Annotated in this window: 53 protein-coding genes and 1 tRNA gene (2 of these 54 only partly in view); 23 read left to right on the top strand and 31 right to left on the bottom strand. The window is 61.5% G+C overall.

The features are described 5' to 3' along the window. The 3 genes from ACZ5J0_RS09910 to ACZ5J0_RS09900 all read right to left on the bottom strand — a co-directional run. On the bottom strand, positions 1 to 867 hold the 5' portion of the coding sequence (locus ACZ5J0_RS09910) for a Gfo/Idh/MocA family protein (RefSeq protein ID WP_223940328.1). The gene continues 243 nt to the left of window position 1, outside the view; the window shows 867 of its 1110 coding nt (coding positions 1-867); the start codon lies at positions 865 to 867; its stop codon lies beyond the left edge, outside the window. A gap of 71 nt (positions 868 to 938) precedes the next feature. Further along, positions 939 to 2618 (bottom strand): sugar transferase, encoded by a 1680-nt coding sequence (locus ACZ5J0_RS09905; RefSeq protein WP_464093043.1) that lies wholly within the window; start codon positions 2616 to 2618, stop codon positions 939 to 941. Between the two features lie 267 nt (positions 2619 to 2885). Beyond that, a complete protein-coding gene (locus ACZ5J0_RS09900) occupies positions 2886 to 3143 on the bottom strand; it encodes a hypothetical protein (protein ID WP_142939187.1) in 258 nt (85 codons plus the stop codon). Positions 3144 to 3182: 39 nt separating this feature from the next. Here ACZ5J0_RS09900 and ACZ5J0_RS09895 point away from each other — a divergent pair, with 39 nt between their 5' ends. Beyond that, positions 3183 to 3416, top strand: a complete 234-nt coding sequence (locus ACZ5J0_RS09895) for a DUF5703 family protein (RefSeq protein WP_011774832.1) — start codon at positions 3183 to 3185, stop codon at positions 3414 to 3416. A gap of 32 nt (positions 3417 to 3448) precedes the next feature. Here ACZ5J0_RS09895 and ACZ5J0_RS09890 read toward each other — a convergent pair whose 3' ends face one another. Both ACZ5J0_RS09890 and ACZ5J0_RS09885 read right to left on the bottom strand, forming a co-directional pair. Next, a complete protein-coding gene (locus tag ACZ5J0_RS09890; RefSeq protein ID WP_142939188.1) occupies positions 3449 to 4609 on the bottom strand; it encodes an acyl-CoA dehydrogenase family protein in 1161 nt (386 codons plus the stop codon). A 16-nt stretch (positions 4610 to 4625) separates the two neighbouring features. Next, the gene (locus ACZ5J0_RS09885; protein WP_464093042.1) at positions 4626 to 5930 is read right to left on the bottom strand and encodes a M20/M25/M40 family metallo-hydrolase; all 1305 of its coding nucleotides are present in this window, start codon (positions 5928 to 5930) and stop codon (positions 4626 to 4628) included. A 269-nt stretch (positions 5931 to 6199) separates the two neighbouring features. Here ACZ5J0_RS09885 and ACZ5J0_RS09880 point away from each other — a divergent pair. Then, a tRNA-Leu gene (locus tag ACZ5J0_RS09880) sits at positions 6200 to 6285 on the top strand. Between the two features lie 186 nt (positions 6286 to 6471). Here the strand turns inward: ACZ5J0_RS09880 and ACZ5J0_RS09875 are convergent. Genes ACZ5J0_RS09875 through ACZ5J0_RS09865 form a run of 3 tightly spaced genes read right to left on the bottom strand, consistent with a single transcriptional unit; the run spans position 6472 to position 10111 of the window. Next, entirely contained in the window at positions 6472 to 7398 is a 927-nt protein-coding gene (locus ACZ5J0_RS09875) for a MaoC/PaaZ C-terminal domain-containing protein (protein WP_464093041.1), read from the bottom strand. Beyond that, entirely contained in the window at positions 7395 to 8747 is a 1353-nt protein-coding gene (locus ACZ5J0_RS09870; protein WP_464093040.1) for a 3-oxoacyl-ACP reductase, read from the bottom strand. The genes ACZ5J0_RS09875 and ACZ5J0_RS09870 overlap by 4 nt, the downstream gene beginning before the upstream one ends. An 11-nt stretch (positions 8748 to 8758) precedes the next feature. Further along, entirely contained in the window at positions 8759 to 10111 is a 1353-nt protein-coding gene (locus tag ACZ5J0_RS09865) for an acetyl-CoA C-acetyltransferase (RefSeq protein ID WP_464093039.1), read from the bottom strand. On the opposite strand from ACZ5J0_RS09865, the gene ACZ5J0_RS09860 reads away from it, so the two are divergent. Both ACZ5J0_RS09860 and ACZ5J0_RS09855 read left to right on the top strand, forming a co-directional pair. Next, positions 10110 to 10898, top strand: a complete 789-nt coding sequence (locus tag ACZ5J0_RS09860) for a TetR/AcrR family transcriptional regulator (protein WP_142939193.1) — start codon at positions 10110 to 10112, stop codon at positions 10896 to 10898. The two genes, ACZ5J0_RS09865 and ACZ5J0_RS09860, sit on opposite strands and share 2 nt — an antisense overlap. A 46-nt stretch (positions 10899 to 10944) precedes the next feature. Further along, positions 10945 to 13044 carry an acyl-CoA dehydrogenase family protein gene (locus ACZ5J0_RS09855; RefSeq protein WP_464094682.1) on the top strand — a complete coding sequence of 700 codons (2100 nt, stop codon included), beginning with the start codon at positions 10945 to 10947 and terminating at the stop codon, positions 13042 to 13044. 116 nt (positions 13045 to 13160) lie between these two features. On the opposite strand, the gene glgA is transcribed toward ACZ5J0_RS09855, so the two are convergent. After that, on the bottom strand, positions 13161 to 14357 hold the full coding sequence (gene glgA / locus ACZ5J0_RS09850; protein WP_142939195.1) for a glycogen synthase: 1197 nt from the start codon (positions 14355 to 14357) through the stop codon (positions 13161 to 13163). A gap of 93 nt (positions 14358 to 14450) precedes the next feature. Between glgA and glgC the strand changes: the two genes are divergently transcribed. Together glgC and ACZ5J0_RS09840 are read left to right on the top strand one after the other, a co-directional pair. Beyond that, on the top strand, positions 14451 to 15863 hold the full coding sequence (gene glgC, locus ACZ5J0_RS09845; protein WP_347877606.1) for a glucose-1-phosphate adenylyltransferase: 1413 nt from the start codon (positions 14451 to 14453) through the stop codon (positions 15861 to 15863). Positions 15864 to 15936: 73 nt separating this feature from the next. Continuing rightward, entirely contained in the window at positions 15937 to 17388 is a 1452-nt protein-coding gene (locus tag ACZ5J0_RS09840; RefSeq protein ID WP_142939197.1) for an SDR family NAD(P)-dependent oxidoreductase, read from the top strand. 73 nt (positions 17389 to 17461) lie between these two features. Here the strand turns inward: ACZ5J0_RS09840 and ACZ5J0_RS09835 are convergent, their stop codons facing one another. From ACZ5J0_RS09835 to ACZ5J0_RS09825, 3 genes are read right to left on the bottom strand one after another with little or no spacing between them, the layout of a single operon-like run. Beyond that, on the bottom strand, positions 17462 to 18313 hold the full coding sequence (locus ACZ5J0_RS09835; RefSeq protein ID WP_142939198.1) for a transglutaminase family protein: 852 nt from the start codon (positions 18311 to 18313) through the stop codon (positions 17462 to 17464). Further along, positions 18310 to 19236: an alpha-E domain-containing protein gene (locus tag ACZ5J0_RS09830; protein WP_142939199.1), complete on the bottom strand. Its 927-nt coding sequence runs from the start codon at positions 19234 to 19236 to the stop codon at positions 18310 to 18312. Before ACZ5J0_RS09830 ends, ACZ5J0_RS09835 begins: the two co-directional genes overlap by 4 nt. Positions 19237 to 19291: 55 nt before the next feature. After that, a complete protein-coding gene (locus ACZ5J0_RS09825; protein ID WP_142939200.1) occupies positions 19292 to 20848 on the bottom strand; it encodes a circularly permuted type 2 ATP-grasp protein in 1557 nt (518 codons plus the stop codon). 110 nt (positions 20849 to 20958) lie between these two features. Here ACZ5J0_RS09825 and ACZ5J0_RS09820 point away from each other — a divergent pair, with 110 nt between their 5' ends. Then, entirely contained in the window at positions 20959 to 22008 is a 1050-nt protein-coding gene (locus ACZ5J0_RS09820) for a YeiH family protein (RefSeq protein ID WP_166840735.1), read from the top strand. 4 nt (positions 22009 to 22012) lie between these two features. Further along, positions 22013 to 24616, top strand: coding sequence for an aminopeptidase N (pepN, locus tag ACZ5J0_RS09815; RefSeq protein WP_464094681.1), 2604 nt, complete (start codon positions 22013 to 22015; stop codon positions 24614 to 24616). Between the two features lie 26 nt (positions 24617 to 24642). Here pepN and ACZ5J0_RS09810 read toward each other — a convergent pair whose 3' ends face one another. From ACZ5J0_RS09810 to ACZ5J0_RS09790, 5 genes are all read right to left on the bottom strand, one after another. Next, on the bottom strand, positions 24643 to 25752 hold the full coding sequence (locus ACZ5J0_RS09810; RefSeq protein ID WP_464094716.1) for a lipoate--protein ligase family protein: 1110 nt from the start codon (positions 25750 to 25752) through the stop codon (positions 24643 to 24645). 76 nt (positions 25753 to 25828) lie between these two features. Then, a complete protein-coding gene (locus ACZ5J0_RS09805; protein ID WP_142939204.1) occupies positions 25829 to 26086 on the bottom strand; it encodes a type B 50S ribosomal protein L31 in 258 nt (85 codons plus the stop codon). A gap of 141 nt (positions 26087 to 26227) precedes the next feature. Beyond that, a complete protein-coding gene (locus ACZ5J0_RS09800; RefSeq protein WP_250820199.1) occupies positions 26228 to 27037 on the bottom strand; it encodes a TrmH family RNA methyltransferase in 810 nt (269 codons plus the stop codon). A 7-nt stretch (positions 27038 to 27044) separates the two neighbouring features. Further along, entirely contained in the window at positions 27045 to 27830 is a 786-nt protein-coding gene (locus ACZ5J0_RS09795) for a sulfite exporter TauE/SafE family protein (RefSeq protein ID WP_142939206.1), read from the bottom strand. 19 nt (positions 27831 to 27849) lie between these two features. After that, a complete protein-coding gene (locus ACZ5J0_RS09790) occupies positions 27850 to 28635 on the bottom strand; it encodes an ABC transporter ATP-binding protein (RefSeq protein WP_062068735.1) in 786 nt (261 codons plus the stop codon). Between the two features lie 111 nt (positions 28636 to 28746). Between ACZ5J0_RS09790 and serB the strand changes: the two genes are divergently transcribed. Continuing rightward, positions 28747 to 29640, top strand: coding sequence for a phosphoserine phosphatase SerB (gene serB, locus ACZ5J0_RS09785; RefSeq protein WP_142939208.1), 894 nt, complete (start codon positions 28747 to 28749; stop codon positions 29638 to 29640). A gap of 427 nt (positions 29641 to 30067) precedes the next feature. Next, a complete protein-coding gene (locus ACZ5J0_RS09780; RefSeq protein WP_243753096.1) occupies positions 30068 to 30538 on the top strand; it encodes a hypothetical protein in 471 nt (156 codons plus the stop codon). Between the two features lie 77 nt (positions 30539 to 30615). Here ACZ5J0_RS09780 and ACZ5J0_RS09775 read toward each other — a convergent pair whose 3' ends face one another. From ACZ5J0_RS09775 to ACZ5J0_RS09765, 3 genes are all read right to left on the bottom strand, one after another. Next, positions 30616 to 32118 (bottom strand): sugar ABC transporter ATP-binding protein, encoded by a 1503-nt coding sequence (locus ACZ5J0_RS09775; protein ID WP_464094680.1) that lies wholly within the window; start codon positions 32116 to 32118, stop codon positions 30616 to 30618. A 325-nt stretch (positions 32119 to 32443) separates the two neighbouring features. Continuing rightward, a complete protein-coding gene (locus ACZ5J0_RS09770) occupies positions 32444 to 33196 on the bottom strand; it encodes an SDR family oxidoreductase (protein WP_142939209.1) in 753 nt (250 codons plus the stop codon). Between the two features lie 116 nt (positions 33197 to 33312). Then, a complete protein-coding gene (locus ACZ5J0_RS09765; RefSeq protein ID WP_142939210.1) occupies positions 33313 to 34038 on the bottom strand; it encodes a beta-ketoacyl-ACP reductase in 726 nt (241 codons plus the stop codon). Between the two features lie 154 nt (positions 34039 to 34192). Between ACZ5J0_RS09765 and ACZ5J0_RS09760 the strand changes: the two genes are divergently transcribed. Genes ACZ5J0_RS09760 through ACZ5J0_RS09745 form a run of 4 tightly spaced genes read left to right on the top strand, consistent with a single transcriptional unit; the run spans position 34193 to position 36298 of the window. Beyond that, positions 34193 to 34690, top strand: coding sequence for a DUF3099 domain-containing protein (locus ACZ5J0_RS09760; protein ID WP_464094679.1), 498 nt, complete (start codon positions 34193 to 34195; stop codon positions 34688 to 34690). Further along, entirely contained in the window at positions 34687 to 34962 is a 276-nt protein-coding gene (locus ACZ5J0_RS09755; protein WP_142939212.1) for a hypothetical protein, read from the top strand. The genes ACZ5J0_RS09760 and ACZ5J0_RS09755 overlap by 4 nt, the downstream gene beginning before the upstream one ends. Continuing rightward, on the top strand, positions 34963 to 35829 hold the full coding sequence (locus ACZ5J0_RS09750; protein WP_142939213.1) for an SURF1 family cytochrome oxidase biogenesis protein: 867 nt from the start codon (positions 34963 to 34965) through the stop codon (positions 35827 to 35829). Continuing rightward, positions 35813 to 36298, top strand: a complete 486-nt coding sequence (locus tag ACZ5J0_RS09745; protein ID WP_166840750.1) for a YbaK/EbsC family protein — start codon at positions 35813 to 35815, stop codon at positions 36296 to 36298. Before ACZ5J0_RS09750 ends, ACZ5J0_RS09745 begins: the two co-directional genes overlap by 17 nt. Before the next feature lie 177 nt (positions 36299 to 36475). On the opposite strand, the gene ACZ5J0_RS09740 is transcribed toward ACZ5J0_RS09745, so the two are convergent. After that, entirely contained in the window at positions 36476 to 38074 is a 1599-nt protein-coding gene (locus ACZ5J0_RS09740; protein ID WP_062068715.1) for an ABC-F family ATP-binding cassette domain-containing protein, read from the bottom strand. Between the two features lie 275 nt (positions 38075 to 38349). Here ACZ5J0_RS09740 and ACZ5J0_RS09735 point away from each other — a divergent pair, with 275 nt between their 5' ends. Genes ACZ5J0_RS09735 through ACZ5J0_RS09725 form a run of 3 tightly spaced genes read left to right on the top strand, consistent with a single transcriptional unit; the run spans position 38350 to position 40357 of the window. Then, positions 38350 to 38979: a biotin transporter BioY gene (locus ACZ5J0_RS09735; protein WP_166840752.1), complete on the top strand. Its 630-nt coding sequence runs from the start codon at positions 38350 to 38352 to the stop codon at positions 38977 to 38979. Between the two features lie 17 nt (positions 38980 to 38996). Beyond that, a complete protein-coding gene (locus tag ACZ5J0_RS09730) occupies positions 38997 to 39734 on the top strand; it encodes an energy-coupling factor ABC transporter ATP-binding protein (protein ID WP_142939216.1) in 738 nt (245 codons plus the stop codon). Next, positions 39731 to 40357 carry an energy-coupling factor transporter transmembrane component T family protein gene (locus tag ACZ5J0_RS09725; RefSeq protein WP_142939217.1) on the top strand — a complete coding sequence of 209 codons (627 nt, stop codon included), beginning with the start codon at positions 39731 to 39733 and terminating at the stop codon, positions 40355 to 40357. The genes ACZ5J0_RS09730 and ACZ5J0_RS09725 overlap by 4 nt, the downstream gene beginning before the upstream one ends. Before the next feature lie 13 nt (positions 40358 to 40370). On the opposite strand, the gene ACZ5J0_RS09720 is transcribed toward ACZ5J0_RS09725, so the two are convergent. Beyond that, a complete protein-coding gene (locus ACZ5J0_RS09720) occupies positions 40371 to 41594 on the bottom strand; it encodes a thiolase family protein (protein ID WP_464094678.1) in 1224 nt (407 codons plus the stop codon). Then, positions 41566 to 42957: a class I adenylate-forming enzyme family protein gene (locus tag ACZ5J0_RS09715; protein WP_464094677.1), complete on the bottom strand. Its 1392-nt coding sequence runs from the start codon at positions 42955 to 42957 to the stop codon at positions 41566 to 41568. Before ACZ5J0_RS09715 ends, ACZ5J0_RS09720 begins: the two co-directional genes overlap by 29 nt. 61 nt (positions 42958 to 43018) lie before the next feature. On the opposite strand from ACZ5J0_RS09715, the gene ypfJ reads away from it, so the two are divergent. Next, positions 43019 to 43924, top strand: coding sequence for a KPN_02809 family neutral zinc metallopeptidase (ypfJ, locus tag ACZ5J0_RS09710; protein ID WP_142939220.1), 906 nt, complete (start codon positions 43019 to 43021; stop codon positions 43922 to 43924). Positions 43925 to 44006: 82 nt separating this feature from the next. On the opposite strand, the gene ACZ5J0_RS09705 is transcribed toward ypfJ, so the two are convergent. Genes ACZ5J0_RS09705 through ACZ5J0_RS09680 form a run of 6 tightly spaced genes read right to left on the bottom strand, consistent with a single transcriptional unit; the run spans position 44007 to position 49161 of the window. Then, entirely contained in the window at positions 44007 to 44339 is a 333-nt protein-coding gene (locus ACZ5J0_RS09705; protein ID WP_089595078.1) for a metal-sulfur cluster assembly factor, read from the bottom strand. A gap of 13 nt (positions 44340 to 44352) precedes the next feature. Next, positions 44353 to 45138, bottom strand: a complete 786-nt coding sequence (gene sufC, locus ACZ5J0_RS09700; RefSeq protein ID WP_142939221.1) for a Fe-S cluster assembly ATPase SufC — start codon at positions 45136 to 45138, stop codon at positions 44353 to 44355. A 43-nt stretch (positions 45139 to 45181) separates the two neighbouring features. Further along, positions 45182 to 45538: a non-heme iron oxygenase ferredoxin subunit gene (locus tag ACZ5J0_RS09695; RefSeq protein ID WP_166840760.1), complete on the bottom strand. Its 357-nt coding sequence runs from the start codon at positions 45536 to 45538 to the stop codon at positions 45182 to 45184. A gap of 22 nt (positions 45539 to 45560) precedes the next feature. Beyond that, positions 45561 to 46874, bottom strand: coding sequence for a Fe-S cluster assembly protein SufD (sufD, locus tag ACZ5J0_RS09690; RefSeq protein WP_166840762.1), 1314 nt, complete (start codon positions 46872 to 46874; stop codon positions 45561 to 45563). 2 nt (positions 46875 to 46876) lie between these two features. After that, the gene (gene sufB / locus ACZ5J0_RS09685) at positions 46877 to 48340 is read right to left on the bottom strand and encodes a Fe-S cluster assembly protein SufB (protein ID WP_011774792.1); all 1464 of its coding nucleotides are present in this window, start codon (positions 48338 to 48340) and stop codon (positions 46877 to 46879) included. Then, the gene (locus tag ACZ5J0_RS09680) at positions 48340 to 49161 is read right to left on the bottom strand and encodes a helix-turn-helix transcriptional regulator (RefSeq protein WP_142939224.1); all 822 of its coding nucleotides are present in this window, start codon (positions 49159 to 49161) and stop codon (positions 48340 to 48342) included. The genes sufB and ACZ5J0_RS09680 overlap by 1 nt, the downstream gene beginning before the upstream one ends. A 109-nt stretch (positions 49162 to 49270) precedes the next feature. On the opposite strand from ACZ5J0_RS09680, the gene ACZ5J0_RS09675 reads away from it, so the two are divergent. Genes ACZ5J0_RS09675 through ACZ5J0_RS09665 form a run of 3 tightly spaced genes read left to right on the top strand, consistent with a single transcriptional unit; the run spans position 49271 to position 51990 of the window. Then, complete coding sequence (locus ACZ5J0_RS09675; protein WP_464094676.1) at positions 49271 to 50236, top strand: ABC transporter ATP-binding protein; 966 nt, start codon at positions 49271 to 49273, stop codon at positions 50234 to 50236. Further along, complete coding sequence (locus ACZ5J0_RS09670; RefSeq protein WP_250820189.1) at positions 50233 to 50997, top strand: ABC transporter permease; 765 nt, start codon at positions 50233 to 50235, stop codon at positions 50995 to 50997. The genes ACZ5J0_RS09675 and ACZ5J0_RS09670 overlap by 4 nt, the downstream gene beginning before the upstream one ends. A 48-nt stretch (positions 50998 to 51045) precedes the next feature. Then, positions 51046 to 51990, top strand: coding sequence for a COX15/CtaA family protein (locus tag ACZ5J0_RS09665; protein WP_142939227.1), 945 nt, complete (start codon positions 51046 to 51048; stop codon positions 51988 to 51990). Here the strand turns inward: ACZ5J0_RS09665 and ACZ5J0_RS09660 are convergent. Continuing rightward, positions 51987 to 52280 carry an FtsX-like permease family protein gene (locus tag ACZ5J0_RS09660; RefSeq protein ID WP_464094675.1) on the bottom strand — a complete coding sequence of 98 codons (294 nt, stop codon included), beginning with the start codon at positions 52278 to 52280 and terminating at the stop codon, positions 51987 to 51989. The two genes, ACZ5J0_RS09665 and ACZ5J0_RS09660, sit on opposite strands and share 4 nt — an antisense overlap. 589 nt (positions 52281 to 52869) lie before the next feature. After that, positions 52870 to 53832 carry a heme o synthase gene (locus ACZ5J0_RS09655; RefSeq protein WP_142939229.1) on the bottom strand — a complete coding sequence of 321 codons (963 nt, stop codon included), beginning with the start codon at positions 53830 to 53832 and terminating at the stop codon, positions 52870 to 52872. A gap of 428 nt (positions 53833 to 54260) precedes the next feature. Between ACZ5J0_RS09655 and tkt the strand changes: the two genes are divergently transcribed. Together tkt and tal are read left to right on the top strand one after the other, a co-directional pair. Beyond that, positions 54261 to 56387, top strand: coding sequence for a transketolase (tkt, locus tag ACZ5J0_RS09650; RefSeq protein WP_464094674.1), 2127 nt, complete (start codon positions 54261 to 54263; stop codon positions 56385 to 56387). 33 nt (positions 56388 to 56420) lie between these two features. Beyond that, on the top strand, positions 56421 to 56478 hold the 5' portion of the coding sequence (gene tal / locus ACZ5J0_RS09645; protein WP_142939230.1) for a transaldolase. Its footprint extends 1061 nt past the window's final position; only the first 58 of its 1119 coding nucleotides appear in the window; its start codon is at positions 56421 to 56423; the stop codon falls past the right edge of the window.

Raw genomic sequence — 56478 nt, 5'->3', positions numbered from 1 at the left:
TCGTTTGTCTGCGGCAGACCTGGGTTGGTGCTCCAGGCTGACCCCGCGGTCGTAGACGCTGAGGCGCTGCTGGGGGTTGAGGTCGTCCCACACAAGGGTCCTCTTTGACCCTCCGATGATCATTTGCCGGATTTTGGTGGGACTGAGCCAGTTCACGTGGATATGGACCATGGCGTCGTTGGGCAGACCGAAGGTCAGGTGTCCAACGCAGTCCCTGCCGGTTCCCAGCGGATCCGCGCCGTGGGCGGAAATCTCCGTGGGATGCAGCCCGCCGGGCAGGACGAAGTCCAGGATGGACAGGTCATGCGGTGCCAGGTCCCAGAAAACGTTGACATCCGGTTGGACGAGGCCGAGGTTGATGCGGACGGAGTCGACATACAGGATGTCGCCCAAGGCGCCACTGGCCACCAGCTCCTGGATCTTGAGGACCGCTGGAGTGAAGCAGTAGGTGTGGTCTGCCATGAGGACCAATCCCCGCGCCTTTGCCTCTTCCACCATTTCCAGGCCCTTGGTGCGGCTGTCGGCAAGTGGCTTCTCCACCAGGACGTGTTTGCCTGCGCGAAGGGCTGTCATCACCACTCCATGATGGGTATGCGCGGGAGTCGCTACGGCTACGGCATCCAGATTGTAGGTATCCAACAGCTCGTCCAGGGATTCGACGACGGCCACCCCGCCCACCGTCTCCGCGAGCTTGAGGCCCCGCTCGACGTCGAGGTCGCAGATGGCAACGAGATCCCAGTCCGGGCTGGCTTTGAGGTTCCGGGCAAGATTGGGGCCCCAGTACCCTGCCCCGACCACAGCGATGCGGAGCCTGGGCAACAGCCCGTGGCCGTTCAATTGTCCTGATGGAATGGTTCGTATGGTCATTTCCCACTCTGCTTCTGTGTTGACAGCGCGATTCGTTTGGTGTTGGTCAGCTCTTGGCCAGTGACTCTTGGCTAGTAGGCTCCGGTCGGTTGGATCATTGCCCTGAAAGTCCGCCACATGATCATCAGGTCTCCCGCTATGGACCAGTTCTCCACGTAGTAGAGGTCCAGTCGAACGGCCTCGTCCCATGGAAGGTCGGATCGCCCGTTGATCTGCCACAGGCCCGTGATGCCGGGTTTGATGAGGAGCCGGCGGTGTGTATGACGTTCATAGCCGCTCACCTCCTTGGCCAGCGGCGGCCGGGGCCCCACCAGGCTCATATTGCCCACCAGGACATTCCAGAACTGTGGCAGTTCATCCAGGGAATACTTACGCATCCAACGCCCGCACCGGGTGATACGCGGATCCCCGCGGATCTTGAACAGGACGCCCGCGCCCTCGTCCTGGGTATTGAGCTCCTCCAAGCGGGATTCGGCGTCCACCACCATGGACCGGAACTTGAGCATGTGGAAGGTGCTGCCTCGCCGGCCAACCCGCTCCTGGCGAAAAAGGACGGGCCCGGGGCTGTCGTGGTTAACTATGGCGGCCAGGAGCAGCAGGACCGGTGACAGGACCAGCAATGCCGACGCCGAAACCGTAATGTCCATCAACCTCTTCAGAGTGTGCTTCCCCCCGGCGTAGTGCGGGATGTCCACGTGCATCAGTGGAAGTCCCTCCACCGGCCGCCAGTGGATGCGGGGGCCGGCTACGTTGGTCAGGGCGGCCGCGAGGACAAGTTCTGCCGCGTTTTCCTCCAGCCGCCATCCGAGCTCCTGAATGAATTGGTTTCCCCCGGGCACGGGGCCAGCCACAATGACCGCGTTGGCACCTGTCTGCCGGACGGTGTCGGCAATACCGTAGATCGATGACAGGACGGGGACGCGACGTTCGTCAACCTTCAGGACCGCACCGCGACGGGCGCCCGGGAGGCATGCTCCGAGGATGTCGTAGGCGGTGCCGGACTTTCGGTTGATCTGTTTGATGACGTACCGGACATCCTGGGGTTCGCCAACAACGATTGCACGGGAAAGGCAGCGTCCACGGGACTTCTCGTGACTCAGCCATCGGCGGAAACTCCACCTGCTGCCGGTGAGCGCCACCAGGCCAAGCGGCAAGGAAACGATGACAAATGAACTCACGGCATCAATACGGAAAACCACGGCCACAATGCCCAGGAAACCAAAGACGCGGAAACTGGCTGACAGAACGCGCTTGTATTCCTCCGGCCCAACGCCAAGGACCTTAGGATCGCGGGTGCGGTAGACCTCCAGCGAACCCAACCAAAGGAGTCCAAGTATCAGCCCCAACACCAGGTGCCGTGAGTAGCCAGGGCTTTGGGCGGAAAGGGACAGGCCATCGGTGTTGAGAACAAAGCCGGCGAAGACCGCAGCAGCGACCAACGCGGTGTCTGTCATGCGGAGACTGTTGGTAAGCGAGTGCGCCCAATCGTCACCGCCCCGGGCGGTGGACTTATCTTTCGGCGCTCTGCGGGTGACTGGCGGCACGAAATCCAGGGTGACCTCGGACCTTGGTGCCGCCAGTCCCGCCTTTTCAGCCCGTTGTGCAGCAACGGACTTGTCAATCCAGGGAGACGCCGGCGGATTGACGTCGACGATGGCAGTTTTTGCTGGAAAGACTGAATGCGCTGAGGCACGGTCCGCACCTTGGGGTGCCGCTACCTTGCCCGTACGCAAGACTGGAACTTTCACCATGTCAGCCTTCTTCGCAGACCTGCCATTGCCTACATATCAGTGAAGCGGCGGCTCTGTGGTGACGCACCAGTAGTCGGTACTCAAGTTTGCGCAGTATTACCCATCACGCCTACGTGCGAGTACCTATCCGGGGAGGACGGGACTACGTGTTTTTGGTGTCATTCCCTGTGGCGCGAACGGCAGAAATCCAGGCGGGAGTGGGATCTTTTGACGCCGGGAGGGGCATAAAAAAACCGGCCACCCAAGGTGGCCGGTTCATGAGGGTGTTCAGTCCTCCACGATTTCCAAATCTTCGTCCAGGACATCGTCGTCTTCTTCATCCTCGTCATCGAAGACCTGCAGCGGAGTAACCTCGGAGTAGGCCTCGTACAGCGCATCTTCATAGACCTCAAAGGCATCAGCGACGGCGAAAAAGGCCGACTCAACGTTGGGGTCACCTTCACCTCTCCGAGCCGATGCGGCGGCCAGATGTTCTTCCAGGGCGGCGGTCAGTGATTGAAGCGCGACACGCGGATCGATGCTCATGACTTCACGTTAGCCGGAAAAAGACGAAAATGGAGAGGGATGAGAGAACAATTTCCAGGCAGCTCCGTAGAGCGCCAACGAGACTATGCACGTCAGTACGAATACCTCGTTCTGACGGTGGGGCCTGACGATTCGTTGCCGGACGCCCGGCGCCGGCTGGCCGAACATTCCGAATACGGCAAGTGGGAACTCGAACGCAGCGTGCTTTACCTGGGAGGCGGGCGGCGCTTCTGGCTTCGCCGGAAGGTCTACTCCGTGCAGCGAACCGTCTGAACCCTGCGACACCACCGGCCGGGTTGATGCAGCTAGTCCTCCAGCGGCCCCAACCATGCATTTGCCACAGTGTTATGGGCGGATTCGTCGTTGGAAGGATGGAAGATTCCCGCCAGGACATCCCTGTAAAGGCGCTCCATCTCGGAACCGCGGAAGTAGCTGGATCCTCCTGTCACCCGAATGGCCAAATCCACCACGTGGCGTGCGTTTTCCGTTGCCCGGGACTTGAGTCCCACAAGTTTGGGGAACCACTGGGCTCCGTGGTCCACCAGGTTGTCCACATCCCTGGCCAGGGACGAGATTTGCGGGGAAATGCCGTCCATCGCCAAGGCGGCATCGGCCACCTTCCAACGGATATCGGGATCCTGGGCGTAGCTCCGGCCACCGTGCTTCGCCGAAACCCTGCGCTTGACGTTCGCTACCCCAAGGGTGAACGCACGCTCGGCAACACCGGTATACACAGCGGCGAGCAACGTCTCAAAGCACGCGAAAATCGCGAAGAACAGCAGGTCCTTCCCGGGACCCACCGGCAGTTTGCGGAAGATCCGCTCCGGCGGAACAACAGCACCGTGCAGGAGGGTGGTGTTGGACGCGCTGGCACGCATTCCCAGGGTGTCCCAGTCGCTCAGTGTTTCGTGGCCCGGCTCATCTCGCCTGAGAAAGCCGAAGACCAGCTCCCCTGCACCGTCCCGGGCGTCGGCATCCTTGCCGAAGGTTCCCAGCCGGGTCCAGCCACGGGAGAGGCTGGTAAAGATCTTCCTGCCCGTGAACCGGTAACTTCCGTCCGGCAGCGGCTCGGCAACCGTGCCGGAATCGAACAGCATGGAGTCGTTGCCGGCCTCGGAAATGCCGAACGCAAAAATCTCACCCTGCCCCGCCTCCTTCAACACGAAATCCAATGACGTGTCCCCGCGCGCGGTCATGACCTGCGCGACTCCGGTCCAGACCAGGTGCATATTGACGGCCAATGCCGTTGCGGGCGCGGCCGTGGCGAGACGCTGCTGCAACGCAGCCACCGCTTCGAGCCCGAGCCCAAAACCGCCGTCGGCCTCTGGCACGAACAGCTTGAGGTAACCGGCAGCGGCCAGTTCATCAAGGTCTTCGTGGAAGAACTGGTTGTTGTCGTCGTAGCCTGCCGCGCGGCCACGGAGCCGTTCAAGCAGTTCGTCGGGAAGGATTTCTTCGGGACTCACGGCGGGGACCTCCTCGTTAGTAGTTGCTTAGCAGGGTGTTCAGGACCCGTGCGCCGAACTGGAGGGACTCGGCCGGCACGCGCTCGTCAACCCCGTGGAACATTCCCGTAAAGTCGAGCTCGTCGGGCAGCATCAGCGGGGCGAAACCATAACCGGTGATACCAATCTTGCTCAACGATTTATTGTCGGTGCCCCCTGAGAGTGTGTAGGGAAGGACTCTCGCGCCCGGATCTTCAGTGTGCAGGGCATCGATCATGGAATCCACCAGGTTCCCTGCAAAGGGCACTTCCAAGGAAACATCCTTGTTGACATAGCTGATGTCGATGCCGTCGCCGGCGAGTTCCTTGATGGTCTCGAACACCAACTCCTGCTGGCCCGGCAGCGTGCGGCAGTCAACGAACGCCTCGGCTGACTCCGGGATGACGTTGTGCTTGTAACCGGAGCGCAGGTACGTGGGATTGGAAGTGTTCTGAAGGGTGGCGCCGACGAAGCGAGCTACAGTACCAAGCTCCTTGAGGAGGATGTCCGGGTTGTCGGCGTCGAACTCGACGCCGGTCAGTTCAGTCACGCCGTCCAGGAACTGTCGAGTGGTGGGTGTCAGTTCCACGGGCCACTTGTATTCCCCGATCCGGGTGACGGCCCCTGCCAACCGGGTGACAGCATTGTCAGTATTGATTTGAGAGCCGTGGCCCGCCCTGCCATGCGCAACCAAACGCAACCATGACAATCCCTTCTCAGCGGTCTGCAGCAGGTAGGTCCGCTGGCCACCGATCGTGGCGGAGAATCCACCCACTTCCGAGATCGCCTCGGTGGCCCCGTCGAAAAGTTCACGTCGGTGTTCGACGGCGTAGCGTGCCCCGTAGGTGCCGCCGGCCTCTTCGTCGGCGAAGAAAGCAAAAATGATGTCGCGCTTTGGCTTGCGGCCCGTCCGGGCGAAGTTGCGCATGACTGAAAGGATCATGGCATCCATGTCCTTCATGTCTACGGCGCCGCGCCCCCAGATCAGTCCGTCCTTCAGTTCGCCGCTGAAGGGGTCAACGCTCCATTGATCCTTGAGGGCGGGAACGACGTCCAAGTGACCGTGAACTACCAGCGCGTCGGCTGAAGGATCCTCCCCGGCCATGCGGGTTATCACGTTCGCGCGGCCCGGGGCCGACTCGAAAATCTCGGCTTCGAGGCCGACTTCGGTGATCAGGCCGGCCGTGTACTCTGCTGCTGCCCGCTCACCCGGGCCGGTTTCGTCGCCGAAGTTGGAGGAGTCAATCCTGATGAGTTCCTGGCAGATCCGGACAACTTCATCTTCAGGGCGGATGACAGACATGGAAACTCTCCTTGCGTGGCTGGGCTGCAGGTTCCGGCGACGCACGCTGCGGTCTTCGCGGCATCTGGCGTCCCTTGTTCCATCAGCCTACCCATCAGCGGTTGCCGGCGTCCTGAATATTCGCCGTGGCAAGGGCCTGAGATGATGACACCCGTGCCCGGACCAGGGCCGATTTTTCAGCGACCTGAAACCGTGTTAGAGTTTTTCTCGCTGCTTCGGAGGAAAGTAAAGCACCGGAAGGTGCCCAACAAACCATCTGAACACCACCTGCGCGGGTGGCGGAATGGCAGACGCGCTAGCTTGAGGTGCTAGTCCTCGAAAGGGGGTGGGGGTTCAAGTCCCCCTCCGCGCACCATCGCAAGGCCTGGAATCCATGGATTTCGGGCCTTGTTTTGTTTGTATGAAGACAACCATGCGAGACAATGCGAGTTTCATCACAACTGTTTCTTTAGTTGTCATTAATGAACAGTTTCTTTAGTTGCCGTTAACGAACAATGGCGGCGGGCACCTGGTGGTGGCCGCCGCCGTTGTTGCTGGTGGATCATGGCAAGGCAGTAACGCTTCCGGTGAAGTGCCGCCTGCCGCTGCGGGGATTCCACGCCACGTAGTCCGAGCGTTCCCAATGCCCCGAATCCGCCTGCAGCGTGGTGATGTCCAAGGCAACCCGCGCTGGAAGGAAGACCGGGGCTTCGAATGAGACATTCCAGGCAAATGAGTCCGCCTTGACGGCTCCGACGTCGGCCAGCGCGCGGGAGGCTAGGTACATGCCGTGGGCAATGGATCCCCGCAACCCCAAAGCCTTCGCCGAAAGCACACTTAAGTGGATCGGATTGAAGTCGCCGGAAACCGCGGCGTAGCTTCGGCCGGTGCCCAGGTTAAGTTGCCACAGAGCGGTGGGATGCGGAGGGACAAAATCGCTGGCATCCAAGGCACCGTTCGGACTGCCCGCTTTGTCGATACCCGGCAGGAAGACACCCTTGGCCAAATAGGTTGAAACGCCCCGCCACAGCAAATCATCGCTGGAACCCGCACGGACTTCGGAAACTACGTCCAGCTGGGTTCCTGCTCTATGCCCGGCAAGGCTCTCCGCCCAGGATCGGATGTCCAGTTCCTGGGCGAACTGAATGGGAGCCAGCTGTTCAATGCGGTTTTTCAGGTGGATCATGCCAAGAAGCGGTAGCGGAAAATCCTCGCGGTTCATGACGCTCATGGACACAGGAAATGCCAAAGCATGCACGTAGCCGGCGGGGAGGATATCACTGGCTGTCTCCCCCAGCAGATGTTGGTAGGCGGTGAGGTTCTCGACGTCGGCCCGCACTCCCCTGACCTCGTGGCTGACAGCTGGAAGCCGCTTCTTGCCGGTGGAGGATCCAAGGACCCGACGGCGGGCTGCCGCGGCCGCTGCATTGACGTACAGCTTGGACAAGGACGGCAGTTCGCCCAGGACAACTGGCTGCGGATGGTTCATGCTCCCACCAGTTGCTGCCCGCATACGCGCAGTACTTCTCCGGAGATTCCGCCGGCAGCGTCGCTTGCCAGGAAGGCGATGGCCTCGGCCACATCCTGGGGCTGGCCCCCCTGCTTGAGGGAGTTGAGCCTGCGGGCGGCCTCACGGATCGCGAAGGGCATTTTTGCGGTCATCTCGGTTTCAATGAAACCAGGAGCTACGGCGTTGATTGTCCCGCCGAAAGGTTCCATCAGGGCCGCTGTGGACCTGACCATCCCTATGACGCCACCCTTGGACGCGCCGTAGTTGGTCTGCCCCCTATTTCCAGCGATGCCGCTGGTGGAAGCAACCGAGACGATGCGCGGTGATTCCTTGAAATGCTCCGATGCCAGAAGGGCTTCGTTAATCCTCAGTTGGGCGGCGATGTTGACCGCGATGACTGACTGCCAGCGGCCCTCGTCCATGTTGGCCAGCAGCCTGTCACGGGTGATTCCTGCGTTGTGGACCACGATGTCGAGCCGGCCATGGCGTTCCACCGCGTGTTCGATGATCCGGTGTCCTGCGTCATCCCGGCTGATATCAAGCTGCAGGGCGGTCCCGCGTACTTCGTTGGCTACTGCTGCCAGATGATCCCCGGCTGCCGGGATGTCCACAGCTACCACCTTGGCTCCGTCGCGGTGCAGGGTTCTGGCGATTGCTGCACCAATGCCGCGGGCCGCGCCTGTAACAACTGCTACTTTGCCGGCGAGTGGCTTGTAGGCGTCGTTCGGCAAGCTGCCGGACGTTGAGCGGACGGTGATGAACTGTCCGTCCACGTAGGCGGATCGGCCTGAGAGGAAGAACCTTAGCGCCCCCAGTGCTGAGGGACTGGTTGTTGCCAGATGCTCGTCCAAGTGCTCGTCCAGGAGAATGCCGTTGGCTGTGGCGCCCGCCCGCAGTTCCTTGGCAAGGGAGCGCAACATCCCATCAATGCCCTGCCGCGCAGCAGCCGATGCCGGGTTGCGGGCTGACTGCGATGTCCGGGAGATAGTGATGACACGACCGTTGGGCGATAGGTCCCGCAAGGAAGCGGCCGCGGTCAGTACTGGTTTGCCCAGGTCCTCGGGGTGCTGGACGGCATCAAGGACCAGGATGATAGCCCCCAGCTTTTCCTTAGGCAACGCGTTGCGCCTGACGTCCAAACCCCATCCAAGCATTGTGGTGGCAAGGTCATCTGCGCCGGCGCTGTCGCCGCTTACCAGGACCGGACCGGTAACGAGGGGTGCGCCGGGTTCGTGGCGTCGAAGAACCACCGGTTGAGGCAGACCGAGCTTCTTGGCCACGTCCTTCCCTAGTCCCTGACTTACAAGCTGTGTGTACTTATCAGTCATCGCGCTCCCCCTTAAGCTGCTTCCAGAATCGCAACGACACCCTGACCGCCGGCGGCGCACACGGAAATGAGGCCACGGGCAGGGCGGCCGTCTACGCTGCCCTTCTCATGCAGCATTTTTGCAAGGGAAGCTACGATCCTGCCACCTGTAGCGGCAAACGGATGGCCCGCAGCTAGCGAGGATCCATTGACGTTGAGCTTGGCACGGTCCACCTTTCCCAGTGCGCCATCCAGGCCCAAACGCGTCCTGCCAAAATCTTCGTCCTCCCACGCGGCAAGGGTGCTGAGCACCGTCCCGGCGAAGGCTTCATGGATTTCGAAGAAATCGATGTCCTCGAAGGTAAGGCCGTGGCGGGCCAGGAGGCGTGGCACAGCGAAGACCGGCGCCATGAGGAGGCCGTCCTTGCCATGGACGAAGTCCACGGCGGCCGCCTCGCCGTCCAGGACCGTAGCGAGCTTGGGCAGGCCGTGGGCGTCCGCCCATTCCCCCGTTGCCAGGAGGACCGTTGATGCGCCGTCTGTCAGGGGTGTGGAGTTGCCAGCGGTCATAGTGGCCTCGGAGCCGAGCGTCTTCCCAAAGACGGGCTTCAGGGTGGAGAGCTTCTCCAAGGTGGTGTCCGCGCGCAGGTTTGAATCCCGGTTCAGGCCGCGGTACGGGGTGATGAGGTCATCAAAGAAGCCCCGCTCGTACGCGGCCGTCAGATTGCGGTGGCTGTTGTAAGCAAGCTCGTCCTGGGCTTCCCTGGTAATTTTCCATTGTGCGGTTGTGAGGGCCTGGTGCTCACCCATGGACAATCCCGTGCGGGGCTCTCCGGTGTTGGGCGCGTCCGGGGCCAGATCCTTGGGCCGGATCCGGCCGATGATCTTTAGTTTCTGCACCGTGGTCTTTGCCCGGTTCAGGTCCAACAGGATTTCACGCAATCCTTCACTGACAGCAATCGGGGCATCGGATGCCGAGTCCACTCCACCGGCGATACCTGAATCAATCTGTCCCAACTTGATCTTGTTGGACAGTCCCAGGACTGTCTCCAAACCTGTGGCACAGGCTTGTTGGAGGTCGTATGCGGGGGTTTCCGGAGACAAAGCAGAGCCGAGCACAGCTTCCCGGGTGAGGTTGAAGTCCCTTGAGTGTTTGAGGACCGCCCCGGCTGCTACCTCACCGATGCGTTCGTCCTGGAGCCCGAACCTGGCAATGAGTCCTTCCAAGGCCGCGGTCAGCATGTCTTGATTGGAGGATTTTACGTAGGCGCCGCCGGTGCGGGCGAACGGGATGCGATTGCCGCCCACGATGACCGCCGAACGCGATGCTTGTGGGGTGGTAGCCGGTTCCAAGGGCCCGTTCGTTGTCACGTCTGCTGCAGCCATGCTTGTCTCCTTCGATCAATGCCAGTTACTGATACCCAGCGTACCTGATACGCTGGGTATCGTGAACAGTCGCCACGAAGAATCCGCCGAAGCCGCCGGCTCCCCGCAGCTTGCCGTTGAAGTACCCGGTGCAGTGGACGCAGACGCGGTAGTGGATGGACGTGCAGCCCGGTGGCAGTCCCACCGTGAAGAGCGCCGGCGCGAACTCATCAAAACCGCGCGAAGAGCCGTCCACAGTCTTGGAAGCGATGCCTCCATGGAGGAGATCGCCGGGGCCGCCGGAACATCCAAATCAGTCTTTTACCGCTACTTCGGGGACAAGGCAGGTCTCCAGCAAGCCATGGGTGAAGTAGTGCTGGGGCAAATGCAGCGACGCATGCAGGAGGCCACCCAGCTGGCGCAAACTCCTCGCGAGGGACTCTTTGCCATGGTGTCGGCATATCTGCAGATGGCCGAATCCAGCCCTAACGTTTACGCCTTCATCACCCGGCTTACTCCCGGGGAGGCTTCGGCCCAGGATGCCATCGCGGCCTCGGGCGCCCTGGGCAACTTCTTCGAACAAATCACGGACATGATCGCAACTCCCATGCGGGAGCACCTTGGCGGAGAGAAGGAAGCGGTCATCGTGTATTGGCCCACGGCCGCTATTGGACTCGTGAGGAATGCCGGCGAAATGTGGCTCGGCAGCCCCGCAGGCAGCACCAAACCCGATCAGGCAACCATGGCCGCCCAGATCACGGACTGGCTGTGCCTGGGCATCGCCCCGGAACTTAGAAGCACCACCTGACATCAGCAATGACTCATCAGTTGTCGGAACCAAAGAAGGAAGCAACATGACTGAAGTAGTGGACCGGGCTTCATCCGCCCAGCAACCCTCCGGCCGCGAAGACGCCGCCCTCGGCGCCGAGCCGGTGGTGGACGTAGCCGCCCTCGGAGAGCAGCTCCTTGGAAAATGGGCGCATATCCGCCACGAAGCCCGCAAGGTGGCGGGGAACCCGGTGGTGCAGAAGATCGAAGGCCTGCATCACACCGAGCACCGCGCCCGCGTGTTCGAGCAGCTGAAGTTCCTGGTGGACAACAACACTGTCCATCGCGCGTTCCCCACCCGTCTGGGCGGTTCGGATGACCACGGCGGCAACATCGCCGGCTTCGAAGAGATCGTCACTGCTGATCCGTCCCTTCAGATCAAGGCCGGCGTCCAGTGGGGCCTCTTCGGCTCTGCAGTGATGCACCTGGGCACGGTGGAACATCAGGATAAGTGGCTCCCGGGCATCATGAGCCTGGAGATTCCCGGTTGCTTCGCCATGACTGAAACAGGCCACGGCTCGGATGTCGCCAGCATTGCAACCACGGCGACGTATGACGAAGCCAGCCAGGAATTCATTATCAATACCCCCTTCAGGGCGGCGTGGAAGGACTACATCGGCAACGCGGCAAACGACGGCCTTGCCGCAGTGGTCTTTGCCCAGCTGATCACCAAGAACGTCAATCACGGTGTCCACGCTTTCTATGTGGAGCTCCGCGATCCAGCTACCAAAGAATTCCTCCCGGGTATCGGCGGCGAGGACGACGGCATCAAGGGCGGCCTGAACGGCATCGATAACGGCCGGTTGCACTTTACCGAGGTTCGCATACCGCGCACCAACCTCCTGAACCGCTACGGAGATGTAGCTGTGGACGGCACGTACTCCTCCACCATTGAGAGCCCCGGACGCCGCTTCTTCACGATGCTTGGAACGCTGGTCCAGGGCCGCGTTTCCCTTGACGGTGCCGCAGTGGCCGCGAGCAAATTGGCGCTGAAAACGGCCATCCAGTACGCCACCGAGCGTCGACAGTTCAATGCCTCGTCCAGCACCGACGAAGAGGTCCTTTTGGACTACCAGCGGCACCAGCGACGCTTGTTCACCCGGTTGGCAACTACCTACGCGGCCAGCTTTGCCCACGAGCAGCTCCTGCAAAAGTTCGACGACGTCTTTTCCGGCGCCCACGACACCGACGCGGACCGTCAGGACCTGGAGACATTGGCGGCCGCGCTCAAGCCACTCAGTACCTGGCATGCCTTGGACACCCTGCAGGAGTGCCGCGAAGCGTGTGGCGGCGCGGGCTTCCTGATCGAGAACCGATTTGCGTCGCTTCGTGCGGACCTGGACGTTTATGTCACGTTTGAAGGCGATAACACCGTCCTGCTGCAGCTGGTGGCCAAGCGGTTGCTGGCCGACTATGCCAAGGAATTCCGGAGTGCCGACTTTGGCGTCCTGGCCCGCTACGTGGTAGATCAAGCCGCGGGTGTCGCATTGCACCGGACGGGTCTGCGGCAAGTTGCCCAGTTCGTGGCCGATACCGGTTCAGTCCAGAAGGCAGCACTGGCTTTGCGGGACGAGGAAGGCCAGCGAACCCTCCTGGCTGACCGCGTCCAGTCCATGGTTGCAGAAGTCGGTGCTGCACTGAAGGGGGCCAACAAGCTTCCCCAACACCAGGCCGCTGCTCTCTTCAACCAGCACCAGCATGAGCTCATTGAAGCTGCCCAGGCACATGCTGAACTCCTGCAGTGGGAAGCCTTCACCGAGGCCCTCGCGGAGGTCAAGGATGAGGGAACCAAGCGGGTCCTGACCTGGCTCCGGGACCTGTTCGGCTTGTCCCTGATCGAGAAGCATCTGTCCTGGTACCTCATGAACGGAAGGTTGTCGATGCAGCGTGGCCGTACCGTAGGCACGTACATCAACCGCTTGCTGGTGAAGATCCGCCCGCACGCGGTGGACCTTGTGGACGCCTTTGGCTATGGTCCTGAGCACCTGCGTGCCTCCATTGCCACCGGCGCGGAAGCAACCCGGCAGGATGCGGCGCGTGAGCACTTCCGCGAGCAGCGAGCCAACGGCAGTGCTCCTGCGGATGAGAAGACGCTAATGGCACTGAAGGTCTCGAAGAGCCGCTAGCAGCAGGCCGCTTACGAGCGGTGAACAATTGCGGAACTATTGAAAACCACGACGGCGCCGTCCCCACCTGAGGGGGACGGCGCCGTCGTGGTTTTGCTGTTCTTCAGAGCCGAGGGTTAGCGCAAAACCGACCGGTAGACCTCAAGCGTTGTTTCCGTGATGGACTCCCAGGAGAAGTGCTCTTCAGCGCGGCGCCGTCCTGCGATGCCCATTTCGCGGGCACGGGCGGGATCGGCCACAACCTGGTTCAATGCCGCGGCGAAGTCGCTGACGAACTTTTCCGGGTCCAACGGCGTACCCGTGCCATCGGTTACCTGCTCAAGTTCCACCAGAAGGCCCGTTTCGCCGTGCTGGACAACCTCGGGAATGCCGCCCGTGGCACTGGCCACCACTGCGGCACCGCAGGCCATGGCTTCGAGGTTCACGATGCCAAGGGGCTCGTAGATCGACGGGCAGGCAAAGGCCGTGGCGTGGCTGAGGACCTGGATGAGTTCCCTACGCGGCAACATCCGCTCAATGAGGATGACGCCCTCACGCTTGGCCTGCAGTTCCTCAATGAGGCGTGCGGTTTCGGCAGCGAGCTCGGGAGTGTCCGCAGCGCCGAGGCAGAGCACCAACTGGACGTTGTCAGGCAGGCTTGAGGCGGCTCTCAGCAGGTACGGCACGCCCTTTTGACGTGTATTGCGGCCAACGAAGACCACGCTGGGCTTGGCGGGATCGATGCCCAGGGCCCGGATTGCATCGTCCTCTTCATCACGTTCCCACAGGGAGACATCGATTCCGTTATGGACGACGCGCACCTTGTCCGGGTCCACGTCAGGGTAGCTGCGCAGAATGTCCTGCCGCATGCCATCGGAGACGGCGATGATCGCCGCCGCAGCTTCATAGGCCGTCTTCTCCACCCAGGAAGACAAGGCGTAACCGCCACCCAGCTGTTCGGCCTTCCACGGACGCAGCGGCTCCAGGCTGTGAGCGCTGAGTACGTGCGGAATGCCATGGAGCAGCGAGGCGAGGTGTCCAGCCATGTTGGCGTACCAGGTGTGCGAGTGGACAAGGTCCGCCCCCGCAATGTCCGGAACGATCCTCAAGTCGACTCCGAGGGTCTGGATGGCAGCGTTGGCATCGCCGAGGTCTTCGGGTGTGGCGTAGGACGCCACCGAAGCCCCGTGATAGTCGGCGTCACGGGGCGCGCCGAACGCCCGAACATGAAGGTCGACGTGCTTTGCCAGCACCCGGCTGAGCTCGGCAACGTGGACACCGGCACCGCCATAAATTTCCGGAGGGAATTCTTTAGTCACAATGTCTATTCGCACGCTAACCAACGTAGTCGTTCCGGCGTATGTGTTCTAGTGTGAAAGAGTCCGGAAAATCGGACTTTTGGGGGATACGAAGACGTACGGGGAGCTGTGACCATGGCGTTGAAGAAAGTTTTGGCAATCGTATTGGCAGGCGGGGAAGGCAACCGACTCATGCCGCTAACGGCGGATCGGGCCAAACCAGCCGTTCCGTTCGCAGGCGGCTACAGGTTAATTGACTTTGCACTGTCCAATCTCGTTAATTCGGGATATTTGAAAATCGTCGTGCTGACGCAGTACAAATCGCACAGCCTCGACCGGCACATCTCGGAAACCTGGCGCATGTCAACGCAGCTGGGCCGCTATGTGGCATCTGTACCGGCGCAGCAGCGCGTGGGCAAAAGTTGGTTCCTTGGCAGTGCCAATGCAATTTATCAGTCGCTGAACCTCATCCACGATGACGCCCCGGACATCGTGGTAGTGGTCGGCGCTGACCACGTGTACCGCATGGATTTCTCCCAAATGGTGGAGCAACACATTGCCAGCGGCGCCAAAGCCACGGTTGCTGCAGTACGGCAACCGCTGAACATGGCCAACCAGTTCGGCGTGATCGAGGTAGACCAGAACGATCCCCGGAAGATCGCCGCGTTCGTGGAAAAGCCGGCCAGCACCCCCGGGCTGGCAGCCGACCCCACGCAGTTCCTGGCCTCCATGGGCAACTACGTCTTCAACGCAGACGCCCTCGTTGAAGCGCTGCATGTGGACGCGGAACGCCTCGATACCAAGCACGATATGGGTGGCGACATCATTCCTTACTTCGTGGACCAGGGAGAAGCCGGCGTCTATGACTTCACCCTTAACGACATTCCCGGTGCCACCGACCGCGACCGGACCTACTGGCGCGACGTCGGTACCATTGACTCGTTCTACGACGCTCATATGGACCTGATCTCCCCCGTGCCGATCTTCAACCTCTATAACTCCGAGTGGCCGATCTACACGCGCCAGAGCATCTCGCCGCCAGCGAAGTTTGTCCGTGGTGAGAACAACACAGTGGGAACAGCCCTGGATTCCATCGTTGCCAGCGGCGTGGTGGTTTCCGGCGGAATCGTTGAGGGATCCGTCCTCTCCAACGACGCCTATGTGGCTGCCGGTAGCCGGGTTCAGGACTCCGTGCTCATGGATAAGGTCCGTGTGGGCGAGGGCGCCGTCATCAAGAGGGCAATCCTGGACAAAAACGTCAAGGTGCCTGCGGGCGCGGCCATCGGCCTGGACCCCGCCTTGGATAAGGCCCGAGGCTACAAGGTCACCGAATCCGGCATTACCGTGCTGGCAAAGGGTCAGGTTGTCCCCGAGCCCGGTGAAGCCGAACTTGCGTTGTCCGCACAGCATCGGCGTGGGTTGCCGGAAGCGGTCAAAGCGGCCACGCATGACGATCCCGATATCCGCGACTCAGCGGAAAAGGTGGCAGCCGGCATCCAATCACGCGTAGCGGACGCCGCTGCGCAGGGTGCGTCGCATTAGCCCGTAGGCGCACCGCCGGCACCCACAGAACCCGAGGCAGGCCACTGGCTCCCAAGGCTGTAAAATCAGGTCAATGAGCTCCACCGATCTGACGCCTGAAGAGATCCAGGCCTGCCTCAAGGTTCTGACCACGATCCACGTCTACGACGAAGAGCACCCGGACTACGTTGCTGTCCGCCGTGCCACCGGCAAGATGTTCAAAGCCGTCAAACGGCACCGGCGCGTCACCAAGCGCGACTCCATCGCGGAAGCAGACAGGGCTGTCATTGCCCTCACTGCTACCGCCGCCCCGGACCGCATCGACGACGAAACCCGCGGAAACAAGCTGGCCCCTTCCACCACCGGGGAAATTGCAGGGCACCTCATTCGCTCCCGCCCCTGCTACATCTGCAAAAAGCACTACACGCAGGTTGACGCGTTCTACCACCAGCTTTGCCCCGAATGCGCGGCTTTCAGCCACAGCAAGCGCGATGCCCGCACTGATCTCACGGGACGGCGCGCATTGTTGACCGGCGGGCGCGCCAAGATCGGCATGTACATTGCCTTGCGCCTGCTCAGGGACGGCGCCCACACCACCATCACCACCCGCTTTCCCAAGGACGCTGCGCGTCGATTCGCTGCCATGGAAGACAGCGGCGAATGGTTGCACCGGCTCCGGATTGTGGGCATCGATCTCCGTGACCCGGCACAAGTGATGGCTCTGACCGACTCTCTTAATGAAGCCGGCCCGCTGGACATTATCATCAACAATGCAGCTCAGACCGTGCGACGCTCGGGCAATGCGTACAAGCCCTTGGTCGATGCAGAAGACGAGCCCTTGCCGGCGGCGCTTGAAGTTGCCAACGGTGGGCCCGAGCTGGTGACCTTCGGGCACGCACATGACAAGCACCCGCTTGCCCTCGCCAGCAGCGTCACCGAACACCCGGTGCTGGCCGGCGATGCGATCACCTCTCTGGCGCTCTCCACGGGATCAGCATCTCTGGAACGCATTGAATCGGGAACAGCGATCGACGCCGGCGGCCTGGTTCCGGACCTCGCCGCCATCAACAGCTGGACCCAGGTGGTGGACGAGGTGGATCCCTTGGAGATGCTCGAGGTCCAGTTGTGCAACGTTACGGCGCCCTTCTTGCTGGTCAGCCGTCTCAGGGACGCCATGAAACGGTCCACAGCCCACAGGAAGTACATCGTTAACGTCTCTGCCATGGAGGGCCAGTTCTCCCGCGCCTACAAAGGCCCGGGACACCCTCACACCAACATGGCCAAGGCTGCGTTGAACATGATGACCCGGACCAGCGCACAGGAAATGCTGGATTCCGATGGCATCCTCATGACCGCGGTAGATACCGGATGGATCACTGACGAACGGCCGCACTACACGAAGGTCCGGCTCATGGAGGAAGGGTTCCATGCTCCTTTGGACCTGGTGGACGGTGCTGCGCGTGTCTACGATCCCATCGTGATGGGTGAAAAGGGCGAGGACCAGTACGGGGTCTTCCTCAAGGACTACAAGCCGTCTCCTTGGTAGAAAGACGTTAAATTTTGAGTACAGACAAGGCCCTTAAGAGCGACTCTTAAGGGCCTTGTCTGTACATAAACTCCTAGGCGAGGCGGGTAATCTCCACGGATACAGAGAGTCCCGAACCGCCTCCCCCTGACAAGATGCCCTTCAAGGGCGGAACGTCCCGGTAGTCACGGCCGCGTGCCACTGTGACGTGGTAATCCCCTGCAGGCTTGTGGTTGGTGGGGTCCCAACTGCGCCATTCTCCATCCCACCATTCCAGCCAGGCGTGTGATTGGCCGGCTACGGTTTCGCCGATGTCCGCCGAGGACCGGGGGTGGATATAGCCGGAGACGTACCGCGCCGGAATGCCGCTGCAGCGTAAGGCACCGATCGCCAGGTGTGCCAGGTCCTGGCACACGCCCTGGCGTTGGGACCAGGCCTGTTCGGCATTCGTGGTGACGCCGGTAGTGCCCTTCATATACGTCATCTCACCGGCCATCCACGCGAACACTGCGAGAGCGGCCTCATGGGGGTTCTTTCCCCGCACAACGTCGGGAATGATCCCCAGGACTTCCTCGCCTGGCCCGCTAAGACGGGACTGAGGCAGCCAGTCGCTGAACTCGTCCTGGACCTTCTCCGAGGCTATGACGTCCCATCCCACGATGTCATCCTCGGTTGCCACCCGTTCCGTGCGGTGCACCTCAACAGTGGCTGTAGCGAGGACTTCAAGGCTTTCGTGCGGCATTTGCATATCGAACGCGGTGACACGCGTTCCCCAATAGTCACGGTAGGTGCTGACGGATGCCTGATGGGGTGAAACTTTCAGCGACGCCTCCAGGACCACTTGTTGACCGTCGGTCAGCGGGGTCATGCGGGCCTCGTTATAGGACAAGGTCACGCGTCGGTTGTACTTGTAGGCGGTTTTGTGAACGATGCTCAGCCGGGTCATGAAACTTCTCCCACCCAGGCGTGCTCGTCAGCCTGATTGAAGTACTTACGGGAAATTGCGTCCGACGCTTGAGTCACTGCCTTCTGCACACGTTCCATGTGCTCGGGCAGTTCGGACATGAGATCGTCCGTGCGGTGGAACTCCAGGAAGGTGCGGGCCTGGCCCACGATCCGTCGGGCATCGTTGATGAACCCGACGCGCTGCGCCGAAGGATCCAACTTGGCCAGGCAATCATCGGCATCACGCAAGGCATACACAATCGAACGCGGGAACAATCGGTCCAGGAGCAGGAATTCTGCCGCGTGCTGGTCCCCGAATGCAGCCCTGCGGGTCCGGATGAACGACTCATACGCTCCCGCACACCGGAGCATGTTGACCCATGACATCCCAGCGGATTGGACATCGCGCGTGGACAACATGCGGGCCGTCATATCGGCGCGTTCCAGTGAGCGGCCGAGCACCATGAACAACCAGCTCTCATCGTGGCTGACCGTGGTGTCCGCGAGCCCGCGGACCATGGCGGTGCGCTCCAAAACCCAATTGCAGAAGCGGTAGGTTCCTACAACGTCCTTGCGATGCTGATTGAGGCCGTAATAAGTGGTGTTAAGGCTTTCCCAAAGGGACTGTGAGACAGTCTCGCGGGCCCGGCGTGCATTCTCACGGGCTGCGCCCAAAGAACCCGCTATGGAGGATGCGCTGTGCTTGTCATAGGCCAGCGCATGGAGGAGTTCGGGGAGGCCGAACTCTTCCCCTTGCGGCTTGGCACCCATCACGGCAAGGAGCTCCCGCGCGACGCTTCTCTGTTCCTCAAGGGGCAGGTGGTTCAAACGCTCAAGGTGTACATCCAAAATTCTGGAAGTACCGTCGGCACGCTCAACATAGCGTCCGATCCAGAAGAGTGACTCAGCAATGCGGCTCAGCATGGAACTGCCTCCTTCGCGTGGTGCAGATCGAAGTTCAAGTGTTGGTGGAGCGCGTTCACTGCTGCTGCTCCGTTTGGCGGTCCCGCCAATTGCTTTCCACCGGCCACACGGATACCTGCTCACGTATGGTGACGGATTGGCGGGGAATAATCTCGGCCGGCAACTGCGGCGAGTCAGCCAAAACCCAAGTGTCTTTGGAACCGCCACCCTGGCTGGAGTTCACTATCAAAGAGCCTTCTTTGAGCGCCACCCGGGTGAGGCCTCCGGGCAGGACCCAGACGTCGTCGCCGTCGTTGACTGCGAAAGGACGCAGGTCCACATGCCGCGGCCCGAACTTGTCGCCGGAGAGCGTCGGTACTGTGGAGAGCTGCAGGACAGGCTGGGCGATCCAACCGCGGGGATCGGCAATGACGCGCTTGCGCAAAGCGTCAAGCTCGTCCTTCGTGGCATCCGGTCCGATGACCAGGCCTTTACCACCGGAACCGTCCACAGGTTTGACCACCAGTTCGTCGAGGCGGTCCAGAACATGCTCCCTGGCTTCCTTTTCCTCAAGCCGGAAAGTGTCAACGTTGGCGATGATCGGCTCTTCGTGAAGGTAGTACCGGATCAAGTCAGGGACGTAACTGTACACGAGCTTATCGTCCGCCACCCCGTTGCCTACAGCGTTGGCAATAGTCACCCCTCCGGCCCGTGCGGCGTTGACCAGGCCCGGGCAACCGAGCATGGAATCCGAGCGGAACTGCAACGGGTCCAGGAAGTCGTCATCGATGCGCTTATAAATCACGTCCACGCGCTGCTCACCGGCTGTGGTGCGCATGTAGACACGGTTGCCGCGGCAAATGAGGTCCCTGCCTTCAACGAGCTCGACGCCCATGAGCCCTGCAAGGAGGGTGTGCTCGAAGTAGGCGCTGTTGAAGACGCCCGGTGTCAGGACAACCACGGTGGGGTCGTCCACGCCTGCGGGAGCGGTCTTGCGCAGTGCGGAGAGGAGCCGCCTGGGGTACTCCTCCACAGGCCTGATGTGCTGTTGGCCGAAAGCCTCGGGCAAACCCTTGGCCATGGCGCGCCGGTTCTCCAAGACATAGCTGACGCCCGAAGGTACGCGGACGTTGTCTTCAAGGACGCGGAAAGTTCCGGCAGCATCCCTCACGACGTCGATCCCTGAGACATGGACCCGGACGCCACCTGACGGTTCGAAGCCGTGCACCGCGCGGTGAAAGTGCGCGCTGGTGGTCACCAGCTGCCGGGGAATCACGCCGTCGGTGACAACGGCCATTCGTCCGTAAACGTCATTGAGGAAGGCCTCAAGTGCCTTGACGCGTTGGGCTACGCCTCTCTCCAGCACATCCCACTCATCGGCGGGAATGACGCGCGGGACAATATCCAGGGGAAACGGCCGCTCCTCCCCCGCGTAGTCGAATGTCACGCCACGGTCCAGGAAGGTGCGCGCCATGGAGTCGGCACGGGCGGTGACATCGGCCAGGGAAAGCTCGCGGAGAGCCCCGGAAACCTGACCGTAGGATCTTCTGGCAACGTGGCCTTGGGCAAACATCTCGTCATAGGCGCCAGTGCGGGAAGCAGCCTCGGAGTAATCCTGGAATAGGTCAGACATGGGATTCAGGTAATCACCTTTTTGAGTCGAGCGCATTTCGCGCTGGTTGTGTCGCCGTTTCCGGGTGCTCCCGGTTCGCCTTCCGTGCCCCCATCCGGCAGGGTTGAGGCATGCCCTTCAACAGTCCCGCGCCCCGCTTGTCCCGGCTGGGGCCAGGCTTGGTCCTGAGCATCGCCGCCACGGGTCTTGCCTTCGCGATCCACAGCGTCTTTCCGGCTGTCCCGGCGATGACGCTAGCCGTTGCCTTGGGACTGCTTTCAGCAAATATACCGGGCACGGCTATCCTGGCCGCGGGGCGCGCCCGGCCAGGCCTGGACTTCGCGGGAAAGCACCTTATGCGTGCCGGAATTGTGCTCTTGGGCTTCAAGGTCAGCATCGGCGACGTCATCGGCCTGGGGTGGCTGTCGTTGCTGCTGATCGCCGGGGTTGTCCTGGTGAGCTTTGCGGGAACCTATGGGCTGGCGCGTCTGCTGCGTCTGCCCGGGGAAGCTGCCCTGCTCATTGCCACCGGCTTCTCCATCTGCGGCGCATCCGCGATCGGCGCCATGGCAGCTGTGCGACGCATCAAACATCAAGACACGGTGCTCCCCGTGGCACTGGTAACCCTCTGCGGTACCCTCGCCATCGGTGTTTTGCCGCTGCTCATGCACCCCTTGGGCCTGAACCCTGAACAGTTCGGAGCGTGGACAGGCGCCTCGGTGCATGACGTCGGCCAAGTAGTTGCCACTGCGCAAACTGCAGGTACATCGGCGCTGGCGATCGCCGTCGTCGTCAAATTGACGCGTGTGGTCCTACTGGCCCCGGTTGCGGCTGCCGCCGGGGTGCACCAACGAATCATCCATGTAAGGAAGCGTGCCAGCAGCACAAGCGATGGGGCTGGTGGTATCGACGGGCGGTTCCCGCCGATTGTTCCTCTGTTTGTGGTCGGGTTCCTCGCCACGGTGGCACTGCGCTCACTGGGCTGGGTGCCGCAGACCGGTCTGGAAATGGCGGCCGCTGTCCAGGACATCCTCCTGGCGACTGCCCTGTTCGGGCTGGGTTCGGCGGTGCGTGTACGCACCCTGATTCATACGGGAGGGCGCGCCGTTCTGGTGGCGCTGGGCTCTTGGCTGCTCATCGCATCGCTGGGCCTGGGGGCCGCGTGGATCATGATTAGATAGCTGTGTGTCGAATCACAATCTCTCGCGCGATGAAGCCGCAACCCGTTCAGCCCTGATCACCACCCACAGCTACGACGTCACCCTCGATGTCCGCGACGCGGCAGATCCCGCCGTCGCCGGTTACCCGAGCATCAGCACGGTCACTTTCTCAGCCGAACCCGGCTCCGCCACCTTCATGGATTTCATCAGCGGCGGCATCGAGTCCGTAGTGCTGAACGGCCTGACGCTTGACCTGCGGTCAGTGGTGGACCGTCACAGGATCATCCTGGAAGGCCTCGCTGCCGAGAATACCGTGACGGTGACAGGGACGGCGCTGTACAGCCGCTCAGGCGAGGGAATGCACCGCTTCGTGGATCCTGCGGATGGCCAGTGCTACCTCTACACGCAGTACGAACCGGCGGACAGTCGCCGCGTGTTCGCCAATTTCGAACAACCGGACCTCAAAGCCGAGTTCACCTTCCACGTGATCGCTCCAATCGGCTGGGAAGTCGCTTCCAACGGAGTTGAGGTGGCCCGCACGCCGGTTCAGGGCCAGCCGACTGCCGCGCGGTGGGATTTTGCCGCTACCAAGCGAATGTCCACCTACATCACCACGGTCCTTGCCGGCCCCTACTTCAAGGCCACGGACCACTGGGGAACAACGCTCGACGACGGCACTCGCCTGGACGTGCCACTGGCACTTTACTGCCGGGCTTCGTTGGCCGACTCCTTCGATGCCGATCACCTGTTCGGGTTGACCAAGAACGGTCTGGCCTTCTTCAACGACCTTTTCGCCTACCCCTACCCTTGGGGCAAGTACGATCAAGCGTTCGTGCCCGAATACAACCTCGGCGCCATGGAAAACCCCGGGCTCGTGACATTCACTGAAAAATACGTGTACGCCTCACGGGCCACCGACGCCCAGTACCAGGCCCGCGCCAATACCCTCATGCATGAGATGGCCCACATGTGGTTCGGAGACCTGGTGACTATGAGTTGGTGGGATGACCTCTGGCTCAAAGAGTCGTTCGCCGACTACATGGGGACACTGGGGGTGGACCGTGCCACGGATTGGGACACGGCATGGGTGAACTTCGCCAGCAAGCGCAAAGCCTGGGCCTATGTGCAGGACCAATTGCCCACCACGCACCCGATCGTGGCGGATATTCCGGACCTTGAAGCCGCCAAACAGAACTTTGACGGGATCACCTATGCCAAGGGTGCGTCGGTGTTGAAGCAGCTGGTTGCCTATGTTGGCTTTGATGCCTTCATTGCAGGATCCCGTCAGTACTTCAGGGATCACGCCTTCGGGAACACTTCCCTCCAGGATCTCCTGGCGGCCCTCAGCGCGGCCTCGGGACGGGATCTGGCCGGATGGGCCCGGCAGTGGCTGCAGACATCCGGCATCTCCACTATTTCGGCCGAGATTGTGGAAGACGACGGGATACTCGGTGCGGTGACGCTCCGGCAGGACGCCATCGATCCCCTCACCGGTCACCAGGAACTCCGTCCGCACCGTATGCGGCTGGGCCTGTATGACGCCGACTCAACGGGTGCCTTGGTAAGGACCGAAAGCATCGACGTAGACGTTGCAGGACCCAGCTCACTGGTGACGGAATTGCAGGGAAGGCGCCGGCCAGCGCTGCTCCTGGTCAACGATGACGACCTCAGTTACGTCAAGGTCCGGCTGGACAGCCGATCCGAACACACGGTAAGGACATCACTGAACAGGATTTCGGATCCTATGGCACGTGCTCTCTGCTGGACTGCGCTTTGGGATTCGGCCAGGGATGGCGTCACACCGGCGGCCCGTTACGTGACCGCCGTCGAGCAGTTCGCGCCTTCGGAAACGGGTATAGGTGTCCTGCTCAACGTGCTGGGCAACGCTGCCAGTGCCATCGAGCGCTACGTCCCCGCGGCCACGCGCGAGGGCGTGCGGAAGGATTTTCTGGGAGTAGCCGCTGAGCAGTTGATGGCTGCTGTTCCCGGCTCTGACCAGCAACTTGCCTGGGCCAGGACCGTGGCTGAGGTTTCCAGGCACGGTGACAGCCAGCTCCCCCTGGTGCGGGGAATACTGGAAGGCACCACCGTGGTGGAAGGCCTGGCCGTGGACGCTGAACTGCGCTGGAGCCTGTGGCAGGCGTTGGCAGCCCATGGGCAGGCGACCCTCGCTGAGCTGGACCGGGAGCTTGACGCTGATACCACAGCATCGGGCAAGGAGGGCTATGCTCTGGCCTCGGCCGCCCGTCCGGAGGCCTCAGTTAAGGCCGCAGCCTGGGATTCCATCGTCAACAGCGCCGGTCTTTCCAACGAGATCCTCAGCGCCACCATAGCGGGGTTCGTCACTGCTCCCGGAGAGCTTCTTGAACGCTACATCGAGCCCTACTTCGAGTGCCTTGAACGAGTGTGGTCCGAACGGAGTATTGAAATCGCGGGCCGAATAGTCCGTGGACTCTTTCCCGGAGCCCAAAATCTCACCGAAGGCATGCGGCCCACTGAGCACCCTGTCCTCATCCGGGCGGACCAGTGGTTGCATGACCACCCTGAGGCGCCCCGTGCCCTGCGCCGCATCCTCATCGAACAACGGAGCCACCTGTTGCGGGCGCTGACCGCCCAAGCGGCTGGGTGACCGCTCAAGCCGGTTGTGGGGAACGCCTAGGGAACCCGGTTCAGCCATTCCTCAGTGCCAAACTTCTCATTCACACGCTGCCTGGCTTCGTCGAGCTCACTATCGGTGAGCCGTGATTCAACGGCACCGTAGCGTTCGATGAAGACATCCTTCATGGCCTCAATGATTGCCGACCGTGCAAGACCTGTCTGGCGACGCAGGGGGTCCACGCGCTTCTTGGCGCTCCGGGTTCCTTTGTCCGAGAGCTTTTCCTTGCCGATGCGCAAGACCTCCACCATCTTGTCGGCGTCGATGTCGTAGCTCATGGTGACGTGATGGAGCATGCCGCCGTTAGCGAGCCTTTTCTGTGCGGCACCACCGATCTTGCCTTGATCGGTGGCGATGTCATTCAAGGGCACGTAGAAGGCAGTAATGCCCAGTTTCTCCAAGGCTGCCATGACCCAGGCATCGAGGAATGCGTAGGAGTCAGCAAAGCTGATGCCGTCCACCAGCGTCTGCGGCAGGTACAGCGAATAGGTGATGCAGTTTCCGGCCTCCATGAACATGGCACCGCCACCACTGATGCGACGCACCACGGAGATACCATGCCGCATGACCCCGTCCGGATCCACCTCGTTCCGCACCGACTGGAAGCTGCCGATCACCACGGATGGTTCTTCCCAGTCCCAGAACCGCAACGTGGGATTGCGTCGACCGGCTCCCACTTCTGCCGTGAGCACCTCATCCAGCGCGACGTTCACCTGCGTGGGCAGGACTGACGGTGGGATGACTTCCCACTGGTGGTCCGCCCAGCCTGTGGCCTTGGACAGTGCGCGACGGACTGCTACCGCCACCGCTTCGGCGGAGAAGCCGAACATGACGGTGTTTTCGGGGAGGCCGCCCGTGACGGCAGCGGCGATGTCCGCCGCTGTTGAGTCTTCAGGAAGTCCGGTCAGCGCGCGGTTGATGTCCTCAAGGGCTTCATCGGGCTCCAGGAAAAAATCGCCGCTCAGCGAAACATTGTTAAACCGTCCATCAACCACCACCAGGTCAACTACTACGAGTTTGCCGCCCGGTACTTTGTATTCGCCGTGGAGGCGCGTGCCGTCGTCATGGGTGGGCTGTTCGTGGGCAGGGTGGGAAGTCATGCTTCCCATCTTGCCGGAAAACGCAAAGGCCCGCATTGCCGGAAGTCCAGCAATGCGGGCCTTGAAAGCCTTGGGGTGAAGTGGGTTACTTCGAGCCGCCGAAGCCCTTGAAACGAGCGTTGAAGCGCTCGACGCGGCCAGCGGAGTCCATGATGCGCTGCTTGCCCGTGTAGAACGGGTGGGACTCCGAAGAGATTTCGACGTCGATAACCGGGTAGGTGTTTCCGTCTTCCCACTCGATGGTCTTCGAGGAAGACACGGTGGACTTGGTCAGGAACTGAGTACCGGAGGCCAGGTCGTTAAAGACAACAGCTTCGTACTTCGGGTGGATATCAGACTTCATAATGGGACCTTTTGTTCACGCAACTGGATTTTGCCAGCTGCCAGGTATGAATGGAGGTGGTCCGTGGCTGCAATGCGAACATTCCAGCGGGCGGGCCAACAACCAATCATAGCGGAAACGCCCATGCCAGACGAACCGGACTCAGTGCTGCGGACGAAGCTCCCAGAACGCCACTGCCGAGGCGGCTGCGACATTGAGTGAGTCCACACCTGCGCGCATGGGAATCTTCACGGTGAGGTCGACGGCGGCCAGCGTCTCCTCACTCATGCCGGCACCTTCGGTCCCCAGCACCAAGGCGAGTTTCGGGTAGTCTCTGGCGGCGAGTTCGTCCAGGGTCAACGCATCATCGGTCAGCTCCATGGCGGCCACCGTGAAGCCTTGCTCCTGCAGGCCTGCCAAGCTCTCAGGCCAGCTTTCCAAGCGCGCCCACGGTATTTGGAAGACCGTTCCCATGCTGACCCGAACGCTGCGCCTGTATAAGGGGTCCCCGCACCTGGGTGATACCAGCACGGCGTCCACACCCAGCGCCGCAGCTGAGCGGAAGATGGCGCCAACGTTGGTGTGGTCCACGATGTCCTCCAGCACAGCCACGCGTTGGGCGTTGCTAAGGAGCTGCGCCAGCGGAACGGGGGCTGGCCGGTGCATTGCAGCCATCGCTCCGCGGTGCAGGTGGAAGCCGGTGATCTCTTCCAATAGTGCAGCTTTGCCAATGAAAACCGGAACGTCGGGATACGCCTGGAAAACATCGTCCAGGTCCTCAAGCCACTTCTCCGCCAGGAAAAAGGAGCGTGGCTGATGGCCTGCGGCCAGTGCCCTGCGGAGGACCTTGGAGGATTCGGCGATGTACATGCCTTCCTGGGGCTCCCGGAGCTTCCGAAGATGAACATCGGTCAGCGTTGTGTAGTCGCTGACGCGGGGATCCTCGGCCGACTCAAGGTAGTGGAACGTCAAGGTGCGGTCACTTCAGCAGGTTGGCGATCATGAAGCCCAGTGCCACGATGCCGAGGACGAAGATCACGGCCCGCAGGACCTTCGGGGACAGCTTTCGGCCTACCTTTGAACCGATCAAGCCGCCAATGGTGGAGCTTACGGCGATGATGAGGACGAACAACCACTCAATACGGTCGAACGCAAAAATCAGGTAGGAAACGGCGGCAACCATGTTGACGCCCAGCACCAGGATGTTCTTCATGGCATTCGCGTTTTGCATGGTGCCTGAGAGGAAGACCCCCAGAATCCCCACCAGCAAGATTCCCTGTGCTGCCACGAAGTAACCTCCGTATACGCCCGCCAGGTACACGAGGACCACTAAAAGGACGTCGTGATTTCGATCGCGGATGGCATGCTCGGGGTTTTGTTCCCTGTTCTTCACCCAGGACTGCAGCTTGGGCTGGAAGACCACCATCAGCAAAGCCAGTATCAGCAGCACTGGGGCTACGTAGTGGAACACCTTCTCCGGAAGGTGGAGCAGCAGCCAGGCACCGGTAATGCCGCCCAGCAACGAGGCCGGCAAGAGTTTCATCAATTGCCGACCGCGTCCGGCGAGTTCGCGCCGGTAGCCCCAAGCGCCGGCGGCGTTCCCCGCCACCAGGCCCATGGCGTTGCTCATGGAGGCAACCACTGGCGCTGTGCCAATGGCGATGAGAACGGGGAATGTCACAAGGGTGCCGGAGCCGACGACGGCATTGATGGTGCCGGCCCACAAGCCCGCGAAAAAGACCAGGATGCTGCTAAGAATCTCCACAGTAAGTTACAGAACTCCTCTAGCGCCGGGCAGTAGCCGTGTAGCGGCCGGCGTTCTCCGAAACATCCAAGGCCAGGCCGAAGGTGTTGCTGAGGTGCTCGTCGGTAAGTACTTCCTTGATGGGACCAGCAGCTACCACTCCGCCTTCGCGCAGCAGCATGGCGTGAGTGAACCCTGGCGGCACTTCCTCAAGGTGGTGGGTGACAAGGACCATGGCCGGAGCTGCTTCGTCACTGGCGAGTTCGCCCAACTTGTGGACCAGTTCTTCGCGTCCCCCGAGATCAAGGCCGGCCGCGGGCTCGTCCAGCAGAAGCAGTTCGGGGTCCGTCATCAGTGCGCGGGCAATCTGGACACGTTTGCGCTCACCCTCGGACAGGGTGGCGAACGTCCGGTTCAGGAGAGGACCCATCCCCCAGTCGTTGAGCAGGGCAAAGGCGCGGCGTTCGTCGTCGCGCTCATAGCCCTCGCGCCAGCGGCCGGTAACTCCGTAGGCAGCGGTCACCACAACGTTGAGAACGTTCTCGTGTTCGGGAATCTGGGTGGCAAGAGCGGCGGAGGAAAGTCCGATCCGGGGTCGCAGTTCAAAGACGTCTACGCGGCCCAGGGTTTCGTCAAGGATTCCGGCCTTGCCGCTGCTTGGGTGCAGGCGGGCGGCAGCAATCTGGAGGAGGGTGGTCTTGCCGGCTCCATTGGGTCCCAGGATGACCCAGCGTTCGCCTTCGTTGACCTGCCAGTCAACCTTGTCCAGCAGGGTCTTCTTGCCTCGGACAACGCTGACGGAAGCCAATTCCAGAACATCACTCATAGCAGTAGACACTAGGACAAAAATCCATATGACTGATAACCGGCAGTGAAGCAGGCTCTGTGTGGCGAAACGAATTCGGGCGCGTGCAACGCCCTCAGTAGGATTGGGGCCATGACTTCGAACTTGGCTGCAGTCAGCTATGGCGTGAACTTGTCCCCCGAATCCCTCGACAATGTGCGGAAGACGCTGGCCGATGCCGGCGCGGCAGTGTCATCGGAATCACAGGGTGGAGACGAGCGCTTTGGAGTGCACACGGCCGCTCTCTTGGTGGGCGGGGACACGGATGTGGAACTGCGCACCATGCGTCGGCTGGTGGCAGAGGCCGCAGAAGCAGGGGTGGATACTGCCATCGTGCCTGAATCGTTGCGCCAAGCCGCCCGAAAGCTCTTGATCATGGATGTTGATTCCACGCTGATCCAGCAAGAGGTCATTGAACTGCTGGCAGCGCACGCTGGCAAACGCGAGGAAGTCGCTGCCGTCACCGAAGCCGCAATGCGCGGCGAGTTGGACTTTGCCCAGAGCCTCCACGCCCGCGTTGCCGTCCTCGCAGGCCTGCCTGCCGCCGTCGTCGATTCTGTTCGCCAAGAGGTGCGCCTCAGCCTTGGTGCGGCAGAACTTGTGGCGGCTTTCAAGAAGGCGGGCCACGTGGTGGCGGTGGTGTCCGGAGGATTCAATCAGATCCTGGGTCCGATCGCTGATGAACTCGGCTTGGACCATTGGATCGCCAACGAGCTTGAAATCGTCGACGGCGCGTTGACCGGTAAGGTGCTGGGCGCGGTGATCGATCGGGCCGCCAAGGAAAAGTACTTGCGCGAGTGGGCGGCTGCTGAGGGCATCAGCCTTGAGCACACCATCGCAGTGGGCGACGGTGCCAATGACCTTGACATGCTCAGTGCTGCAGGCATTGGAGTTGCTTTCAATGCCAAACCTGCTGTTCGCGCGGTGGCAGACGCCGTGATCACCATGCCGTATTTGGACGCCGTGCGGCACATAGCCAACGTGTGATTGCAGGGGCGCATTTTCCCCGAGCCCCTCTCCAGTCCCCTCGCAAAGCACCGGCGCGGTTATCCCGCCGGTGCTTTGACGTATCTGCGTGCCCGTTATGGACGCTCAAAACGTAAAGACCCGATCTGAAACAGTAAAACCAATTTCGTGACGCAGAAACAGAAACAATTTATACAATTGTCATTCTTTCTGGTGACGGAATACCCTCGATGGTAGCCGAGGGCGTATTTCAGTCTCCGATGCCCCTTAATTGTGTAAAGTGGAGATTCTTATCAATATCTCCGCATTATCAGCGGTTGACCGGAATGACGAAATTCGAGGGTAGGAAGTGGGCCGTTCAGAGCGCACATGGAAATGGTGGAAACGCGACGAAGGCTACCAATCCAACGCCCATGAACAAGATGGCGCGGAAGGTTCCTTGTCACCCTTGCTTGAGATCCTCCACTTGGATCTTGATGACGACGACGCAAGCCGGTTTGCCGACTTCACAGAAACTCCCGATTACTCAACAGAACAGGAACTACCGGATATGAGCACACTGGACGAAGCCATAAAGCAACTGCTGGCCATCGAAGGATCAACTGGTGCTGCCGTGGTGGACTACTCCAGCGGCATGGCCTTGGCCCAGGGCGGAAGCCCCGGCTTTGACCTCGGAGTTGCTGCAGCCGGCAACTCCAACGTGGTGAGCGCCAAGTTGCGTACCATGGCCGACCTAAGCCTTGACAGCGACATCGAAGACATTCTTATTACCTTGGGAACGCAGTACCACCTCATCAACGTACTGAACTCGAGCGGCTCCAAGGGGCTGTTCGTCTACCTTGTGCTTGACAGGACCTATGCGAACCTGGCGCTTGCCCGGCACAAGCTCAAAAACCTCGCCAAGGACATCACCATCTGATCTTTCGAGGAAAGTCACTAGGGGCGGTGGCGCATCATGCGTCACCGCCCCTATTGCTGTGGCAGGGATCCAACGCGTCAAATTCTCGCGCGCCGGGCCTCGCTGCTGCCTGATTCAAATTTCACGCCCAACATATGGTGCACCAGCACATCTTCGTTGGTGTTGGCATTGGCCTCGATGGCCACGAGTTCGCCGTCTCGCATGACACCCACCCGGTGGCACCAGCTGATCAGTTCGGACAGGTCCGAGGACAGGAGAATAATGGCCACGCCTGTTTGGCTGAGCTCGTTGAGCATCTGGTAGACCGCTTCCTTGGCGCCGATGTCGATTCCGCGGCTCGGATGGCTAAGGATCAAGAGGTCGCAGCCTGTGGTCATCCACTTGGCAAGCTGCACTTTCTGGCGGTCGCCGCCCGAAAGCGTACTGATGTTTCCGTGGATGTTGGTGGTGCTGATGCGCATGCGTTGAATGACTTCCGCAACCCCACGAAGCTGCGTGATCTCATCCCGAAGGCTCGTTTCTCCCCCTTCCACGCCTCGCTGAAGGCCTGCCACTATGGTGCCCGTGGCCTGGTCAGCGTCGAGGGCATCGGACAAGTATCCAATCTTCAACCGCATGGCATCCTCGACCGACCGTATCTGCACTGCTTGTCCATGCATGAGCAGGTGGCCTGAGGTGCCGGGGCGGACACCCGCCAGCGCTTCGACCAACTCGTAGACGCCGGAACGATGCGTTCCTGCCAAGCCAAAAATCTCGCCCCTGCCCACACTGAAGGTAATGTCCCGAACCCTGTCCCCCACGCTGAGGGACACTACCCGCAGGGCCTCATCAACCTCAGCGGGGTCGCTGGGCCTGGCGCTGCCTTCCAGTTCGTGTTGAAGCAACAGGAAGGCCAGTTCGTCGACGTCGGTATGGGTGGCCTCCAGAATTTTGTGCACCCGGCCTTCCCTGAGTACGGCTATGCGGTGGGCAATGGATCGGACTTCGTCCAGGCGATGGGTGATGTAAATGATGGCCCGTCCTTGCCGGACGAGCATGCGCAGAACCTGATGGAGCACGGCGACGTCATGGTCCGGAAGCGATGCAGCAACCTCGTCCATGATGACGAGCTGGGCTTCTTCGGCGACCATCCTCAGGACTTCCACCAGGGCTTGCTCAGCACGGATGAGGGATCCAGCTTTGGTGTCCGGATCCAGGCTGACGCCGATGTCACCGATCAGCTGGCTTGCTTGCTCACGGAGTTCCTCGTGGGGCCTGTCTGCCTGGAACGTACCGCGAAAGATTGCTTGTGCGATGGTTAGCTGGGGGTCGATCCTGAAGTTCTGCGGGATGAGGCCGACTCCGCAGGCTTGCGCTTCATCAAGGGATTCCGGCCCATACTTTTCTCCCGCCAGCGTCATCAGCCCGGCGTCGTGTTGATGCAAGCCGGCCAGTACACCCATCAGCGTGGTTTTTCCCGCACCGTTGGTTCCGATCAAACCCAGGATCTCGCCTCGTCGTACCGAAAGTGCAACGCCTTTGAGGATTCGCCGCTGATCGTATGATGCATGAATATTATCGGCGTGCAATAACAGGTCCAACGAAAGCTCCTAATGCAAGGGGACAATAATCGCCCTGTGAGTCAACCGAGTAGCTTCCACATGCTGCATGAGGTTGCTGAGTGTATCTAAACTCCCAACCCGGGGTTGTGCGGCCCGTTGATAACGAAGGGCGAGGGCGCCTTTGAGAGTCAATCAGATCAAATCCCATATTGCAAAGCGATTGCCGTAAATCAATAAAGCGCATTTCGTGACGCGAAAATCAAAATAATTGTTGGAATCGTTATTGTTCACACGCCAAGGCGTGTTTAAGCAGCAGAGGCCCGGGACACATGTCCCGGGCCTCTGCTGGAGTGGTGTGCGAAGGCTACTCTGACGTTTTGTCGAAGTAGTCAGCGCCGCCCACATATTCAGTGTGGCCTGATTCGACGTCCGCGGTCACCATCTTTGCCACCTCGGCTGCGAACTCCTCCACGGAGTAGAGCTTGCCGGCTTCCGCGCGGCGCGCTTCGATAGCGCCCGGGTTGGAGCGATCAAGCAACGTGGCAGTCACGGTGCCCTCGATCATATCGCCGGACACAACCACCAGTGATATGCCCTTGTCCGCAAGGTTGGGCAGGAGGGCGCGCAGGGCATCCTCACCGGCGCGCTTGCTCTTTGCCACAGGCTCATACTCGGGCATAGTGGGCACGGTCTCCACAAAGTGCGCCTGGTGGCTGGTGACGAATACCACGCGAGATCCCTCGGGCATGAGGGGAACAGCCGCATTGAGCATGTTGACCTGGGCATCGCGGTTCAGCTTGAGTGCGTACCCCTCCTCCATGCCGGATTCCATACCGCCGGAGGCATTGAGGACCAGGATATCGAGGGAGCCGAACTCTTCCATCGCGGTGCTGGCCAGTGCGTGAACTCCTTCATCGGTAGTGAGGTCTGCGCCGACGGCGGCTGCACGTCCACCTGCAGCCTGGATCCCGGCCACTACCTTGTTGGCGCGAGGCGCCTTCTGGCGGTAGTTGACCACGACGGCGGCGCCCTCACCTGCGAGGATCTTGGCAACTTCGGCGCCAATTCCGCGGGAGGACCCTGTGACGATCGCGGTCTTGTTATCCAGCATTCCCATTCGTGCTCCTTTTGTTCACTTCATCCAAATTCGGTGGGCTCGGGTTCCATCATGCCAGCGGCACGGGAGAAATCCGTTGTTGCCCTCGAACAAAAACTTATGTGCGGGCTAGTTGCCTAGTGGCCCATCCCCAGGCCGCCATCCACAGGAATCACGGCTCCGGAGATGTACGCGGCCTCGTCACTGGCAACCCAGCGCACCACGTTTGCTACCTCGGAAGCTTCAGCGAAGCGTCCGGCGGGAACGTTGGCCAAATAGGACTTCTGCGTTTCCTCCGGCAATTCAGCAGTCATATCTGTGTTGATGAACCCGGGTGCAACAACGTTGGCCGTAATGCCGCGGCTGCCGAGTTCGCGCGTCAGCGAGCGTGCAATGCCCACCATGCCTGCCTTGGAAGCGGAGTAGTTGATCTGGCCGGGGGCGCCATAGAGACCGGAAACCGACGAGATGAGGACAACGCGGCCTTTCCGCAACCGGATCATGCCTTTGGAGGCCCGCTTGATGACACGGAAGGCGCCGGTGAGATTGGTGTCCAGGACTGACGTAAAGTCGTCCTCGCTCATGCGCAGCAGCAGCGTGTCCTTGGTAATGCCCGCGTTGGCAACCAGTACCTCCACAGGGCCATGTGCCTCTTCGACAATCTTGAACGCAGCGTCAATCGACGCCTCGTCCGTGACGTCGGCCTTCACCCCCAGGATGCCCTCAGGCAATTCTGATTCACTGCGGTAGGTGACAGCCACCTTGTCTCCATTGGCAAGGAAAGATTTGGCAATGGCGAGGCCGATGCCCCGGTTGCCGCCGGTGATCAGGACGCTGCGGCCGGTGGTTACTGCTTCAGACATGGGTTTGCTCCAGGTTCCGCGGCATTTGCCAGGCCGCTATGAGAGAGGGATTTTCTGAGTTGATCCTATCTGGCGGGCGCTGCAACCGGCGGGTAACCGGTCATCAGTGTGGTTTGGGCGAGTACGTCCTTGGTGAGAGAATTGATGAAGGCCTTTGGAGCGTGATGATTCAGTTGTGACACGAGAAAACAGTCCCCTGCAGCAAGTGCCCGGGGAACCGGACGCTTTTTCCGGTGCCCCCGAAGTCCACAGCATCACAGACGCCGCTGCTGCCCACTCCGAAGACATGCGTGATCGCATGGTCAAGTACGCGGTAGCCATGGGTATTCGCATGGTCTGTATCATCCTCATTTTTGTGGTCGATGGCTGGTTCAAGATCATTGCCATTGTGGGCGCCGTCTTCCTGCCGTGGATTGCGGTAGTCATAGCCAATGGCAATGACAAGGCCGAGGACCATAGCGAGTCCTTGTTGGACTACGTCGCCGTCCCTGAATTGGAACGTTCCCCCGAGCCTGAAGAAGCTCCCGTGGACGCCCCAACCGTGCTCCAAGGTGAACTGGTGGATGACGAAACACCTAGCACATCAGGAGGCCCGGCCACGGGCCATTCAAGCGATGCCGGACAGTCCGGCGACGAACGGGCGGCTTCATGAATATCTTCAACCTCGGCGGCCCGGGTGCGGCCAGCGGGGAGTCCGGACGCGCCACGGCTACGGCAACGTGCTCCCGCAAAGGTTGCCGCGCCGGCGCAGAGTGGCAGCTCCTGTGGAACAACCCGCGCATTCACACGCCGGATCGCCGTAAGGTGTGGCTTTCGTGCGGCGAACACCGGGACTGGCTGGAGGATTACCTGCAGACGCGTGGCCTCTGGAAGGAAACACTGCCGTTCAAGGCCAGTGAAGCAACAGCGAATGAGGCTGGCTGAATGTACCGTTTTCTCTTCTCCAGCAAGTGGCTGGGGTACTTCGTGCTGGCTGTTATTTTCGCCACAGCCTGTGTCTTCCTGGGGCGATGGCAGATGGACCGCCGGGCTGAGACGTTGGCAGAAATCAATCGGGTGGTGAGTAACTACTCGGCCACCCCCATCCCCTACGCCCAGATCAAGGACGAGTTCGACTCCCTGGACCCTGAACGGGAATGGACGCAGGTTGAGCTACGGGGCAGTTATGACCTCGACGGGCAGCGGGTTGTGCGCAACCGGCCGCTTAACGGCCAGCCAGGCTACGACGTCGTGGTTCCATTCCGGCTGACTACAGGCGAAGCAGTCGTGATCGACCGCGGCTGGCTACCCATCGGCAACAACACACCAGGCCGGCCTGACGTGATCCCTGCTCCACCCACTGGTGAAGTAACTGTGGTGGCCCGTCTCAAGCCTGCCGAACCCAAGCTGGATCGTGGCGCGGTTGACGGTCAGCTGGCTTCGATTGACCTCGCAAGCTTTGCCGAGGAACTCCCTTATCCAATCGCAACAGGTGCATACGGGCAGTTGGCCAGTGAATCTCCTGCAGTGCGGCCGATGCCCACGCCTTTCCCCAAGCCGGCCACTGAGGAAGGGACGCACCTCTCCTACTCACTGCAATGGTTCGCCTTCGGCGTCCTGATGTTCATCGGCTTTGGATACGCTGCACGGCAACAGGCCCGGAACGCCGCCATTGATGCCGAAGACGAAGAGGACGAGCAGATCATGGCCGCGGGTGGCACGCCCAGGAAGCGTGCCCCCGCTCCCCGGAAAAACAAGCGACCCACGTCCGAAGAAGAGGAAGACGCCATCCTTGATGCTCAGGGCTACTGATCCGGTTCACGATCCGGTGCTCAATGTCCGGTCCGCTTTGACTGCCGCCGGCGCCGAGGACACCGTCCGGACATTCGAGGAAAAGGTCCCTACAGCTGCCGCCGCTGCTGCTGTGTTGGAATGTGAAGTCGCGGCAATCACCAACAGCCTGGTCTTCGAACTTGATGGCGAGCCGCTGCTCATCCTCGCAAGCGGTGCGGCGAAGGTGGACACGGGGCTTGTGGCGGAGAAGCTGGGGGCCGGCAAAATCCGCCGCGCAAAACCCGACTTCGTGCTGGAACACACAGGCCAGGAAGTAGGCGGAGTAGCGCCCGTAGGCCACCCCAGGAAACTCCGCACCATCCTGGACACCTCGCTCCAAGAACACCCACTTCTCTGGGCAGGAGCCGGAGACCACAACTCCATGTTCTCCATCAGCTACGAAGAACTAGCGCGCATCACCGACGCTGAAGAACTCCGGGTCCGCTAGCTGCATCAGCCTGCGGGGGTGACCCCACCGCGAGCGAAGCGACGAGGTTGATCTGCGTAGCGTGCGTCTAAGCGAGGAACGAGCGAGCACGCGGCAGATCGAGCACGCCGCGCAGCGGAACGCAACCAGACGCGACGCAGCGGACGCAACACGCGCGCAGCCGAACGCAACCAGGGCTTACGCCAGCGTGATCAAGTCCAGGTAGTCCTCGTTCCAGTGGTCTTCAACACCGTCCGGGAGCAGCACAACGCGCTCCGGGTTCAGCGCTGACACGGCACCTTCGTCGTGGCTGACCATGACGACGGCGCCACTGTAGTTCTTGAGCGCACCCAGGATCTCTGCGCGGCTGGCCGGGTCCAGGTTGTTGGTGGGCTCATCGAGGAGCAGCACGTTGGCGCTGGAGGCAACAATGGTGGCCAGGGCCAGGCGTGTCTTCTCACCGCCGGAGAGGACGCCGGCGGGCTTGTCCACGTCGTCGCCGGAGAACAGGAACGAGCCCAGGATGCCTCGGACTTCGGCATCCTTCATGTCCGGAGCTGAAGACCGCATGTTTTCCAGGACCGTTCGGTCGACGTCGAGGGTCTCATGCTCCTGGGCGTAGTAGCCCACCTTGAGGCCGTGTCCGGGGATGATGTCGCCGGTGTCAGGCTTATCGACGCCGGCCAGCATGCGCAGAAGAGTGGTCTTGCCCGCACCGTTGAGTCCAAGGATGACCACCTTGGAACCGCGATCGATTGCCAGGTCCACGTCCGTGAAAATCTCCAGCGAACCGTAGGACTTGCTCAATCCCTCCGCAGTCAAGGGGGTCTTGCCGCAAGGAGACGGATCCGGGAACCGCAGAGCTGCCACGCGGTCGTTTTCGCGCACTGCCTCCAAGCCGCTCAGGAGCCGCTCTGCTCGCTTGGCCATGTTTTGGGCAGCGACGGCCTTGGTTGCCTTGGCGCGCATCTTGTTGGCCTGGTCGATCAGGACCTGCGCCTTCTTTTCGGCGTTGGCGCGTTCACGCTTCCGGGCGCGTTCATCCGTTTCGCGCTGGAGCAAGTAGCGCTTCCAGTCCATGTTGTAGTAATCGATCTGGGCGCGGTTGGCGTCCAGGAGGAAGACCTTGTTCACCGTCGCCTCGAGCAGGTCGGTGTCGTGACTGATCACGATCAAGCCACCCTGGTGGTTCTTCAGGAAGTCACGCAGCCAGGTGATGGAGTCGGCGTCAAGGTGGTTGGTGGGTTCGTCGAGGAGCAGGGTCTCCGCATCGGAGTACAGGATGCGCGCCAACTCCACACGGCGGCGCTGGCCACCGGAAAGGGTCTTGAGTGGCTGGTTGAGGAGGCGATCCGGCAACGCAAGGTTGGAGGAGATCGCAGCAGCTTCAGCTTCCGCTGCGTAGCCACCGCCCGAGAGAAACTCAGCCTCCAGGCGGTCATAGCGATTCATGGCTTTACGCTGGACCGCCGCGTCATCGCTTGCCATATCCTCGTGGGCCTTCTTCAGCTTGCCCACCACCACATCCAGGCCGCGGGCCGAAAGGATGCGGTCACGGGCGAGCTGTTCCATGTCCGGAGTCCGCGGATCCTGTGGAAGGTAGCCGATCTCACCGCTGCGGGTGACTTTACCCCCGGCGGGGAGCCCTTCGCCGGCGAGGACCCGGGTGAGTGTGGTCTTGCCGGCACCGTTACGTCCGACGAGTCCAATTTTGTCCCCTTTGTCCACCCTGAAGTTAACCTGGTCCATGAGCAGGCGTGCGCCGGCGCGGAGTTCGAGGTCCTGGACGGTAATCAATTCGGGTGATGCCTTTCAATGGGGAACGCTCGCGGGGACCGGTGGGTCCGATAAGTGCGGCGGGGGCGGCCGTGAGAACAGCCTGTTCAAGTCTACCGGTACCTAGGCCGCTGCTTGACATCGGTCCTCCCAGGAGGAAACTGTGCTGACGGCCAAAGAATTCCGGGTCAGTGTTGTGGAAAGACTCCAAAATCCCGATTCCGTTCCCTCCGTACTCTCGACAACAGGGGAAACAAGAACATCCATCGCATCGCATTACACCCGATAGGACCGTCATGAGCCAGACCAACTCTTCCACTTCCGCTGCCACACTGCAGCGAACCGCGTCCTCCCGAAAACGCTGGACCGCCACAGACCTGGGCCTCATCGCAGTTTTCGCTGCCCTCGTAGCGGCATCGGCAATTGTCCCGGGCATTCCGGTAGGAGCCCTTGGGGTTCCAATCACTTTGGTGACGTTGACGGTGATGCTCAGTGGACTGGTGCTCGGAGCCGGGCGCGGTTTCGCCGCCGTCGGGCTTTACGTGTTGCTCGGCTTTGCCGGTCTGCCGATCTTCAGCGGCGGGCGCAGCGGTTTGGGTATCCTCGCCACGCCCTCCGCCGGTTACATCATCGCGTTCCCGCTGGCGGCAGCCGCGACCGGTTACCTAACATCGGTGGTCATCCGCAGGACAGTCAAGTTCCGTGCACTGTGGCTCTTCGCAGCGACCATGGTGAGCAGCATCGTGGTTATTCACGCCCTCGGCGTCCTGGGCATGATGGTCAATGCCAAGTTGGATTTCACCAAGGCCTTCCTCGCAGACCTCCCTTTCGTCCCCGGCGATATCATTAAGAACGTCCTGGCCGTGATCATCGCCGTGGCAATCCACAAAGCCTTCCCGGATGTCTTGGTACGCCGGGTCAAGTAAGCGGGAACAATCACTCCATGAATTCCATCAGTTTCAGCAGGGTTTCGGTGCGTGTCGCAGTCGATGGCAGCGACACCCCCAAAACCCTGCTGCAAAATTTTTCCCTGGACCTCGCAGAACGCAGGATTGGAGTCATCGGCGCCAACGGCTCCGGAAAGTCCACGCTGCTGCGGCTCGTGAATGGCTTGGTTGAACCGAGCGAAGGCACAGTGGTAGTCCACGGAGATGACACTCTTGCCGATGTCCGCCGTGTCCGGGGCAATGTGGGTTTCGTCTTTACCGATCCCCTGTCACAGTTGGTGATGCCTACCGGGCGGGAAGATGTTGAGCTCTCGTTGCGCCGCTCCGTCAAGAACTCTAAGGAGCGGGCGGCGCGGGCAGAAGCAGTGCTGGATCGCTTCGGCCTGCTGCATCTGGCCGATCAAAGCATCTATGAACTGTCCGGTGGTGAAAGGCAGCTACTGGCCTTGGCCGCAGTCCTTGCGGTGGATCCCACCGTCCTGGTTCTCGACGAACCATCCACCCTCCTGGATCTTCGAAACCGCGAACTGCTGCGCCGCACAGTCGCTGGCCTGGATCAACAAGTCATCATGTCCACGCATGATCTCGACCTGGCCTTGGACATGGACAGGGTGCTGGTAGTTGAGGCCGGGCGTATCGTGTTCGACGGCGGTGCTGCAGACGGCGTCGCCCGGTACCGCGAGCTTTGCGCGGCTGCCCTGCCCGGTGCCGGCGTGGGTGATGTGCCGAGATGAGGGGGCATGGCTTCCTTATAGCCAACTACGTGCGAGGGAACTCGATCATCCACCGCACTCCCCTGTGGCTGAAATTTCTGGTTGTAGCGGCCTGCGGAGCGGCGTCCTTCCTTATTGTGGACTGGGCCGTGTCGCTGGTGGTCTTCGCCGTCATGTGTGGCTTATTCATGCTGACGGGGGCAGGCTTCCGCCGCCTTCTGAAGGCCATTTGGTTGGTGGCTCCTATCCTGCTGGTCATCGGTCTCTTCCAATGGTGGCAACTGGGCGGGCCCACCGCGGCACGCATCGTGTTCAATGTGCTGGTCTGCGTAGTGGCAGCTTCGGTCCTCACCGCGACTACTCCCGTGCAGGATCTTCTGGACGGCGTGGTGGCGTTGGCAAAACCGTTCCGGCGTTTCGGTGCCGATCCTGAACGATTCGCTTTGACCATCGCAGTGATGCTCAGGAGCATTCCCTTCATAGCCGGCGCCTTCACTGACGTAAGGGACTCAGCGCGGGCACGCGGGCTTGAACGCAATCCCCGCGCACTGGTGCTCCCTGTCTTCATCACCACTGTTGCGTATGCGCGCCAAACCGGTGATGCTTTGGCGGCCCGCGGGTTGGGCGAACCGGAGAGGGACTAGACCGGCGCAGGGGCTACAGCTTGGCGTACTGAAAGAGAGCTGCGGTTCCCATGCCTCCGGCGATACTGATCATGGCCAATGCCAGCGAACTCACGCCCCGCACTGCGTAACTGCGGCGTGCTTGAGCCATCAACCTCGTCACCAGGACCGCTCCCGAAGCTCCGTAGCCATGACCCAAGGCAAGCGCGCCGCCATCAAGGTTGGCTTTCTGAGGATCAACGCCCAGATACTCCAGGCATGCGATGGTTTGGGAGGCGAATGCCTCATTGAACTCCACCAGATCAATGTCATCTGCGTCCACTCCATGGCGGTCCAGGAGCCGCTTGGCCGCGTGGGCTGCCCCTATGCCAAGAAATTCCGGATCAACGCCGACGGTCTCGCACCCCAGCACCAGCATCCCGTGCGTCGCGCCCAGGGTGCGGGCTCGTTTAAGGGACGTCATGACGACGGCGGACGCTGCGTCCGCGTCAAAGCATGAGTTTGCTGCCGTGACCGATCCGCCCGCCACGAATGCTGCTGGGAACCTCGCCATCAGCGGGGCCCGCAGTGAAGCTCGGGGGCCATCGTCCAGCGCCACCTGTTTCCCCTTGCTCTTGAGCGGAACAATTTCATCCTCAAAGAGCCCTGTCCTGGCAGCGTCAACGGCACGGTGATGGCTCCGGAGCGCGTACTCGTCCTGCCTCTGACGTGTCACGCCGAATTCGCGGGCGACATTCTCCGCCGCAACACCCATGTCCGGGTCGCCGAACTGCGGCGGCACAAAGCTGGCCCTGGAGTAGAAGTCGAGTTCGCCGTCGTCGTTTCTATTGGCCCGGGCCGGGGCGTTACTGATGCTTTCAACGCCCCCTGCCAAATACAGCGGATCACCGCCGGCTGCCACCAAGCGGGATGCCAGTGCAATGGCGTCCAAACCTGAGCCGCATTGGCGGTCCACGGTAAGGCCAGGGACGGTAATGGGTAAACCGGCCTGAAGGGCGGCGAATCTGGCCACATTCCCGCCGCCCCCCACAGCGTTGCCGATGATGACGTCGTCCACGTCCCCCGGATCCACGCCGGCTTTCTCCACCAAGGAAGCCAGCACGGGTGCCAAAAGATCGGGAGCGCGGAGGTGCTTCAGCCGGCCGTTGGCACGACATATCGGGGACCGCAGTGCAGAGACAATGATGGGCTGTCGGGATTCATTGGCCCCACTGGCCGATCCGCTGCCGCTAACCAAGGACTTGCGCGCGCGGGTCATGGTTCTTGATCCAGTCCAGGAGAACTTTCCTGCTGACCTTGCCCCGGTCGGTCATGGGTAGCTCCGCCAACGAGTAATACTGCACCGGCCACTTGTCCCTGGCCAGGAGACCATCCAGGCCCGTGCGGAGCTGGGTGGCGGTGACCGCACCACAGGCAGGCACGACGCCGGCGATCACCTTTTGACCGCGGATGTCGTCTGGCGCTCCGGCAGCCACCGCACCATCCACCCCGGGCACCGAAGCGATGGCAAGCTCAACCTCGTGCGGGTAGACGTTCTTGCCGGAGGTAATGATCATGTCCGAGCGACGGCCAAGGATATGCAGGGTGCCGTCCTCCAGAAAGCCCTGGTCCCCCACCGTGTACCAGCCATCAAGACACCGGAGGGCATGTCCGTCGTCGCCCCACAGGTAGCCGTTGCTGACCATTCCACTGCGTACACTGATGTTCCCATGTTCCCCGTCGGGCAGGGGCCTGCCGGTGTCATCGAGGATGTTCAGTTCAACGCCTGGAAACGGGATGCCGATGCCGGTGCCACCGGCGTCCAACGGTTCGCCGGCGGCCAGCCGGGTCCCGGACACAAAGCTCAACTCCGAGGCGCCGTAGTACTCGAAGATGGCCGCACGGGGCGCCCACCGCCGTGCCGCTTCCAAGGTCCGGGCGTCCAGCTTGGAACCGGCACAGATGATGCTGCGGATACCGGAAGCATCAACGTCGCCGGCCAGTCCCCGCTCGCTGAGCAACCTCAGGGCGGTGGGCGCCAAAACAAGACGGGTGATGCCGTCATGGCTGATGGCGGCATGGGCGTCGGCGACATCGAACGATTCAAGCGTATGGAAAGCCGAACCCGCGTACAGGCACTCTGAAAGGGCGTAAAGATTCAGGCTTGCTGACAAAGGACCGGGCGCAAGGGTCCGGTCCTCCTGGGACAAGCCAAAGAACTCGATGGAGGCATCGAAAGACACCTGCCAGGACCGGCGGGACCTGGTGAAGGCTTTGGGCACGGACGTGGTACCGGACGTGAGGCCGATGAGGAAGGTACTGGACGCGTCCCCGTCCACCAGTTCGGCGCCAAACGGTGTGGTGGTTGGCAGGACGCGTGAGGATACTTCTTCGATCATCGGGGCCGGCCATTCGGGGTCCAGAACGGCGCACCGCCGATCCCCCGCCACAGCGGCAGCATAGCGCTCCACGAAGCGCACAGAGTTGGGCTCGGCCAGAACGGTGGTGGCAGGGGCGTCCGCAACCAAGCCAGCTGCGGCGTCGCGGAGTCCCGCCCAGGTGAGCCGGCCGCTGCCCACAACGACGGCGGTGTCGTGGGGGCGCTCCTCGGCCCAGAGCTGAAGTTTATCCAGGAAAGGCATCCAAACAATTTTACGGCAGTGCCTGGCACCAGGCACCAAAAGTGACGTCTATTCTGACTGTATGAGTTTCAATGACGGCGCGCAGCTTGACCCCTCCCAAGTGGAGGACCGACGTGGCAGTGGCATGGGCCGCGGTACCAAGATCGGTGGTGGAATTGGTGGCGGTATTGTGGTGCTGCTCCTGGCACTCTTCGGCATCAATCCCAACATCCTCGGGGACCTGACCGGGGGCGGAAGCCAGCCACCCGCCGTCGAAGGTGGCAGTGCCGGAGCCGGCGGCGTCCAGGAATGCCAGACCGGCGCTGATGCTGACAAACGCCTGGACTGCCGGATCACCGGTACGGTGAACAGCTTGAATGCTTTCTGGCCTGACTATCTGGCGGATTACAACGTCCAGTACCCGCGGCCCAAGACTGTCATCTTCAGCGAGGCTACAAACACCGGTTGTGGCGCGGCTACCAGCGCTGTTGGTCCCTTCTACTGCCCTGCAGACACCACCGCCTATTTCGATCCCGGCTTCTTCGATGAACTGGTGACCCGTTTTGGCTCTTCTGGAGGCCCGCTGGCACAAGAGTACGTAGTGGCCCACGAGTTCGGGCACCACGTCCAGAACATCCTCGGAAGCCTGGACAAGGCCCAGCAGGATCCACAGGGACCGCAATCGGGCGCGGTGCGGGTGGAGCTCCAGGCAGACTGCTATGCGGGACTGTGGGTCCGCCATGCCACGACGCAGACGGATGCGAGCGGGAAGCCTTTCCTTGACCCCCTGACCCAGCAGGACCTGCAGGATGCGCTCTCGGCCGCTTCCGCCGTCGGCGATGACCGCATCCAGGAAGCCGCAACCGGCCGCGTCTCACCTGAGTCATGGACCCACGGCTCCAGTGAGCAGCGGCAAAAATGGTTCTACCAGGGGTACACCACGGGCGACATCAACAAGTGCGACACCTTCGGTGTGGCTGCGCCTTAAGGCATGACGACACCAAAAAGGCAGGGTTCCGGGTGATATACCCGGAACCCTGCCTTTTGCCCGTTGCACGGGTGAATGCTGGTTAGATGTTGAAGCCGAGGGCCCTCATCTGGTCCTTACCGTCGTCGGTGATCCGTTCCGGACCCCATGGCGGCATCCATACCCAGTTCAGGCGCCAGTCGTCAACCACTCCGTCGAGGGACTTGCCCACCTGCTCTTCAAGCACATCCGTCAGCGGGCAAGCCGCCGTGGTCAGTGTCATGTCGATCAGGAGCGCGCCGTCATCGTCGGAGTACTTGAGTCCGTAAAGAAGGCCCAAGTCCACGATGTTGACCCCGAGCTCTGGGTCAATGACGTCCTTGAGCGCTTCCTCGACGTCCTCGAGGCTGGTTCGCGCCGTGTTGATTTCGGTCATGGAACGATCCTAACTAGGCCTGCACAGCAGGAGCAACGGCAACGCCGGCGCCTGGAGCGTAGCGGTCGTAGCCTTCTTCTTCAAGACGGTCTGCGAGCTCGGGGCCGCCCTCTTCAACAACCCTGCCGTCAACGAACACGTGAACGAAGTCCGGCTTGATGTAGCGCAGGATGCGGGTGTAGTGGGTGATAAGCAGCGTGCCCATGTTGCCCTCTTCGTGGGCGCGGTTGACGCCCTCGGAGACAACCTTCAAGGCGTCGACGTCCAAGCCGGAGTCGGTTTCGTCAAGGATGGCGAACTTCGGCTTGAAGAGTTCGAGCTGCAGGATCTCAACACGCTTCTTCTCACCACCGGAGAAGCCCTCGTTGACGTTGCGCTGTGCAAAGTCGGCGTCGATGCGCAGCTGCTGCATGGCAGCCTTGACGTCCTTGGTCCAGGTGCGCAGTGCCGGTGCTTCGCCGTCGATCGCGGTCTTGGCGGTGCGCAGGAAGTTGGTCATGGTCACACCGGGAACCTCTACCGGGTACTGCATGGCCAGGAACATGCCTGCACGGGCGCGCTCGTCGACGCTCATTTCCAGGACGTCTTCGCCGTCCAGCGTAATGGTGCCGCTGGTGACGTTGTAGCGCGGGTGACCGGCGATCGTGGAGGCGAGGGTGGACTTGCCCGAGCCGTTGGGGCCCATGATGGCGTGCGTTTCACCGGTCTTAATGGTGAGGCTGACGCCCTTCAGGATCTCCTTGGTGCCCTGCTCCGTCTCGATGCTGACGTGCAGGTCCTTGATTTCAAGAGTTGACATGCTCTTCTTTCTTTCCGTTCGTAAGTCTGGCGGTACTGGGCGCTCAGTAGTGATCTACCGAGGCACCGTTCACAACGTTGGTCACGTCCACGTAAACGTCGTCTCCATCGATGGTGACGGCAAAAACGGGGACGGGGTCATAAGCAGGCAGCTGGAGCGGTTGTCCGCTGCGGAGGTCGAACTGGGAACCGTGTCCCCAGCACTCGATCGCGCAGCCTTCAACCTCACCCTCGGACAACGAGATGTCCGCGTGCGAGCAGGTATCGGCGATCGCGTGGATCTCGCCCATCGAGTCCCTGACGATGGCTACAGGATAGTCATCGATCAGGACACGCAGCGCTTGCTTGACCTGGATGTCATTGGCGTTGCATACCAGTTCGCCCTTGGTTTCTTCACTCATTGTTTACTCTGCCTGGCCTGTCTTAGTTGTCGGTCGCGGCGAGTTCGCGCTCAACAGCTGCGGTCAGGCGATCTTCGATTGCCGGGACCTTGATCTGCTGGATGATCTCGTTGAGGAAGCCCCGGACCACCAGGCGGCGGGCAACCTTCTCAGGAATACCGCGGGCCATGAGGTAGAAGAGGTGCTCGTCATCGAAACGGCCGGTGGCGCTGGCGTGGCCTGCACCCTCGATCAAACCGGTTTCGATTTCGAGGTTGGGAACCGAGTCGGCGCGTGCACCGTCCGTGAGGACAAGGTTGCGGTTGGCCTCGTAGGTATCGGTACCTTCTGCTTCCTTACGGATCAGGACGTCGCCCACCCATACGCTGTGGGCATTGCGTCCCTGAAGAGCACCCTTGTAGAGGACGCGGGACTTGCAGTTGGCCACTGCGTGGTCAACAAAGAGGCGCTGCTCAAGGTGCTGGCCGGCGTCGGCGAAGTACAGGCCGAACATTTCGACGTCGGCACCGGGAGCCGTGAAACGCGTGGACGGCGTGACGCGAACGAGGTCGCCGCCAAGGCTGACCACGATGTGCTTGAACTTGGCATCGCGGCCGATCTTTGCCTGCTGCGAAGACGCGTGGACCGCGTCGTCTGCCCATTCCTGCAAGGAGACGACAGTCAGTTCAGCACCGTCCTCCACAATGATCTCCACGTTCTCGGAGACAACCGCGGAGCCCTGGTGATCCAGAACCACAACAGCCTTGGAGAAGCGTTCGGCCACAATCACGATGTGCTGTGCCGACGGCGCCTCACCAGCGCCGGTGACCAGGACGGAAACTTCACTCTCGGCCTGCAGATCGGCGGGCACGGTGATCACGGTGGCCTCGGCGAAGTTCTCCCAGGCATTGGCGGACACGAGGTCCTCGGGGATGCCCGCCTGGCCGATGCGCTTGTCATCGCGGCCAACAGTTTCAACAACGACGCCGGCCGGTGCGGTGACGCTGACAACAGGAGCTGCGCCGTTGAGGACATCGGTGTGGAGGCCGCGGAGGCGCTTCAACGGAGTGAATCGCCAGTCTTCCTCAAGGCCGTTCAGCGGCTTGAAGTCTGCAAGCTTGTACGAGGTGAGGCGGCCGGCGCGGGAGCTGTCCGGGATGCCGACCCCGCCACCGTGCGAGTGGCTCTTGGCCGAAGCGCCGGCGAGCGGACCAGCGGAGGGCTGCTCCGACGTCGTGCTGGTGTTCGTTCCGGTGTTGGCGGGCGAAAGGTTCTCGCCTTCCTCGGTGAAGCCGTTGATGAATGGCTGGGCCGAGGGCGCGCCGATGCGCGCTTTTTCAGTAGTGATATCAGTCATTGTTAACCGACGGACCCTTCCATCTGCAGTTCAATCAGGCGGTTCAGCTCAAGAGCGTATTCCATGGGCAGTTCACGGGCGATCGGCTCGATGAAGCCGCGCACGATCATGGCCATGGCCTCGTCTTCAGGCATGCCGCGGGACATCAGATAGAAGAGCTGCTCTTCGCTGACGCGTGAAACGGTGGCCTCGTGGCCCATGACAACGTCATCCTCGCGGATGTCGATGTACGGGTACGTGTCCGAACGGGAAATGGTGTCCACCAGCAGGGCATCACAGCGGACCGTGTTGGCCGAGTGCTTGGCACCCTCACGGACCTGGACCAGGCCGCGGTACGCTGCACGTCCGCCGCCGCGGGCGACCGACTTGGAAATGATGGAACTCTTGGTGTTCGGTGCAATGTGCACCATCTTGGACCCGGTGTCCTGGTGCTGGCCCTCGCCGGCGAAGGCGATGGACAGCGTCTCGCCCTTGGCATGCTCGCCAACGAGGTAGACGGCCGGGTACTTCATGGTCACCTTGGAACCGATGTTGCCATCGATCCACTCCATGGTGGCGCCCTCTTCGCAGATAGCGCGCTTGGTCACCAGGTTGTACACGTTGGTGGACCAGTTCTGGATGGTCGTGTAACGGACGCGGGCGCCCTTCTTCACGATGATCTCCACCACGGCCGAGTGCAGTGAGTCCGAGGTGTAGATCGGAGCCGTGCAGCCTTCGATGTAGTGAACGTAGGAGTCTTCATCAGCGATGATCAGCGTGCGCTCGAACTGGCCCATGTTCTCCGTGTTGATGCGGAAGTAGGCCTGCAGCGGGATGTCCACATGAACGCCCTTGGGCACGTACACGAATGATCCGCCGGACCATACGGCCGTGTTCAACGAAGCGAACTTGTTGTCGCCCACCGGGATGATGGTGCCGAAGTACTCCTGGAAGATCTCCGGGTGCTCGCGAAGTGCGGTGTCCGTGTCCAGGAAGATCACGCCCTGGGCTTCCAGGTCCTCGCGGATCTGGTGGTAGACAACCTCGGACTCGTACTGGGCTGCGACGCCAGAGACGAGACGGCTGCGCTCAGCTTCGGGGATACCCAGCTTCTCGTAGGTATTCCGGATGTCTTCCGGAAGGTCTTCCCACGTTGCCGCCTGCTTCTCGGTGGAGCGCACGAAGTATTTGATGTTGTCGAAGTCGATGCCGGAGAGGTCTGCACCCCAGGTAGGCATAGGCTTGCGGTCGAAGTACTTAAGGCCCTTGAGCCGCAGATCGAGCATCCATTCGGGCTCGTTCTTCTTCGAGGAGATGTCGCGGACGACCTCCTCGTTGAGGCCACGACGGGCGTTGGCGCCAACGTCGTTCTTGTCGGCCCAGCCGTACTCGTAGTTTCCGATACCGTGCAGTTCGGGATTCTTCTCCAGAATCTCCGAGATCACAGTGCCGTCAGCTACCGCTTTCTCTGCTATTTGGTCCGTCATCACGGCCTTTCTTGCTGGTTGTTTGATTCCTGGTACGGGTTCCCGGACTGCACTGCGACATCCGGAGATGCCGTGGCAGCCGGGCGCCCGGTAGGTATATGGGTGGTGCACACATGTCCGCCCTGCGCGAGCGTGGAGAGACGCCGGACATCGACGCCCACCAAGCGCGAGAAGACCTCGGTCTCGGTGTCGCAGAAAACCGGAAACTCCGCAGCCAGGCGCTGGATAGGGCAGTGACCCTGGCACAGCTGGACGCTGGACAGTGCGGCGGGCAACGGGGCCTTGGCCTCAATGGAATGGGCTGATGCAACGAAGCGATCGCGGCTCAGGGCCCTGGAAAGTGCCATGGCCCTGGCGGTGATGTCATCTCCGGCGGCCTCGACCTCGGGAGCGTAGCGCCGTTCCATATCGGAGAAGCGTTCCTCCGCGTATGCGCGAACCGCGTCTTCGCCGGCGAGTTCCTGGAGACGGTGGAGCGCCGAGCTGGCAATGTTCAGGTAGTCATCGCCGAGAGTGGACTGTCCCTGCGAGCTCAGGACGTAGCGGCGCGCGGGGCGTCCCGCGCCGGAACCGGCCTTGGTCACACGCTTGACTTCAATTACGCCGTTGCGCTCCAAGTGGTCAAGGTGGCGGCGGACTGCGGCCGGCGTGAAGCCGAGGAGGTCGCCGAGCTCCGCGGCGCTCACTGGACCGTTTTCCAGAACGGCGCTTAGGACCCGGTCCCGTGTGCGATCATCCGCGTCCGGCATCGCGGGCGGGGCAACGAATGCCTCCGCCGCTGCAGCATGCCGTGTTGAAGGCATGGAAGTTGGACTGCTCATGGAATACACAACATAATCATGTCGTAATTTGTTTCATGCATCCAGTAAGGCAAGGCTGACCTGCGCAAGCCGCCAAGTGTGACCGTACTACTTCCCGTAGAATACTCTGGTGCGATCCCCCGACTCCCCCGTCCTCACTATAGATGGACTCATAAAGGACGTAGGCCCCCTGGCCTCCCTTGACGGCAAAATGCTCAGGGTGGTCAGCGGACTGTCGCTGGTGGCCGAACGCGGCCAGGTAACCGCCCTATTGGGGGCTAACGGCGCGGGCAAGACCACCACGCTGGAGTGCGCCCAAGGTTTGCAGAAGCGAACGGGCGGAAATATCTCCCTCCTTGGCGCGGACCCTGATACTGCAGGTGCCGTCTTGAGATCCCGCGTAGGTGTGATGCTCCAAGACGGCGGCCTCCCGCCGTCGGCCCGTCCCATACCCTTGTTGCGGCATGTCGCCGGCATGTACCAAAAGCCCATGAACGTTGACGCGCTGGTGGAACGCCTGGGAATACACCAGTTCAGCCGGACCAGCGTGCGCCGCCTTTCCGGCGGCCAAAAGCAGCGGCTGGCACTCGCGGCGGCGCTGGTGGGTAACCCTGAAATCCTTTTCCTCGACGAGCCCAGTGCCGGCTTGGATCCACAGTCCCGGCAGATGGTTTTTGAGCTCATTGCCGAGCTCAGGGATGCCGGAATGGGCATTGTCCTGACCACCCACCTGATGGACGACGCGGAACGCCTGGCGGACTACGTCTACATCATCGACGGCGGTCACAACGTGGTTGAGGGAACGGTCGCCGAATTGCTTCGGCACGATCACGCAGCGGACTCCGCCATCACGGACCGGACGCTCTACTTCGACGCACCCGGCGGTCTAAGCTTGAACGGTGCTGTGGATGCCGGCCTGCAGATAACAGAGACGCGCTCCGGGAGTTACGCCATCACCGGCGCCATCACCCCGAAAGACCTTGCATCCCTGACTGCTTGGTGGGCTGAACGGAACATCATGCCCGCCTCGCTGCGGTTGGAAGCCCGTAGCCTGGAAGACGTGTTCCTGGACATTTCCGGAAGGGACCTCCGATGAGCCAACTTCTCTCGCCCAACGCCGGACCGGCATCCCTGCCGCGCCGGATCATGCAGCAGGGCCGCTACGAGACCATCACCATGCTGCGCAACGGTGAGCAACTCATCCTCGCTATTGTCCTACCCTTGATGGCCTTGGTGGGACTGGTAGTGACGCCCCTCCTCGATGACATGGGCGGATCACGTGTAGACGTTGCAACGCCGGGCATCCTGGCACTTTGTGCGATGTCCACTGCCTTCACCGGCCAGGGCATCGCTACCGGCTTTGACCGCCGGTACGGAGTGCTCCGTTTCCTGTCCACAACCCCCCTTGGTCGGGGCGGGCTCATCGCAGGCAAGATCCTCGCCGTGCTGGTGGTCCTTTTTCTTCAGGTCCTGGTCGTGGCGGCCGTTGCCGGCATGCTGGGATGGCAACCACGCCTGGACGCCTGGCTTCCAGGGCTCGGACTTTTGGTTCTCGGTGCTGCAGCCTTCACGGCGCTGGGGCTGCTGGTGGCCGGTACGGTGCGCCCTGAAGCTACCCTTGCAATCACCAACCTGCTGTGGATTCTCCTGGGGGCCCTGGGCGGGATTGTGGTGCCGGCGGAACGACTACCTTCCCTACTTCAGGGCATCGTGCACTTCCTGCCCTCAGGGGCGCTGGGCCAAGCGCTCCGTGATGCTTTCCTCTCGGGCAGTGTTCCTTTCCCCGCCGTTTTAGTCCTCCTGCTGTGGACCGTACTGGCCGGTGCTGCGGCCATCCGATGGTTCAAATGGAACTAACCCATTCAGGCATTAACCACCAACGCAGAACTGAGAAGTGAGACAACTGTGAGCACGGCATCGCGCCTACCCAATACCGTCCAGCGATTGACGTCCAAGCTGCCCACCGAGGTCAACAACGCCGTGCGCCGCCTGGCACTGTTGTCCCTCATTGGACAGACAGTGCTTGTGGTGACCGGTGGTGCCGTGCGACTTACCGCTTCCGGCCTTGGGTGCCCTACGTGGCCGCGCTGCACCAGCGATTCGTTGGTGAATACGCCGGAGATGGGCATCCACGGTTTCATCGAATTCGGCAACCGGCTCCTGACCTTCGCTCTGGCAGCCGTTGCTGCGCTCATGCTGGTGTACTTGTGGAATCTCCGCAAAGAGCGCCGCGACCTGTTCGTCCTTGCTCTGGGCCTTCTGGCCAGCATTCCGGCGCAGGCTGTGATCGGTGGAATCACGGTTCTGTCCGGCCTTAACCCTTGGGTTGTGGGCCTTCACTTCCTTGTCTCCATGGCTCTGGTGGTCTTCGCCACACTCCTGGTCAACCGCGCTTACGGGCGGACCGGCCGGTTCATGAACCGCACGCTGCCTGTCCTGCCCGCTGTAACCCGTCCGTTGATGACGGCCGTTGCTGTTTTCTCGGCACTTTCGGTGATGCTGGGTGTCGTGGTCACTGGCGCCGGGCCCCACGCAGGCGATGCAGATGCTCCGCGCAATGACCTTGACTGGGACCTCTTCTCACATATCCACGCCGTACCGGCCTACCTGATCACTGCAGGAACACTATTCGCGGTGTACTTGGTTTTCAGGCACAAGCTTTCCGGGCCATTCCGGACGGCGACGTATCTCCTTCTGGGTGTAACCCTGCTGCAGGCCGTCATCGGCTTCACTCAGTATTACAACGGCATTCCCGCACTGCTCGTGGGCGCTCATATGTTCGGTGCTGCCGTGTTGATGAGTGCGGCCACCAACGCCGCTGATGTGGCGAAGTACAGCCCGAAGCGTTAGCTGCGGATGAGCTGCGCCGGATTCGCCCGCGACGCCACCACTGCCGGATAAACCGCTGAGAGGGTGCCACTGAGCAGGCCGGCCGCGATACCCCAAAGGGCCGCATCTGCTGGAATCACCGGGACCCAGCCCTCGTTTGCGGCGTAGGCAAGAGCGGCGCCCATGCCCACGGCGGCGCCGGCAATGCCACCAAGTGCACCCACTACTGCCCCTTCCACAAGGAACATGGATGCCAGAGCGGTCCGCCGCATTCCGAGGGCCAGCAGAACAACCGAAACTATCGCAACCATACGGCGCGCCGGTTTGCGTCCTGAGGACCGAATTCGCGGCCACATTGGTTGACCTTATGGGGTAGGACCGAACGCCAACCACAACGGCGCCATCGAGGATGGGGTCACGCCCCGGTTTATTGATGATTCCCACCACTGGTACTGGCTGGCCATAGAGCCACATCACGACGCCGGGTCCCGGCTTCGCGACGCCCAGCTGCCGTGCGGCGTCCCCGCCGAGGACGGCGACCGGAGCCCCGAATGAATGATCAAGCAGGGCGACATCACCAAAGGAATCGGTGGCACTTTGCAGACGGACAAATGCGGCGTCTGCGATGCGGACAGCACCTCTGCATGGGGGCGCCTCGGGGATAGAGCCAGCCGGAATGTCGAAGGCTGTGTGTCGCTGGACTGTCCGCGTCACATCACGAACGATAGGGGGCGTTACGGGACCCCTGGAGCGGTTAGGCTCCGGGGGATGTGAGAGAGGGATCCGCTTAAGCCCGCGGGATGTGAGAGAGGGGCAGAGAAGAGCGCCGCAAAACGGCGACGCCGGCACTCTGGCGAGTACCGGCGTCGAGCGTTTGCGGTTTGCAGAGCGTGTGCGGAGCTAAGCCCCGACGATCGCGGAGCCGACGAACGGATCAACGGCCAAGGCAATGAAGAGCAGCGTCAGGTAGCTGATGGAGCCATGGAAGACCTTCATTGCGCCCTTGTTGGAGACGTCGCCACCCTGGGCGCGCTTGTACAAGGCGTGGCTTTCGTAGAGGAACCAGGCGCCGGCGGCAACGGCGACGATGGTGTAGACCCAGCCGGCCCCACCAACGGGCACCATCAGCAACGAGCAGGCAACCATGGCCCACGCGTAGAGGACTACCTGTACAGAGACCACCTTCGCGCCGGCGATGGCGCCGAGCATGGGTACGTTGGCGTTGCGGTAGTCCTCGCCGTATCGCATGGAAAGCGGCCAGTAATGGGGAGGCGTCCAGAGGAAAATCACCATGAACAGGACAATGGCGGGCCACTCGACCGTGTTGGTAACGGCCGCCCAGGCGATGAGAACCGGGAAGCATCCGGCAGCACCACCCCAGACGATGTTCTGGGCCGTGCGACGCTTCAGGATCATGGTGTAAATGACCACGTAGAAAACGATCGCGCCGAGACCCAGCCACGCAGAAAGCGGGTTGGCACCGAACCACAGGATCGCGATCGAGGCGGCACCCAGCACCCAGGCAAACACCAGGGCCTCGCGCGGCGATACTTCACCAGTGACCAAGGGCCGCTTTTCCGTGCGGTGCATGAGTTTGTCAATGTCGCGGTCGATGTAGCAGTTGAAGACACCGGCACTGCCGGCAGCGAATGCACCACCAACGAGGGTCGCAAGAATCAGCCCGATGGACGGGAAACCGCGTTGCGCAAAAATCATGGTGGGCAGTGTGCTGACCAGGAGCAGTTCGATGACCCTGGGTTTGGTCAGAGCCAGATACGCCTTGAATTTACGGGACATTCCGATGCTTCCCCGTGCCGGGGACGCGTTAAGGGGCGTATCAGTTGTGCTCACGGCGGCAGTCACTCTGTTCTATGCTCTGGGGTTCTCGCAGCGGCTGCCGTCCCTGTTGTCGAAAGCAAACTCGGGCGCATGAACCGCTGCTGGCCTTCAAATATCATACCGTGGCGGAAAGAGGGCCGATGTCCGCAAAATACGTCAATGTTTCCGAAACTTCACTCCCCCGTGGTGCCATGGTGATTCATATAAGCGAATTTCTGTCCAGTTAGTGGGATTCCCTCAGTTACCTGACACGTTTAGGGCTAAGCTGTTGAGCAGATCAGCACACGTTGACCATCCGGGAAACCGTATTCTCGGATATCCGTGCGTCTGGATGAGAGATCAACGTTTCAATGGTGAACGGCTGGTAGACACATTGCAGCGGGCGCCATCCTGTGCTTCCTGCGTGCCGTGTCCGTACGCCTGCCGTCAGCACAGAGAGGGGCTCGGTTTTCGTGCCACATTTGGAAGAGCAAGAACTGTCATGGACCGATCTGGACAAAAAGGCAGTTGACACCGTTCGCGTGTTGGCCGCCGACGCCGTGGAGAAGGTCGGAAACGGTCACCCTGGTACGGCAATGAGCTTGGCTCCGGCAGCGTACCTGCTGTTCCAGAAGCTGATGCGTCATGACCCGAAGAACCCGGACTGGATTGGCCGCGACCGCTTTGTGTTGTCCCCCGGTCACACGTCATTGACCCTGTACATCCAGTTGTTCCTCTCCGGTTATGGCCTGGAACTGAAGGACCTCGAGGCGCTCCGCACCTGGGGTTCGCTGACCCCGGGTCACCCTGAGTACAAGCACACCGCCGGTGTGGAAATCACCACCGGCCCGCTGGGCCAGGGACTGGCCTCCGCTGTTGGTTTCGCGTACTCCCAGCGTCGCCAGCGTGGATTGTTCGACGCCGATGCTCCCGCCGGCGAATCGCCGTTCGACCACACCATCTGGGTCATCGCTTCCGACGGCGATCTCCAGGAAGGCGTGACGTCCGAGGCGTCCTCGCTTGCCGGACACCAGGAACTGGGCAACCTCGTTGTGATCTACGACGAGAACCACATCTCCATCGAAGACGACACCGACATCGCCTTCACTGAAGACGTCCTTAAGCGCTACGAGGCCTACGGCTGGCACACCCAGCGCGTGGACTGGACCAAGACCGGCGACTACGTCGAAGACGTTCAGGAACTCTACTCGGCACTGCAGGCAGCGAAGGCAGAGACGAACAAGCCGTCCATCATCTCGCTGCGCACCATCATCGGCTACCCGGCGCCAAAGAAGCAGAACACCGGCAAGATCCACGGTTCCGCTTTGGGCGCTGAGGAAGTCGCGGCACTGAAGACCGTGCTCGGTTTCGATCCGGCCAAGTCCTTCGACGTTGACGAAGAAGTTCTGGCCCACGCCCGCAAGGTCCTGGACCGCGGCGCCGAAGCCCGTGCCGCGTGGCAGAAGTCGTTCGAGGCATGGCAGACCGCCAACCCGGATGCTGCTGCCCTGCTGGAGCGCGTGGAAGCCAAGAAGCTGCCCGTGGGCATCGACGCTGCACTGCCCGTCTTTGAGGCAGGCAAGGACGTTTCCACCCGCGCTGCCTCCGGCAAGGTCCTGAACGCTATCGGCCCGGTCCTGCCCGAGCTCTGGGGCGGTTCGGCCGATCTCGCCGAGTCCAACAACACCACCATCGAAGGCTCGCCGTCGTTTATCCCGACCTCGCGCTCCACGGATGCCTGGAAGGGCAACCCGTACGGACGTGTGCTGCACTTCGGTATCCGTGAGCACGCTGCTGCTTCGATCGTGAACGGCATTTCCTTGCACGGACGCACCCGGGCCTTCTCCGGTACGTTCCTGATCTTCTCCGACTACCAGCGCCCGGCGATCCGCCTTGGCGCGCTGATGGGTGTCCCATCCCTGTACGTGTGGACGCACGACTCCATCGGCCTGGGCGAAGACGGACCTACCCACCAGCCGGTGGAGCAGCTCGCTTCGCTGCGCGCCATCCCGGGCCTGGATGTCGTCCGTCCCGGCGACGCCAATGAGGTCTCGGCTGCATGGAAGGCCATGCTGGAGAACCACGAGAACCCGGCAGGCATTGTCCTGACCCGCCAGAACATCCCCACCTACGCCCGCGGCGAAGGCGAAGCTGCTGGTGACACCTTCGGTTCCACCGCAGGTGTAGCCAAGGGCGGGTACGTCCTGGCTGAGGCCTCCAAGGACGGCGAAACCGTTGACGCGCAGGTCATCCTGATCGGCACCGGCTCCGAGGTTCAGCTCGCAGTCCAGGCCCGCGAAGCCCTCCAGGCCGAAGGCATCGCAGCCCGCGTTGTTTCCATGCCGTGCGTTGAGTGGTTCAACAAGCAGGATGAGGCTTACCGCGAGTCCGTGCTCCCCGCTGCTGTCAAGGCCCGCGTTTCGGTCGAAGCCGGTCTGGCACTGGGCTGGCGCGAATTCGTCGGCGACGCCGGCCGCTCCATCTCCCTGGAACACTTCGGCGCCTCGGCCGACTACAAGCGGCTCTTCAACGAGTTCGGCATCACCGCCGAAGCCGTTGCCGCCGCAGCCAAAGACTCCCTCGCAGACTCCAACGCATAACAGTCTGCTTCCCTCTCACAAGGAGAAACACACATGTCTACAACTCCCACGCAGCAGCTCTCTGACGCCGGCGTTTCGATCTGGCTCGATG

The organism is Arthrobacter sp. DualSoilB13, assembly GCF_055389195.1.
This window is presented reverse-complemented; position numbering and strand designations above follow the sequence as displayed.

What these genes read in the sequence shown, in the direction of transcription:
- ACZ5J0_RS09905 (WP_464093043.1), bottom strand. Translation starts at nt 2,618, where the DNA reads ATGGTGAAAGTTCCAGTCTTGCGTACGGGCAAGGTAGCGGCACCCCAA.
- ACZ5J0_RS09900 (WP_142939187.1), bottom strand. Translation starts at nt 3,143, where the DNA reads ATGAGCATCGATCCGCGTGTCGCGCTTCAATCACTGACCGCCGCCCTG.
- ACZ5J0_RS09895 (WP_011774832.1), top strand. Translation starts at nt 3,183, where the DNA reads ATGAGAGAACAATTTCCAGGCAGCTCCGTAGAGCGCCAACGAGACTAT.
- ACZ5J0_RS09885 (WP_464093042.1), bottom strand. Translation starts at nt 5,930, where the DNA reads ATGTCTGTCATCCGCCCTGAAGATGAAGTTGTCCGGATCTGCCAGGAA.
- ACZ5J0_RS09875 (WP_464093041.1), bottom strand. Translation starts at nt 7,398, where the DNA reads ATGAACCATCCGCAGCCAGTTGTCCTGGGCGAACTGCCGTCCTTGTCC.
- ACZ5J0_RS09870 (WP_464093040.1), bottom strand. Translation starts at nt 8,747, where the DNA reads ATGACTGATAAGTACACACAGCTTGTAAGTCAGGGACTAGGGAAGGAC.
- ACZ5J0_RS09860 (WP_142939193.1), top strand. Translation starts at nt 10,110, where the DNA reads ATGCTTGTCTCCTTCGATCAATGCCAGTTACTGATACCCAGCGTACCT.
- ACZ5J0_RS09865 (WP_464093039.1), bottom strand. Translation starts at nt 10,111, where the DNA reads ATGGCTGCAGCAGACGTGACAACGAACGGGCCCTTGGAACCGGCTACC.
- ACZ5J0_RS09855 (WP_464094682.1), top strand. Translation starts at nt 10,945, where the DNA reads ATGACTGAAGTAGTGGACCGGGCTTCATCCGCCCAGCAACCCTCCGGC.
- ACZ5J0_RS09840 (WP_142939197.1), top strand. Translation starts at nt 15,937, where the DNA reads ATGAGCTCCACCGATCTGACGCCTGAAGAGATCCAGGCCTGCCTCAAG.
- ACZ5J0_RS09835 (WP_142939198.1), bottom strand. Translation starts at nt 18,313, where the DNA reads ATGACCCGGCTGAGCATCGTTCACAAAACCGCCTACAAGTACAACCGA.
- ACZ5J0_RS09830 (WP_142939199.1), bottom strand. Translation starts at nt 19,236, where the DNA reads ATGCTGAGCCGCATTGCTGAGTCACTCTTCTGGATCGGACGCTATGTT.
- ACZ5J0_RS09825 (WP_142939200.1), bottom strand. Translation starts at nt 20,848, where the DNA reads ATGTCTGACCTATTCCAGGATTACTCCGAGGCTGCTTCCCGCACTGGC.
- ACZ5J0_RS09820 (WP_166840735.1), top strand. Translation starts at nt 20,959, where the DNA reads ATGCCCTTCAACAGTCCCGCGCCCCGCTTGTCCCGGCTGGGGCCAGGC.
- ACZ5J0_RS09810 (WP_464094716.1), bottom strand. Translation starts at nt 25,752, where the DNA reads ATGGGAAGCATGACTTCCCACCCTGCCCACGAACAGCCCACCCATGAC.
- ACZ5J0_RS09805 (WP_142939204.1), bottom strand. Translation starts at nt 26,086, where the DNA reads ATGAAGTCTGATATCCACCCGAAGTACGAAGCTGTTGTCTTTAACGAC.
- ACZ5J0_RS09790 (WP_062068735.1), bottom strand. Translation starts at nt 28,635, where the DNA reads ATGAGTGATGTTCTGGAATTGGCTTCCGTCAGCGTTGTCCGAGGCAAG.
- serB (WP_142939208.1), top strand. Translation starts at nt 28,747, where the DNA reads ATGACTTCGAACTTGGCTGCAGTCAGCTATGGCGTGAACTTGTCCCCC.
- ACZ5J0_RS09770 (WP_142939209.1), bottom strand. Translation starts at nt 33,196, where the DNA reads ATGGGAATGCTGGATAACAAGACCGCGATCGTCACAGGGTCCTCCCGC.
- ACZ5J0_RS09765 (WP_142939210.1), bottom strand. Translation starts at nt 34,038, where the DNA reads ATGTCTGAAGCAGTAACCACCGGCCGCAGCGTCCTGATCACCGGCGGC.
- ACZ5J0_RS09755 (WP_142939212.1), top strand. Translation starts at nt 34,687, where the DNA reads ATGAATATCTTCAACCTCGGCGGCCCGGGTGCGGCCAGCGGGGAGTCC.
- ACZ5J0_RS09750 (WP_142939213.1), top strand. Translation starts at nt 34,963, where the DNA reads ATGTACCGTTTTCTCTTCTCCAGCAAGTGGCTGGGGTACTTCGTGCTG.
- ACZ5J0_RS09745 (WP_166840750.1), top strand. Translation starts at nt 35,813, where the DNA reads ATGCTCAGGGCTACTGATCCGGTTCACGATCCGGTGCTCAATGTCCGG.
- ACZ5J0_RS09735 (WP_166840752.1), top strand. Translation starts at nt 38,350, where the DNA reads ATGAGCCAGACCAACTCTTCCACTTCCGCTGCCACACTGCAGCGAACC.
- ACZ5J0_RS09730 (WP_142939216.1), top strand. Translation starts at nt 38,997, where the DNA reads ATGAATTCCATCAGTTTCAGCAGGGTTTCGGTGCGTGTCGCAGTCGAT.
- ACZ5J0_RS09725 (WP_142939217.1), top strand. Translation starts at nt 39,731, where the DNA reads ATGAGGGGGCATGGCTTCCTTATAGCCAACTACGTGCGAGGGAACTCG.
- ACZ5J0_RS09720 (WP_464094678.1), bottom strand. Translation starts at nt 41,594, where the DNA reads ATGACCCGCGCGCGCAAGTCCTTGGTTAGCGGCAGCGGATCGGCCAGT.
- ACZ5J0_RS09715 (WP_464094677.1), bottom strand. Translation starts at nt 42,957, where the DNA reads ATGCCTTTCCTGGATAAACTTCAGCTCTGGGCCGAGGAGCGCCCCCAC.
- ypfJ (WP_142939220.1), top strand. Translation starts at nt 43,019, where the DNA reads ATGAGTTTCAATGACGGCGCGCAGCTTGACCCCTCCCAAGTGGAGGAC.
- ACZ5J0_RS09705 (WP_089595078.1), bottom strand. Translation starts at nt 44,339, where the DNA reads ATGACCGAAATCAACACGGCGCGAACCAGCCTCGAGGACGTCGAGGAA.
- sufC (WP_142939221.1), bottom strand. Translation starts at nt 45,138, where the DNA reads ATGTCAACTCTTGAAATCAAGGACCTGCACGTCAGCATCGAGACGGAG.
- ACZ5J0_RS09695 (WP_166840760.1), bottom strand. Translation starts at nt 45,538, where the DNA reads ATGAGTGAAGAAACCAAGGGCGAACTGGTATGCAACGCCAATGACATC.
- sufD (WP_166840762.1), bottom strand. Translation starts at nt 46,874, where the DNA reads ATGACTGATATCACTACTGAAAAAGCGCGCATCGGCGCGCCCTCGGCC.
- sufB (WP_011774792.1), bottom strand. Translation starts at nt 48,340, where the DNA reads ATGACGGACCAAATAGCAGAGAAAGCGGTAGCTGACGGCACTGTGATC.
- ACZ5J0_RS09680 (WP_142939224.1), bottom strand. Translation starts at nt 49,161, where the DNA reads ATGAGCAGTCCAACTTCCATGCCTTCAACACGGCATGCTGCAGCGGCG.
- ACZ5J0_RS09670 (WP_250820189.1), top strand. Translation starts at nt 50,233, where the DNA reads ATGAGCCAACTTCTCTCGCCCAACGCCGGACCGGCATCCCTGCCGCGC.
- ACZ5J0_RS09660 (WP_464094675.1), bottom strand. Translation starts at nt 52,280, where the DNA reads ATGGTTGCGATAGTTTCGGTTGTTCTGCTGGCCCTCGGAATGCGGCGG.